Raw genomic sequence first — 57,671 nt, forward strand, 5'->3', positions numbered from 1 at the left:
TACTGCTACACCAAGTGGGAGAGTAGGCCGCCGCCTTTTTTTAAGAGTCCCTTCATGAAAATGAAGGGACTTTTTTTTTGCCCTTCCGCAAAGTAGATCCGCAAAGTAGTTCCGCAAAGTCTCCCGACTTTGAGGGCCATTTCTACCTCAATGTTTCAATAGTAATAAAACCACCATACCGCCAAATCCTGCTTCTAAGACATTTCTTTTTATGTTCCTATAACATACCTTAGGCCAGTTCCGTTTTATTAAATACAGCTTCTTATGCTACTCGGTACAAGCGTGACACTCGCACTAGCGGTCAATTCCTTTGTAATTCAACAAATTGTTACACTATTACATTACGCAGCAATTAAATCAACTCATTTTCAAATTCCCGAATTCCACAATTATTTCATTTTACATTGTTACATTAATTAATTGGTACATTTTTTACAGTGTTTACTGCTAATTGGTTATTGTTAATTGTTTCCCGCGTTAGGGATCGCAGCGGCATCCCCGCAGCGGCGCAAGGGATACAGCGGAGAGCCCGCCCGACCTAGGAGGGAACGCCCAAATTAATATGCTAGAGATAGGTATTCTGAATTTGAAACATTTAAATCACCTTTTATCCGCTTATTTATTGCCAAGATTAAAGTTGTTATTGGAATGTTCCTGGACTTCATATAACAAGCAAACTACTTTTCTTAAAGAGCTGTTACTTCTAAAATATTTAATTAATTTTAAGGTATGTTAGCCCGAGAAGAAAAATTAAACACACTATCCCATGGCCTAGGTATATTGCTAGGGCTCATTGGTTTTGTGGTGTTGTTTCTAAATAAGGGCCAGCATTCTTCCTACGCCACTTTTTCAGTGGTGGTATACAGTGTTACTATTTTGTTGCTATTTACGGCGTCAACGGTTTACCATGGCGTTAAGGAAGGAGATCTGAAAAATAAATTAAGAATTCTAGACCACATTTGTATTTATTATTTAATTGCGGGAACCTACACTCCGGTAACTTTAATGATGCTCGAAAAGGGCAATGGTTGGGCAATGTTTTATGCCGTATGGGGTATTGCTGCCTTAGGGACTGTGATGAAATTGTTCTATACCGGGAAGTATGAATTTATTTCCACCTTACTTTACCTAGTAATGGGGTGGCTGATTGTTTTGGACCTTGATAATCTAATGGCTCAATCGTCAACTTTAGGGATAAGAGCCATGTTCTTAGGTGGTGGGTTGTATACTGTGGGCATTTTGTTCTATGCCATAAAAAAAATCCCTTATAACCATTTTATTTGGCATCTATTTGTCTTAGGAGGTGCCATTAGCCATTGGTTATTTATCTTCTTAGATGTTGTTTAATCTTGAAGCATATCCTTGTATTCTTCAAAAAAGGCTTCTAAAAGGGACATGTTGTCTTTAAGAAATACCATGGTTTCTTGCCAGGTTTTCTTATTGTGAATAGATACATTTTCTTTACGAACAAAGATCCTAGAAATTTCCTTTCCGTTTTCCAACACAAGAATTTCTTCGAAAATAACCTCTGGAAGGTATTCTGTCTTTAAGATATTTTGAAGGGCACTAAATTTTTCCCATAATTCTATTCTTTTTTCTAGATCTTGAGTTTCAATATCGATCGATACCATGGCGGTATGGACATCAAAGTGAAACTTAAATGAACAATCCTTGATTTTTGTTTGGTATAGGATCCATTTTCTAGGGAATGATTTTCCAAACGAAATCCAAAACTCCTGTCGTAATCTCTTTGATTCTTCTTTGCTAAACATTTATAAGGCGTATGCGATTATAATTCCTAAAATAATAACCAGTAACTTACGAAGGTTAAACTTGTGGGCTTCAGAGCTTTCGAAAAGGATGACGGTGGAAATATGTAAAAATACCCCAATAACCAATGCGTTTAAATAAACAGCATAGGTTTCTATGACCTTAAAGGTACTTGCAATGAAGGTGCCTATTGGGGTCATTACGGCAAAGAGGCTAATAAATAAAATGGCCGATGTCAGTTTTATTTTAGATCCTAAAAGAAATATACTTAGGATTATAGCAATCGGAATTTTATGGACAAGAATGCCATATAGCATGGTATGGTGATTTTCTATAGGCAAGCCTTCTAACAATGAATGTATGCAAAGGCTAGCAAAGAGCGTCCATGGGAAGGCAGCATTCTCGGGGTCTAAATGAACATGTCCATGTTCTGCTCCTTTCGAGAAAAATTCTAAGAATATTTGAAGCAAAATCCCCAACATAATAAAAACACCCACAATTTTAGGGCTTTCATGGGTATATACTTCTGGGAAAAGTTCAAAAACCGTCAAGGCTAATAAAAAAGCACCACTAAAGGCCAGAAGCAGTTTAAAAATCTCTTTGTTTTGTGGTTTGGTAAAATAAACAAATATAAAGCTTAACAATACCCCAAGGATGGGTAATAAATAGACCATGTAAGATTAATTACGTTATGTACAAATTTGGCAAATTGCCTAATGGGGGCTAAAATTAATGTATTTTTGCGGTAATCTTAAAGGTAGATATGAACAATAATTTTAAAATGGTAGCCAAGACCATGTTTGGTTTTGAAGAAATTTTGGCAAAGGAGTTGCGTAATCTTGGCGCATCCAATGTAACTGAGGGTGTTAGGAGTGTTTTCTTTGAAGGGGATACCGGTTTTATGTATAAGGCCAACCTATGTTTGCGAACTGCAATAAAAATAGTAAAACCCATTCACTCTTTCCAAGTAAGGAACGAAAATGATTTGTACAAGAAGATCTATGCCATGGATTGGTTCGATTTTCTTTCTACATCAACGACATTTGCTATAGATGCAACAGTGAATTCCGAGAACTTTACGCATTCACTTTATGTATCCCAAAAGGCGAAAGATGCCATAGTGGATAAATTTAGGGATGTCGATGGGACTAGGCCCGATGTGGATATAAAGTTTCCCGATGTACGGATAAATATTCATATTCAAAAAGATCAATGTAATATTGCTTTGGATTCTTCTGGACGCTCTTTGCACCAAAGAGGTTATAGGACAGCCACGAATATAGCGCCCATAAATGAGGTGTTGGCTTCGGGACTATTGCTTTTAAGTGGGTGGGACGGTCAATCGGACTTTTTAGATCCTATGTGTGGTAGTGGTACCTTTTTAACCGAAGCGGCCATGATTGCTTGTAATATTCCTGCCAATATTAATAGAAAGGAATTTGCTTTTGAAAAATGGCACGATTTTGATGCAGACCTTTTTAATAAAATAGTAGAGAGTTGTTTAAATAAAACAAGAGAGTTCCATCACAAGATTATCGGGTATGATAAAGCTCCTTCTGCAGTAAGAAAGGCTCAAGACAATATAGATAATGCCAATTTATCGGAATATATCACTGTAGAAAGAAAAAACTTCTTCGATACGGAAAAGATGTCCGAAGGTCATTTACATATGGTTTTTAATCCGCCTTATGGGGAACGGTTGAATATAGAAATGGAAGATTTTTATGCTGAAATAGGAGATACCCTAAAAAGAAATTACCCGGGTACGGATGCATGGTTTATCACTTCCAATTTAGATGCCTTGAAATTTGTTGGTTTACGTCCTTCTAGAAAAATAAAAGTATTCAATAGTCACCTAGAATCTCGTTTGGTGAAGTATGTGATGTACGAGGGCAGTAAAAAGGCAAAGTTTAATAAAGAAGAATAATTAAAAAATTAAAACCCAATAGAGATTTATGTTTATGGCATAATTCCTATTGGGTTTTTTAGTTTATAAAATCAATACAAAGTTACTTGTGAAAATAAAACACAAAGCATTACTATTTAATTTTTTAGGCTTCGCCTTATTGTTTGTAATAGCCCGATTGCTGTTAGGATATTTTTTTCCGCTTCATCGTATTCTCTTGGCTATTATAGCCGCTGTCATAGCCAATGTATTGGCGCCTAAATTTGCTGTGGTGAAAGTAGACCGCATTGAAAAGGTGATGATGAAATGGATTTTCATGAAGGGAGTCCGTGAAGTATAGTTTAATTCTCCGGAACTTCTTTTTCTTTCTCTATCGCTTTAAACTTTTTAGCCTTTTTGTAAAGGGGTAAAAAATAAGAGATAGAATAGTTAAAGCCTACCCCAAAATTACTGCCATCGGTAACCTTGTTAAAGCCAGGTATCCATAAATTGGAAAAATTATCAGCTTCTTTGTTGCTGACTAAAAAACCAATTCTAACACTAGCTCCTAAATAGATATTGGCAAAAAGTTCTGCCTTTATACCAACGACTGCTTCTAGCCAACTAGCATTTAGATTGCTGAATTTTTGCGGAGTAGTGCTTCCGGGAGCAAAACCATTGGCTGGAATTTCAGTCGGATTGTTTTGATATTCGGGTGTTGTCCAATAACGGTCGGTATCAAAAATCTGATAATTGTTTAAGGTCTGGCTAAAACTGCTGAAGGCATAACGTCCACCAACATAAATAGCGTTGTGCATACCGTACCAATTATCATAGGTATTGTAATCTACCCCTAGTTTAATATAGGACCCGGAGGTGGTAAAATTGTATAAATCTTCTTGCTTCGTATTGTCTTCATTTCCCAATTCTGTTGCAAGGAACAGCTTTGAGCTGATCCTATAATCGCCGACAATTTCGAAACCCTGGTATTCATCCTTTAAAAAAGACTGCAAAGGTCTGCTTAAATCTATTCCTACCCTAATTCCATAGGGATCTGTACGGGCAATGGTGTCTTTAGGATTTAAATCAATGGACTTGCTTTGGGAAAAGGCAAATAAGAAGCAAAAACTAAAAAGTGTACTAATGGTATATTTTAACATGAGCCGAGATTGAGTTTTCTACCAACGGTGTTACTATTTCTACATTCTTGATCCAATTATCGCTTTCTGGCTTTAATTCTTGGCTAAGATTATCGTAATTGGTGATAAATCCACATGCCCTAGAAATAAATTTATCATTTCTGTCGTAATTAAAATAAAGGGTATCCAAATCGCCGCCTTCTACCTGGATGGTATTACCATTGGCATCCTCGGCATCTACGGTCACAGAGTTTTTAATAAAATAAAATCCCGTTGAATTTGCGGTTACTTTGAATGGAATGGCGATTGAATCTAAATCGGTCCTATCGGCAACCCCTGGCACCGTAGTGTTTTGGCCAACGCCCACAATTCTAAATTTGGATACCTTCTTTAGTTCTGTGGGGTTGTCCACATCATAAAACCTTACTACGACCAAAGGCGTATTCCCTTCTATACAGATGTCGTCCTTTTCGCAAGCCATAAAACCGAATACGGTTATAGAGGCTATCAGTAGTAAGATTGAATTTTTTGTTTTAGTCATTTCCCTTTGGCCTATTTAGAGCGTTTTCTCAAAAGTACAACATTTTCTACATGATGGGTTTGAGGGAACATATCTACTGGCTGCACCTTAACGATCTCATAATCTTCCTTCATAAGTTCTAAGTCTCTAGCCTGAGTAGCGCTATTACAGCTGACATAAACTACCTTTTCTGGAGAAATGTTTAATATTTGCTGTACTACATCCTTGTGCATACCGTCTCTTGGTGGATCTGTAATAATAAGGTCTGGCGTACCATGGGTTTTAATAAATTCGGCGTTGAATACATTTTTCATATCTCCAACATAAAAGTCTACATTGGAAATATTATTCCTTTCAGCATTCGCCTTAGCATCGGCAATGGCTTCTGGAACGGCCTCTATACCTACTACTTTTTTGGCTTTTTTAGCAACGAACTGGGCAATGGTACCTGTTCCGGTATATAGATCGTATACCAGCTCCTCTCCGGTAAGTCCAGCAAAATCTCTAGTTATTTTATACAATTCATATGCTTGATCAGAATTGGTTTGATAGAATGATTTAGCAGTGATTTTAAACTGTAGCCCTTCCATCTCCTCAAAAATATGATCTCGTCCTGCAAAACATACAATCTCTTGGTCGTAAATAGTATCGTTTTGTTTTTGGTTGATGACATATAGAAGCGCGGTGATCTCTGGGAAACTCGTCGCTAAATGGTTCATCAACAAATTTCGTTTTTCAAGATCGTCTTCAAAGAACTGTACCATCACCATGATTTCTCCTGTAGAGGAGGTACGAATCATAACGGTGCGTAACATACCCCATTGATTTCTTGGGTTAAAGAAGGTCAATCCGTTTGCAAGAGCAAACTCTTTTATCTCCAAACGTATCGCATTGGAGGGGTCTTCTTGCAAATGACATTTTTTAATGTCTAGGATTTTATCCCACATTCCGGGAATATGAAAACCCAAGGCATTTTTATCGGTAATGTCCTTTTTAGAATTGATTTCTTCCATGGTCAGCCAACGGCTATCCGAGAAAGAAAATTCCATTTTATTTCTGTAAAAATATTGTTTTTCGGAGCCTAAAATAGGAGTGGTTTCGGGTAGTTCTAAGTGTCCGATCCTACGCAGGTTGTTTTCAACTTCTTTTTGTTTGTAAAAAAGTTGGTGCTCATAGCCCATATCTTGCCATTTACAACCACCGCAGACCCCAAAATGCTCACATACCGGGGTGGTCCTTTTATCAGAAAAGGTATGAAAATGGATTGCTTCACCTTCAAAATAAGCTTTTCTCTTTTTTGTGGTTTGTACATCAACAACATCGCCAGGGACGGTGTTTGTTAAAAAAATAACCCTTCCATCCGGGGCTTTGCCAATGGTTTTACCTTTGGCCCCAGCATCTACGACTTCGACGTTTTCGAAAATCGCTCTTTTATTCTTTCTTGCCATGGGGCAAAAATAGGCGAATTTTTTAGGATTTATAAAGCTTTTTAAAAGAGTCTTAAAGGGATTTGTTAGAATAGTTTTGGTTAAGCCATGAAAAAGCCGAAGTCATGGGGCTGTAAAGGTTAATTAATTGTGAAAAAGCAGCTCATAAAGAAGAAAGGGGTAAATTGTTTTGATGATCTAGAATTTGTTGAATTGCCTTTAAAACACGGATGTAGCTATACGTAAATGCTGATTTGTTAAAATTATATAGGTTAAATTAAATTATTACTATAAAAACCGTATTGTGAAAATTTAATTTTTAGTAATTTAGCGCCACTACGAAGGATGATTTCTCTCCCAAAGAAGGAATTGCTAAAGTTTTATTTAAAGATTAAAAAATCATGTCTATTTTAGAAAAATTAAGTTCTAAGGAAGCTATTGCCTTGGAGGAAAAATACGGAGCTCATAATTATCATCCGTTACCTGTGGTTTTAAGCAAAGGAGAAGGGGTGTTTGTTTGGGATGTAGAAGGGAAAAAATACTTCGATTTTCTTTCGGCTTATTCAGCTGTAAACCAAGGTCATTGTCATCCTAAAATTGTAGGTGCCATGATGAAACAGGCACAAACATTAACCTTGACCTCAAGGGCATTCCATAACGATATGCTAGGGAGGTTCGAAAAATATGCCTCTGAAACCTTCGGATATGATAAGCTTTTGCCTATGAACACAGGTGCAGAAGCCGTTGAAACGGCTTTGAAGATATCTAGAAAATGGGCCTATGAGAAAAAAGGGGTGCCAGAAAATGAAGCGCAAATTATAGTTTGTGAAAATAATTTTCATGGACGTACCACCACTATTATATCTTTCTCCAATGATGAGGTAGCCCGTAAGAATTTTGGTCCTTATACCCAGGGGTTTATAAAAATAGAATACGATAACCTAAAGGCTTTGGAGGAAACCTTGGAAAACAATTCGAAGAATATTGCCGGATTTTTGGTAGAACCCATACAAGGAGAAGCTGGAGTGTATGTTCCTTCTGAGGGGTATTTGGCAAAAGCGAAAGCGCTTTGTGAAAAATACAACGTACTTTTTATGGCCGACGAGGTGCAGACTGGTATAGCCCGTACAGGAAAATTGTTGGCAACTTGTGGTAATTGTAGTTGTGTGGACAGGCATTGTAGTGGAACCCCAGAAATAAAGCCCGATATACTAATTTTAGGGAAGGCCCTTTCGGGTGGTGCTTACCCTATTTCGGGCGTATTGGCTAATGATGCCGTCATGGATGTTATAGGTCCAGGAAACCATGGAAGTACATTTGGTGGTAATCCTATTGCTGCTGCCGTAGGGATCGCTGCTCTAGAGGTTGTAAAAGAAGAAGGTTTGGCAGAAAACGCCTATCAGCTAGGAGAGCTTTTTAGAGCTGAACTCAATAAATTTATCCCTAATTGTTCCGTAGTGAACAGCGTCAGAGGAAAAGGGTTGTTAAATGCCATTTTAATTAATGATACCGAGGACAGTTCTACCGCATGGGATATTTGCCTTGCCTTAAGGGACAACGGTTTGTTGGCCAAACCTACCCATGGGAATATTATTAGATTTGCCCCGCCATTGGTTATGACCAAGGAACAATTGTTAGATTGTGTGGCTATAATTATTAAGACCTTACAGCAATTCGAAAAATAAACGCATATTTAATTTGTTTCTAGGCCTACTACTTTGTTAGTGGGCTTTTTTATTTTCTAGCCGCCATATGGTAAAAAGGACTGTAATTTAAAAAATGCATAGAAGTGATTTAAAGGGGCGTAATCTATGCTGTAATGGTATAATAATAGTGATTCGTTGAGCTAAAAATATGATTGCGCCTAATTGTTCTGTACTTAGTTAAATGTTATAAGAGGTGAAGGGCATATACACTGCCATAGCTGCTAGCGTAATAAAAGGCATGCCTAGGAAAGTAGTATTTTGAAAATTGGGATGTATTCCCTAATGAGAAAAAAACAGGAGCACCAAAATTGAGTGCTCCTGTATGTATTTATATTGGAGGTGTTTAATAAAGAAAAGGCTGTCTTTTTCTTTATTGCATGTTTTGAAAGTATTCTTCCATACGCTCTCTCATTAATTCTTCATTTTGTAGGGCGTCCCAACCAATGATTGAAATAATCCAAATGAAGAAAATAGCGACCAAAACATTTAAAACAATACCAATTATGGATAAAGTTTTACCTAGTTTTATATTGTTTATTCCTGTATATAGCTCTGGGTCTTGGGCATATATTTTGGTGGCCTTATTTGCTAAAATTAGGCCTATGACACCAAAAACAAGGCCAATAATACCGTAGCAGCAACAGCTTACAATTGATATAATTCCGAAGACTAATATAAGTGTTGCATTGGGTAATTTTTGTTGTTCCATACTTTTATTGTATAAATTTTCCATAGGTTAATGTATTATGTGAGTCATTTTTATGATATAGCTGATAAAGATAATCGCAGCATTGAGATAAAGGAGAAAAATCTTTATTTTAAGGCTGTTTTTGATAGAGATAAATAGATTGATACCCACAAAACCCAAAAGAATCAAAATAGTGTAAATTGCCGGATACATATGGAAAGCGGCAATGAAATCGCCTTCCAACAATAAGGAAACGGCGCGTTGTATGCCACAGCCAGGACACTCTATGCCTAAATATTTCTTGTTTATACAAGGAAGCATATAGCTGTCCAGGTTCATGAAAAGGTTAATTTTAATCATTTATGACGCTAATATAAATCTTTACCGAAAATTACTATTAATTTTGAAGCATGAAAATAAAACGAGTCGTAATTTTTGGAATAATTGTTTTGGGGGCTTTGATAATGGGGTTCGGAGATAATTTTATGCAAGACGAATACGCCCAGTCTATTGGTATTGTCCTTATGATGTTCGGGCTATATAAAACAACACAGGTTTGGAGCAATGAAAATTACGGACCAGAGGAAAAAGATAAAGAGGAGGAGTAATGAGTTTTAAAATCGGAGATAGGGTAGAAGCTTTAGATGATGTTATTTGTGGAAAGGTTGTAGCTGTAAACAATCAAGAGATCACCGTGGAGAGTACTGAAGGGTTTTTGTTAAAATACAAAGCTTCCGAACTACTTAAAAGAGCCAAGGTAGACGAAATTGAGGTCTCTAACTTTGAGGTAGCCCAAATAAAGGCAACGAAAGAAATCCCAAAGAATAAGAACAGAAAATTGGTGAAACCCAAGGAGCGTAATGCCCCCCAAATGGAAGTAGATCTTCACATTCAAAAGTTAACCCCTTCTTATAAAGGGATGAGTAATTTTGATATGCTGAACCTTCAGTTGGATACCGCTAAGCGCCGGCTCGATTTTGCCCTACGCAAGCGTATACAGAAAGTGGTTTTTATCCATGGCGTGGGTGAAGGAGTCCTTAAAGAAGAGCTTTATTATTTGTTTCGACGATACGAAGGGTTAAAGTACTACGATGCCGATTATCAAAAGTATGGTATGGGAGCTACCGAGGTGTATTTTTTTCAAAACGTCTAGGACCTGGAATATTCATATCCAGATCCTCTTGCTTTCGTTTCCTACTTAGTGGTTACTGTGCCGAAATTGTTGATTCTTAAATCGGTAATACGTTGGTCATTGGAATTATTTAAAAGGGTAATGTCGCCCAACCTGATTAGATGTTCATAAGAGACGGCTTCCCCTTCCGTTTTTTGAGTGGTTGTAATATAAACAGTTCCTTTTTGCGCTACTATTTCTTCAACGACAGTTGGTGCGATCGGAGGAATGGCATCACAGAAGTAATTTTTAGTAACCTTGTCTGAGAAAATACGATATGTGACCTTGGTGTCTCCGGAAATGGGATAGGCTATTTCGCCTTGAGAGGCTTCGTTTTTTAACATCCCTTCCTTTAAGGATAATAGCAAGGCTTCCTCTCCATTTATTTTGAAAAGTAAGCTTGTACTCGTGGTAGCTTGGCTTCCGCAAAACTGAATAGTGCTGTCGTCAAAATTTATGGTTTCAATCTGTAAATCTCCATCATCACAAGAATAGAGCATCGCCGATATAAACAAGATTAATATTTTTTTCATGCTTCAAATTTAAATGAAATATAGGGTATAATCCTAGAGCTTTAAACTGAATTTACGGGAAATTAACTTTATTTAAATTATTTTTGCACAACTTATCTAAAGGGACGATAATTTAATAGTTAGCAAAGATTTAATGAGAAAGATTTATTTGGATAGTGCGGCAACGACGCAAGTAAGAGAAGAGGTAATCGTTAAAATGCAAGAAGCCTTAGGAAGTTGTTACGGTAACCCTTCGTCCGTACATAGTTTTGGAAGAACGGCGAAAACAACTATTGAAAAAGCCCGAAAAACTATTGCTAAATATTTAAACGCCCATCCTGCCGAGATTATATTTACATCGGGGGGGACTGAAGCAGACAATATGGTCCTTCGGTGTTCTGTTCGGGATTTAGGAATAAAGACTATCATAACGTCTAAGATAGAGCATCATGCCGTATTACATACTGCCGAAGAATTGGCCAAAGAGTATGGGATCGCATTACGGTTTGTAAGGCTTGATAATTATGGGACTCCAGATCTTAAACATTTGGAAGAATTGTTGCAAGAAGATTCCAGTAAAAAGCTGGTAAGCCTCATGCATGTTAACAATGAAATAGGAAACTTGGTAGATGTGAACGCTATTGGAAAGCTATGTTTGCAGTACAAGGCTTTGTTTCATTCCGATACAGTACAGTCTATAGGGCACTTTTCATGGGATGTCCAAGAAACACCAATTGATTTTTTGACCGCTGCAGCTCATAAGTTTCACGGCCCAAAGGGAATTGGATTCGCTTATATAAAAAGAAATATCGGGCTTAAATCATTAATTCATGGTGGCGCACAAGAGCGTGGTTTTAGAGCGGGAACTGAGCCAATACATAATATAGTGGGATTAGAAGAAGCTTTTAAGGCGGCCTATGATAATCTAGACGAAGAAAAGGCCTATGTCACCGAATTGAAAAGGTATTTCATCGAGAAAATCAGCGCGGCCATTCCTGGTATTTCCTTTAATGGTCAATCGGGAGATCTTGAAAAAAGTACCTATACACTAGTGAGTGCGTGTTTACCATTTGATCCGGAAAAGACTACGATGCTGTTGTTTCACCTAGATATGAAAGGGATTGCCTGTTCTAGAGGTAGTGCCTGTCAGTCTGGAAGTGATGTCGGGTCTCATGTGCTTTCTGAAATTCTGTCCGGAGAAGCCCTAAAACAACCGTCGCTAAGGTTTTCTTTTTCTAAATATAACACCAAAGAAGAGTTGGATTATGTAGTGGCGGTGCTAGAGGAATATTCTAAAGGATAATACCAAGAAAAAAAAGTCAACCTAGAAATAAGGAAGTCTTTCTTTACAGTATTTGGGGAATCATAAAATTAAGAAGTACTTCTAAAGTTTATGATTCCTTAATTTAACTGCAAGTCACGGCTCGTTAATTAATCCTTGTTTTTAGCCCTTGGCCGTTCTTTGTCATAAGGAAATTTTCTAGAGGCCTGTTTCATCATTAAATCAATTAAATCTATAGTATTGGTCCCAGATTTTCTATTGATTTGTTTTTCGTATTTCCAAAGTAATTTACCGCTATTCCCATCACTGACTTTTATTCCTATTCTACCGTAATTGGAGTCGCCAATAATGTAGTCTAACAGACTAAAATCGTTAGGTACGCCATCGGAAAGAAGAATGTTAAGATCCATGGAGCCACTTATTATGCCATCTACCCCCAAAAGAAGAGAAAGTTCTTTAACTGTATATACATCTATATTTTCATAGGAAATATTATTTTGTGCCAAAATAGCATTGGTGTTTTTGATATTTTGAAATTCTACGGAAAATTTTCTTTTTTTCTTTATTCTTGAAAAATAAGTTTCCAGGGCATTTTGTACCGCATAACCTTCTTTCATTTCCAAGGCTAGTTTTTCGGAATCGGAAAGATTTTCCTTTAATTCTAAGTGAGTTAAAAAAGGGATGATGGCCAGGGTTTTATGGTCTTTGGTCAGAAGGTCAAATTTGTCGCTCTCATAAATATTCTTTTGAGCGGAAAGGCTTAGACAGATAAAGCTTAATAATATTGTTAATGTTGTTTTCAAGAGTTTGTTTTTAGTATTTGTCGATAGTCCAAGATGAATTCCCTGGCTTATTTAAAATATCGATGGCCTTGTTAATTGTTCTTACATTTTTTAAGATCGAATTCATTATAGTTGAGGTGTTTTATCGAAAATAACTTGGCCTCTTTGCCAAACCATATACCTAAAAAGGGATATATTCTGACTGTTTTAAATTCATTCTTTTGTATCTGCAAAAATATAGGAATTAACCAAATCTTCAACCTTATTAGGTGTTTATTCCAATTAAAGAAGTAGGCCTCTAAATTTGTTTGTCATAAGTACATATTGATTGTTGTTTAACGGTCATATTTTATTGGCATATCTTCCTTCATGGTTGCGACTAGATATCGGTCGTGCACATTTCAAAGGATCCTTTTTGTAAGGTGTATATTGTTATTTTCTAAAAAAGGTAGCCTTAAAAGTACTTGTATTTCCAACATTATCGATTACTTCGATATTCAATTCACATTCTTTTTTGTCTAAAATAATATCGTCAAAATTGTAGGTGATGGTATTGGTTTTTGGTTCGTATTCCATTAAAATCCATTCCCCGTTCAAAGTAGCAGAATAGCTATCGATACCACTTAAGTCGTCGGCGATATTTAAGCTTAAATAATTATAATTGGAAAGCCATTGTTTATTTTTAAAGTTTTTAGGTCTAATAGTAGGGGGTATACTATCCTTCACCAAAGTATAGGTTCCCAAGTTTCTGGTTCGAGTGGTAAATGTTGTGCCACGTTTGTATGTTGACGCATATGATGGGGTCAAATTCTCGTCCAATCGACCAATGAACAATTGTTTTCTAGCTTCTTGTGGGTATTCGGATACATCAAAAGTAATGGTGAAGTTTTGGTGGGCAGCAACCTTGTTGTTATGTATGGTGACAGAATCTTTCCCTTTTTTTAAATCGATATAAAAATCCTCGTAAAAGGTGTTGGCAGGGAAATATACTTTTGCTCCTCCCAAATCAAAATTATTCGGTTTTTTTGCGATGACATAATCCGCTGTTTGGTCTTTTGGTTTGAAGTTTAGGATAGCTTCATTTTTTCCTTCCACAGGGATAATCAATTTTGTAAGGTTCCCTGCTAAATCATTAATGTGGATTTCCACATTATAAGACAGGCCTTCCCTTACGTCTACTTTTCCATCGTTATAAATGGTTTTGTAAATACTTAATTGGTTCGCGGGCTCCCTAAAACACTTTTGTATTCGTTCCCTGTACGTGCTAAAGTGGGCATAGTCTATGAGGGTGTTGATATAGCGGCTTTCTGAAAAAGAAAAGGTCTCAAAATTATAATCGGTATATAATTTTCCATTTACGATTTGTTTTATTGAATATACCCCATTTTGATTTATGGCCTTATCTTGACGGTCAAAGGTGTTTACACCAAAACCTATTTCTCCTAAGGCGGTAAGTTTATCGGCTAAGAAAGAACCGTCGGGTTGTTCTGTAAATCTTATGGCAATCTTTTCATTGCTCTGGTTTACCTGAGCCTGTTTAGATAAGGGATATGCATAAGCCTTTAGTAGTGTAGGTTTTCTGGCATCGGCTACGGTAAAACCATATAACATTGGGTTTATTGGCATTTCTGTAGCGGTACTCCTAATTTCGAAATGAAGATGAGGTCCGGAAGAACCGCCAGTATTTCCACTATAAGCAATGAGCTCGCCTCTTTGTAACATAAGTTCGGAAGGATCTGGGAAAACTTCTACTTCATAAGATTTTTTTTGGTATTGAATCTTTTTGATATAAGCCTCAATTGCCGGAGAAAATTTTTGAAGATGTGCATAAACGCTGGTGTAGCCATTCGGGTGGGTTATGTATAACGCCTTGCCATATCCCCAATGTGATATTTTTATCCTGCTCACCGAACCATCGGCAATTGAGTAGACTGCTAATCCTTGCCGTTGTTGAGTTTTTATATCAATCCCCGCATGAAAATGATTGGACCTTAATTCTCCAAAAGTACCCGCCAAAATTATAGGGATATCTAAGGGAGATCCAAACCGATCTTCGGGTAAACTTCCTTGGCCGTTATGGGTGATCGTGAAAAAAAATAGGATTATAATAAGCGTTTCTTTCATAATTTTTCGTAAGTTCATACGAAAGTAATTAATACCTCTTAATAGAAAAAAAACTCTGTGCCTTAAATTGTTAAAAGAAAATAAAACAAGTTAAAAAATAGCGTTTGATCTTTTACTTAAAGAATAATTGAAAAAAGTATTGCTAAGTATTGGGAGGTATGTTAACTTTGTTTAAAATGCATTGATATTTGCAGATGAGTGAATTGGTTGATATTGTTGATTCTTTAGAAAACAAAATTAGCAAGTTGCTGCATAAACTAGAGGTTTTGCAACACTTGAATATAAAATTGGAAGAAGAATTACTTTCGGTAAAGAGTGACCACGAAGCAACAAAGGAAACTGTGATTGAGTGGCAGGAGAGATATGATTCGCTTAAATTTGCAAGTACGATGTTGGGCAGTGAAGTGAATAAGACTGAAGCAAAGCTTAAAATAAACACATTAATACGGGAGTTGGACCAATGTATAGTACAGCTATCCGAGTGATGTAAAACAATTATATGGCAGAAAAGCTCAAAATTAAGCTTTCTATAGCAGACAGGGTGTATCCATTGACAATAGACCCGTCGCAAGAGGAAGGATTGCGAAAAGCAGCTAAGAATATAGAGCAGCTAGCAAAGAAATTTGAGCAAAACTATGCTGTTAGGGACAAACAAGACGTACTGGCTATGTGCGCACTTCAGTTTGCTTCTAAAATTGAGCAAAAAGGAATAGATCAGAACGAAGGGGTTAGCGAAGCTGTAGAGCGATTACAAACCTTGGATGAATTGGTAAGTTCCAAGCTTGGGATGAAATAACGTTCTTTAAAATAAATATAGTTACTGCCCACATTGGTAATTAATTTTTGACAAACTCAACACTAATTTGTTTGAAAAGGGTGAGTTTAGATTGTAAAAGCATGCCTTGCTAGTTTCTAGTTTAAGGATCCTTGATCAGTCTGGTAGCCCTAAACCTGTTTATCGGGGTTTGTACAAATCTTCCATCAATGTGGGCTTTTTTTTTAATAATTTTCAATATATATATGGAAAGTACATCAATTATAATAGGTTTGGTTGGATTGGCAATTGGTTTTGCCATTGCTAAGTTTTTGGAAAAAGGCAAAGCCTCTAAAATTATCGCCAATGCTAAGAATGAAGCGGCAATTATTGTTAAAGAAGCTACCGTTGAAGGAGAGAATACCAAAAAGGATAAAATTTTTCAAGCTAAGGAAAAGTTTTTAGAGCTAAAGGCAGAGCATGAAAAGGTAATCGTAAATAAAGACAAAAAGATAGCAGAAGCGGAAAAACGTACTAGAGATAAAGAGTCGCAAGTAAGTAGTGAACTTGCAAAAGGAAGAAAACTAAGTGAGGAATTAGATGCAAAGCTGAGTGATGTTAATTTTAGGAGCGACCTTCTCGATAAAAAACAAGCCGAAGTAGAACGCTTGCATAAGAGTCAAGTACAACAATTAGAAGTGATATCTGGGCTATCGGCAGATGAGGCAAAATCACAACTGTTAGAGTCGCTAAGGGATAATGCGAAGTCTGACGCGATGGCTTTTATCCAGTCGACCATAGAAGAAGCAAAATTGACCGCACAGCAAGAGGCTAAAAAAATAGTGATCAATACAATTCAACGTATCGGTACCGAAGAAGCGGTAGAAAACTGCGTGTCTGTCTTTAACCTAGAGTCGGATGATGTAAAAGGTAGGATCATCGGAAGAGAAGGTAGGAATATTAGAGCTCTAGAAGCTGCTACAGGAGTAGAAATTATAGTTGACGATACCCCAGAGGCTATTATTCTTTCTTGTTTTGATTCGGTTAGAAGAGAGGTGGCTCGTTTATCATTGCATAAATTGGTGACTGATGGAAGAATTCACCCTGCCCGTATCGAAGAAATTGTAAAAAAGACCGAGAAACAAATAGAGGAAGAGATCGTAGAGATAGGTAAACGTACCGTTATAGATCTTGGTATTCATGGCTTACATCCAGAACTTATCAAGGCGGTAGGTAGAATGAAATACCGTTCTTCTTATGGACAAAACCTGTTACAGCACTCTAGGGAAGTAGCTAAGCTTTGTGGGGTTATGGCGGCCGAATTAGGAGTTAATGCTAAATTGGCAAAACGTGCCGGACTTTTACATGATATAGGTAAAGTGCCAAATACGGAGGCTGAAGTAGAAACACCGCATGCTATCTTAGGGATGCAATGGGCTGAGAAATTTGGTGAAAAACCAGATGTGTGCAATGCCATTGGAGCTCACCATGATGAAATAGAAATGAAAACTCTTATTGCTCCAATTGTTCAGGTATGTGATGCCATTAGTGGCGCAAGACCAGGGGCAAGGAGACAGGTGTTAGATTCGTATATCCAAAGATTAAAAGATTTAGAAGAGATAGCTTTTGGTTTCGGAGGAGTACAAAAGGCGTATGCCATCCAAGCCGGTAGAGAGTTAAGAGTAATTGTAGAAAGTGAGAAAGTTAGCGATGATAAGGCTGCTGAATTATCTTTTGAAATTTCTCAAAAAATACAGACTGATATGACTTATCCAGGGCAAGTAAAGGTTACTGTAATAAGAGAAACTAGAGCTGTAAACGTAGCTAAATAATCCAAGAGTATTTTTATATAAGGGAGAAAAGCCAGCTGATTCAGCTGGCTTTTTTTATTTGGTGCTACTATATAATTAGGTTAATACAATTTTATAATCAGGTATTTATTGGCTTTAGCGATTCTATGTAATACGCATTGCGATCAGTTTTTGGTAGGTTCAATTCAAATTATTTCCGGTGATTTCAGAAAATCCCGGTAATAATAGTCTGTTTCTTTGGCTTTCATTGCTTGTCTATAAGCTTGGTTGGCAAGTAGTAGCTTGATCTGATTTAGCTTGGCACTATCGCTGTAAGAATCGTTCTAAGCTTGCCTGTGTTGGTGGCAGGGTCTTTTGTAAGAGTGTTGTTCTGTGGGGTTATTTACCGCTGTAATAGAGGTTTAGAGATAGGAGAACTAGTTGTGTCTATAAAATAAAACAGCCTGTTAATAAAAACAGGCTGTTTGGTTATAGGTTTAAAAACAATGTCGGATTACTCTTCCTTCGTGGTTTCTGCTTCGTCATTCTCGGCATCTTCCGCTTCTTTAATTAAATTGTTTTCTAAAATATTTAATTTTTTAAGCTTTTCCTTCCAGGTAGCTAAAGCGGCTTTGTGATTTTCAATATTCTTAATCACCTCTCTAACTAATGGATTGTCTTCCGAAGCGTTGGAGAAGAATTGAAGGTTGTTCTCCAATTGTCTGACCTCATTTTTGCTTTCGTCTATTTTTCTTCTAATAAAAGTGCGTTCGTTAGAGATAGCATATTCATTGTCATTATTAGCCAATTGCTGAATCTTATTGCCGTATTTGAGCAATTCTGCTTCTTGTTTGTTGATGTTTAGTTTTTTGAAAATTGCATCAAGAATTTTGTTGAACTTAACATTAATGTTCTTTTTGTTAAAAGGAACCCTGCCTATAGATTTCCATTCTGATATGAATTCTTTTATGCTGCTTAAATCTTTGGATTTATCCCCACTTAGTTCAAAAGCTTTTAGTTTTTCTAAACATGCATTTTTTAGATCAAAATTCTCAGCTTCTTCCTTGTGTGCTTCATTTTTTAAGGCGTGTAAACGGTCAAAGAAATGGTTGCAAGCGGCTTTGAATTCTTTCCATATTTTATCCGAATACTTTCTTGGGACATGTCCGATTTTTTTCCATTCGTTCTGAATCCTTTTTAATTCTTGGGTAGTCGTATCCCAATCTTCACTATCCTTTAAGGAAACGGCAAGTTTTAATAAATCTCTTTTTTTATCAAGATTTATCTGCTGTTCTTTCTTTAGGTTTTTATAGTAGTTGTTTTTGTTTCTATTAAATTCCCTAACAGCTTCCTTGAAGCTTGCCCAAGTTTTTTCATTTACCTTTTGTGGAACCTTCCCTGCCTTGAAGAACGACTCTCGAAGCGCTTCGACCTCTTTTATCTGTTGTTGAAGCTCTTTGTGTTTCTGAGAAACGTTGGAAGCTATAGCGCTAATAGCTTGGGTAATTTCTGTTTTCTTGGCTAAGTTTTGCTCGTATACTTTTTCAATGTCTTTAAAGTATTCTTGCCTACGGCCATGAAGAGCTTTGGTGGCATTGCTGAAGCGTTCCCAGATAGCTTCTCTATGGTCCTTGCCTACAGGGCCTATATCTTCTTTCCAGATTTTGTGCAGGGTTTGTAGTTCTTGGAAGGCTTTAGATAAATCTTCTTCCGCAACTAGGGCTTCGGCACGTTCTACTATCTTAATTTTTTCTTCTAGATTATGTTTAAAATCTAAATCGCGCAACTCTCTATTGAGGTGTAAAAAGTCGTAAAAAATTTCAATATGATGGTGGTAAGTACGCCAAACATCATTGTAGTTTGTTCTTGGAATAGGGCCTGCATTTTTCCAAGCTTCCTGTAAGTCCTTGAAGTTTTTATAGGTGGTGTTGATGTCTTCTTCGACATTTACAAGGCCCTTTAACTCATTGATTATTTCTAGTCTCTTGGCTAAATTGGCTTTAAGTCCCTGTTCTAAATTTTTATAATAGAGGTTTCTTTTTTCGCGATATTCGGAATAAACTTCATTATACTGACGCTTGGTAACCGAATTGTATCGAAAATCTATTTCATTACCGCCATTATTTATAAAGTCTTCCTTCTTTTCCTCTATAAAATCTTGAAATTTTAAGTCGAATTCAGCTTTTATGCCTTCTACATGCTTCTTTATCGCTTGTACCTTTTCGTTACGGATCAAGCGTTGTAATTCTCCAACCAGATTTTCCATGGACATGGCATGGTAGTCGGGCATAGGGATCTGGTGTCTTTGTTGATTGTCTTCGTCCTCGGCATCTTCGGCATTAGATTCATCAATTTCTTCCAATACATCTTCTTTCTCTTCGCCGCCATCTTTTTTAGTGGATGTTTCTGCCATAGCTGATGTTGTATCTATATCGGCAACAGATTCTTGATCTCCTGTATTTGTGGTTGTTGTTTCAGATGTTATTTCTGAATTTTTGGAGGATTCAGAGGTCTCTGAAACTTCTTCTGTCTCTACATTATTTTGTAGTTTATCTTCTTTGTCTTCTAACATTTTATGAATGTTTATAGCTTTCTTATTCTAATATACGGAAATATACTAACAACCGTTTTAATAGCAAAGCTAATGAATCTTCTTTTTAAGATTTAGCAGTGAAAAATGCAAAATGTATCTTAAAATTTCTTCCTTACTTATAATTCCTCATTAGAATTCCATATGGACCAAGCTTTTTCTGCCTGTAGCTCCAACATGTTTGCTCCGTTACAGATCTGGGCTCCTTGTGCTTCTCCTGCCAAAAGGAAGGCTGTTTTTTCTGGATTATAAATTAAATCGTAGAGGAGGTGTTTTTCTGTAATAAGTGAATATGGAATGGTTGGTTTATCTTCTATATTGGGAAAGGTTCCTAAAGGAGTGCAATTGACTATCACTGAGTAATTGTCCATGATGTCCCTATTAAGGTCCCTATACTGCAGTTGTCCTTCTGCGGGGTTTCGCGAAACAAATTTATAACGAATCCCCAATTCAGCGAAAACATGGGCCACTGCTTTAGAAGCGCCACCAGTACCTAAGATAAGAGCTTTGCTGTGGTGAGCTTTTAAGTGGGGTGCAATAGATTGTTGAAACCCATGGGCGTCTGTATTGTAACCATACGTATTGTTTCCAATGACTTTTATGGTGTTTACTGCTCCTATTTTTTGTGCTTCTGGTTGAATCTTAGTTAATAGAGGCATTATTTGTTCCTTGTAGGGAATGGTCACATTAAAACCTACGATATTATTGTTGTCTTTTAGAAGATTAGTAAATTCTGTTATTTCTTCCAAGTCAAAATTTTCATAAGAATGGGTGTCTAGTCCCATTTTTGAAAACTTATTAGTAAAATACCCTTTTGAAAATGAATAGGAAATGTTTTTTCCTATCAAACCAAATCTAAACTTTTTTTTCTCTGTTATTTCCATACCAATCCAAACCTATTAAAATGAATATTCCAAATAAGATAAAAAATAAAGCCCACCATGTTTCTGTAGACTCTAATTGTGGTAAATATCTTTCGTAATTTTTTATGATAGGATTTTGGTTTGAATCCATTATTAGGTTGCCATCGTCAGCTGTAAGGAAAAGAGTTCTTTTCCAAGGCCAGACCACTCCTAAGGAGCCGGTTATAAAACCAATAATTACCGCAGTGGTAATATGTTTGTACCGTTTTAATACATAGCTTAACAAATGTGATAAAGTAACCAGGCCTACCGCTGATCCTGCTGTAAAGACAGCTAATATTTTTAAGGTGTTCAGGCGCTTTGAGTTTTCTAGAAAACTAAAGTTGCCTATCAGGATTTCGGATAAAGTGTCGTAAAGGGCATTTACAGAATCGACCAACAATAAAACGTAGTTTCCTAGTAAGATTAGGATAAAGGATCCGGATAATCCAGGTAAAGTCATTCCAGAAACACTTATTATACCGCAGAAAAAAATAAAAACCAGGTTGCCGTTTTCCCGGGCCGGACTAAGAAAGCTTATGGAGATGCCTACTAAAAGACCTAACATGCCGGCTGTAATAGTTTTCTTGTTCCAATGGTTAAAGTCCTTAGCGATAAAGTAAATAGAGCCAAGGATCATCCCGAAAAAGCTAGCCCAAACAAAAAGCTCCCTAGTTTCTAAAAAATAATCCAAGATTTTAGAAATACTAAAATAGCTTACCAGCATTCCAAGAATTAGAAGCGATAAAAATTCTCCATTGGTATAGCTATAAAAACTCTTAAACCTTCCGCTTGCCAAAAGTTTTAAGGCTTTTAAGTTGACTTTTTGAAGGGAATATATGAATTCCTCGTAAAAACCACCGACGTAGGCAACAATGCCTCCAGAGACACCAGGTACTTTATTTGCAGCCCCCATACACAGTCCTTTGATAATCAAAAAGAATTTATCCGACAATGTTCTGGAGTCTTTCATTTGGGAGGTAATGTTTATTTTTTAGTAGCTAACTTTTCTAGCATAAAAATAAGGGAAAAACCTAGGATACCTAATAGAACGGCCCATAATATTTGAGGATCGCCATCAAAGGAAAGAGGTGAAATGTTTTGTTCCTTAATAGTAATTATTTTTTCGCCAAAGGTTTTTGTTTCCAACACTTCTTTCCATGGCCATATTTTGTTAAGCGAACCTAGAATAAAGCCTGTTAGAATGGCGAGGGTAAGGTTCTTATGGTGCGCAAACATCCATTTTAAGAGCTTAGAAAAACTCAATAACCCAAAAATAGCCCCAAAACCTACAGTTACAATTATTTTAAGATCGCGTTCATGAACGGCTTCAAGGATGGTTTTATACGATCCTAATAAAACAAGAATAAAGGCTCCTGATATACCAGGTAAAATCATAGCGCAAATAGCCAAAGCTCCCGAGAAAAACAAGTAAAGGAGGGAGTCGGTATTCGTAGAAGGGGGTAGGGTGGTAATAAAATAGGCCACTACCGCGCCAAGAACTAACATCAATATGGTGGCGGTATTCCAGCGTTGTATTTCCTTGCCTACGAAAAAGACGCTGGCAATAACAAGGCCAAAAAAGAAGGACCAAAGCGGAATAGCCTGATTTTCTAATAGCCAACTGATTAATTTGGCCAAGGAAACTACGCTAATTGCTATGCCTGAGACTAAGGCAAGTAAAAAATTACCGTTTAATTGTTTCCAAAAAGAAGTAAAACCTTCTTTTTTAAAGGTTTTTAAGAGCGATAAGTTCACGTTGTTAATACTACTGATAAGTTCTTCGTAAATACCAGAGATAAAGGCGATGGTGCCTCCTGAAACCCCGGGTACTACATCAGCAGCACCCATGGCCATTCCTTTTAGGGATATAAAAATATAATTTAAAAGATTGCGTTTTTCCATAGTTGATAAAAAAACAAAAATAGTTTATTTATCTGGAAGCTTTTTTGATATCTTGGATTAAGTTTTTCGCCCAGTCCGTATGGTAAAATTGCGGAAACTCCTTCTTGAATAAATGTAACTGTCCTATATCTATTTTTAAAGCATTGATTAGTTGGTGCTGAGCTTTTTCGAAATCGCTGATCAATAAGTAAAAGCCTGCTAATTTATATTGCATTTCTGAGCGATCTGGATAAAAAACGATCCCTTGCAATAATATTTCAATGGCCGAGGGTACATCAAAGTTTTGGATCGCAACATTGGCCCAATGAAACCATATATCAAATTCAAAATATCCTAAGTCTACCGCCTGTTGGTAGGCATAATAGGCCTCGTCATTGTTTTTTAAGGTGGCGTGTATGCGTCCGCATTTTTTCCAGTATTTGGCATTCTCGCCATCTAGATTAATGGCCTTATTAATATAAAAAAGGGCTTTTGTGAAATCTTTTTGTCGAATATAATAGTCCGTAATGGCTAGCCATCCCTTGTCTAATAAAGGGTCTTCGTGTACAGTTCTGTAGTAAAATGACTTTGCTAACTCCTCATTTTGTAACTTTTCATGGCACCTCCCGATTCTCAAATAGGCATGAGAAGTGGGGTCTTCCATTTCAATAGTGATCTCGTAGTTTTCTATAGCTTCATTGTATCGGCCCAGTTTTTCCAAAACCTTTCCTTTTTCAAAGTAGGCTCCAATAAAGGTATCATCCGAAATAACCGCAAAATCAAATGCAGCCAAGGCCTCTTTGTACAGTTTTTTCTCAAAATACATTTTTCCCAGCTGATGCCAAGCAACTTCGCTATACGGGTTTCGCTCTAAGTAATCGTTCAGATATAAGATGGCACCATCATGTTCTTCCAAGAACTCAAAACAATAGATGACATTGTAGAGCGATTGGTAATCATGTTCGTCATGCGAAACACATTTCATGAAGTTGAGTTTTGCATCTTCAAAATTATCCATAAATAGATACTCCATACCTAGTAGGGAATGAATGTCAAAACTATCATCGGTAAGGTTAAGAGCCTCATGTAAGAGCATTACTGCGGCCTCATGATTGTCTTTTTTAGAAAATATGTTGGCACGCTGAATGTAAATTTCTTCGTTGCTACTATCAATAGACTGTAATTCGTCAAGTAGTTGTTCGGCCAGATCCAAGTTGTCTTCAAAGACAAGGACTTCAACAAATAACAGCTTCAATTCGACACTGTCGGGATGCTGTTCTAAACTAATTTTTATAGCCTTTTTGGCCAAGGCAATTTTGCCGTTGTTTAAGTAATGGTGTATGATGTCCTCGAAATCCTCTGCGTCAAAGAAGTATATGTCATCTGTCTTGAGCATGGATTCAAACTTTGTAATGGGTGGTCCAGGTCTTTCATTCGGTTCTAACGCCATAGGAACTCTTTGATTAATCTTATGAAACTAAAATAGTCTTTTGAGAATTGTATTTACGGGGGGTCGGGACTATATTATTAACAAATTAGTTAACAATTTATAATTGCGATGTATCTAAAACTTCTAGGATAATAGCACACCCAGCCATAATTTCCTCTTCAGAGAGGGTTAATGGGGGTGAAATCCGCACCGCTGTAGGTTCAAATAGCAACCAAAACAGAATAAGACCCCTTTGGGCGCATTTAAGAACCAATTCATTGGCTAATTCCGGGCTGTTTACCATAATGGCAAGCATTAAGCCTTTCCCGCGTATTTCGGTAATTTTCGGATGTTTTAAAAGTTTTCTGAAAAGCTTTTCCTTTTTTAAGGTGTCGGCAATCAGTTGGGATTCCGTCAACTCCTCCAAGGTTGCCAAACAGGCAGCTGCTATAACAGGGTTTCCGCCAAAGGTAGTAATATGTCCGAGTTTCGGACTATCTTGCAATGACTGCATTATTTTATTGGAAGATACAAATGCACCTACAGGCATCCCGCTAGCCATCCCTTTGCCTATTACCAAAATGTCCGGAACACAATTGAAGTGCTCAAAAGAAAATAACTTTCCAGTCCTTCCAAATCCCGGCTGTATTTCATCTAAAATAAGTAGGGCGCCAACTTCTGAACATCGTTGTCTAACCTTCTGTAAATAATCATTTTTTGGCAATATAAAGCCCGCTCCTCCTTGTATGGTTTCCAAAACGACCGCGGCTGTTTTTTCCGTGATACGTACCAGATCTTCTTCCGCATTAAACTGAATAAAGCCAACATCGGGAATAAGTGGCCTAAAAACGCTTTTTCGCTCTTCATATCCCATTAAGCTTAGGCTTCCCATGGTATTTCCATGATAGGCCTTCTTTGCTGCTAAAATTTGTGTTCTTCCTGTATATCGTCTGGCTAATTTTATGGCACCTTCCATCGCTTCTGTTCCCGAGTTTACCAGATAAGTGGACTCTAAAGGATCGGGCAGGTGTTTTGCTAAAAGCTTGGCATAGGCTACGGCAGGCTCCTGAATATACTCTCCATATACCATAACATGCATATATTTCTCTGCTTGTTCTTGGATGGCCTTTACCACTCTTGGGTGACAATGCCCAAGGCCACAGGCAGAAACGCCGGCTACAAAATCTAAATGAGCCTTGCCATGGGAATCATAAATATAAGACCCCTTGGCATGGGAAACTTCCATGGCTAAAGGGTGTGGGCTAGTCTGAGCCTGATATTTAAAAAAATCGTGAAGCATTTTAAGGTTCTTGTTTGGCTTTTGTTAAGGCAGTTTTTGTTTTAGAAGGTGCTGTGCTTGGTCTATTTTTTTCTGGTTGGTTAATGGGGTCTCCTTGGTTTTTAGAACGCTCTTCTTCCTCAGCATCTATGTCTATAGGGTTTTCTATGCCTCTAATGGTAGGGAGTACTAGATTGTTGTCGTCCTCGTCGAAGATATCTTCCATAGTAAGTATCCGTTCTTCTCCTCTCCAAATAAAACCTTTTAATTTTCGGCTATTATCGGGTAAATCTTTTTCCGGAAAAATATCCCCATCGGCATTGATATTGAGGTAGATGTCTTCAATATCGTTTTTGTCCATCGTTAATCGGATAGCACTACAGATACTTTTGTTAATGCCTATAGGTTCTTTCTTGTCGTTGTACATATAGTAAATGACCTCGGTATTCTTTACCAAATCAATGATTTTTAGCTCATTGTCTATAAACTGTCCAAACAAATCTTTTCCCTTTGCTTGGTTATAGCCAGTGTTGCTAACCGTGTCCAAGGCTATGATAAAGGCATTATTGATTACCTTGAGCGAATCGAGTTTTTCGGTTTTTAAATTCGTGAGCAAATGAATGCTGTCCCCGGTCATCTGGTTTTTTCCGTTCCAAATAATAGGGGCTTTAATGAGTTGTGTTATTCCTGTCTTTTGGTCGAAATGAATAGAATCGCATTTGCCGCTAAGATCTTTTTTGTAAAATTTGGCATTTCTAAAGGTTCTTAAGATACGTTCATCGGGTTTTCCGGTGATCATTAAAGTATCTCCGTGCATATAAAGGGAGTCTTTTTCTACCAAGGTAATTGATACGGCACGTTTGGTAGCAAAGACAGAATCCTTGGCCTTGTGTATTTCGGCATAATGAGCCCTTATGATTCCCTTGTTAATGGTGTCGGTGATGGTGATGTTATTGGTGGCAGAAGCAAATTCCGATTTCTTGTCAAAGAAAAGACTGTCGCCTTGAATAATTCTGTTGTTGTAGTCTATTCGGGTATTTTTGATGCCGTAACCACTTTCTATTTTTGTGTCGTAGAATCCACGTTCGCAATACAGTTTATAGGCTTCCCCTGTAATGGTTGAAGGTCCGTACATATAGACATTCTTTGAAGTCGTATAATAATCTAATTGTTTAGAATCTATAGTATATTCGGGATTGTTGATTTTTACGCTGTCTAAAAACTGTAATTTTTTTAGAGGCATAAAATAACGGCCTATTTTACTTGTCAGGGTATTGGAAGAATCTACTACGGTACCATGGTCTTGGTAAAAAGCTTCTTGCTTTTCTCGGTCAAGCCTTAGGGTATCGGTAGTAAGGGTCATACTAGAGTTTGTCAGTACAACATTGTCCCATGCTTTTGCCAGTTTTACGTTACCATTGTAGTCTATTTTGCCACTGGTCATCTTTAGGGAATCTCCTTGTTGTAAACGGATATTGCCAATGGCTTTTAGCTTATTCTCTTTCTGGTAAAAGATGGCAATATCGCACCATAAGTCGGCGCCTTGATGTTCAAATTGTACCTGTTGCTCATCTTTCCTGAAAATAGCTGCACCGGGATACAGTTTCTCGTCTTTGGTAAAGGTACCACCGTAAACAATGTTTATTTGTTTTTTTTGGGGTTGTTTATCTTGCGCCGGGCTATGATAAGCTAAGAGAGCTGCAAATAAAAAGAATACTAACTTGTGCAAGGTGTTTAATTTTTGCTCAAAAATAGCATATTTTGAGTGAGGATAATATAGTTTAGGATAGAATTAGTATAAGAGTAGAAATAAAAAAGCCACTTTACAGTGGCTTTTTAACTCTTATCTATGAATGGTTTGTGTTCTGTCTGGGCCTACCGAAACAATTTTAATAGGCACTTCAAGTTCTTTTTCCAAAAATTCGATATAATCGTTTAAAGCCTGTGGTAATTGAGAAGCTTCTGTCATACCAGTTAAATCTTCGTTCCATCCTTTTAATTCAGTATAAACAGGAGTAACGTTCTCTGGCTCAATATTATAAGGGAAATGGTTTATGATCTCTCCTTTATATTTGTAGGCAGTACAAACATTAATGGTTTTAAAGCCAGAAAGTACATCGCCTTTCATCATCATTAATTGAGTAACACCGTTCACTTGAACTGCGTATTTCAAAGCTATAAGGTCTAACCATCCACAGCGTCTTGGTCTTCCTGTTACAGCACCAAATTCGTTACCGATCTTAGCCATTTTTAAGCCTACTTCGTCAAATAATTCAGTAGGGAATGGGCCAGAACCAACACGGGTTGTATAGGCTTTAAAAATACCGTATACTTCCTTAACCTTATTAGGGGCGATTCCCAAACCTGTACAAGCACCAGCTGCTGTAGTGTTAGAAGAAGTAACAAACGGATAAGTACCAAAATCAATATCTAATAAAGATCCCTGTGCGCCTTCAGCTAAAATAGTTTGACCTTCTTTGATGGCACTGTTAAGGTATTCTTCGCTATCGATAAACTGTAATTCCTTTAATTTTTCGACTGCGGCAAAAAATTCTTTTTCCAGTTCTTCTAGATCGTATTCTATGGCTACATCGTAGAAGCTGATCATAGATTCGTGCTTATTAGCTAGCGCGCGATATTTTTCTTTCCAATTTTCTAATTCAAGGTCGCCTATACGAATTCCGTTTCTGCCGGTTTTATCCATATAAGTGGGGCCAATACCTTTTAAGGTAGAGCCTATTTTAGCTTTTCCTTTACTGGTTTCGCTAGCGGCATCCAATAAACGGTGCGTTGGAATAATGATATGGGCTTTTCGGGATACGATCAATGTTTTTTTATAATCGATCTTAAATTTATCCAAGCCTTCTAGTTCTTTTACAAAAACTACAGGGTCTATAACCACACCATTCCCGATAACATTCACGGATTCCTTATGAAAAATACCTGAGGGGATAGTACGTAGAACATGTTTAATTCCGTCGAACTCCAAGGTGTGTCCCGCATTTGGGCCTCCCTGAAAACGGGCAATTATGTCATAGTCTTTGGTTAGTACATCAACGATTTTTCCTTTTCCTTCGTCTCCCCACTGTAGTCCTAGTAGTAAATCTACTGCCATTATATTATGTAATTGGATTAATTATTTGTCTTCTTTGTTTCTTGTCCCGTAAAAATAGAGGGAATGAGTGTTTATTTTAATGTCAAAAATTTCCTCTATAGTTTTTTTGATGGATTGGATACGGGGATCGCAAAACTCCATAACCTCTCCGGTATCCGTTAGGATAACATGATCGTGCTGTCTGTCGAAATAAGATTTTTCATATTGGGCCTGGTTTTTACCAAATTGATGCTTTCGTACCAATTTACAATCCAATAATAATTCAATGGTATTGTAAAGCGTGGCCCTACTAACCCTATAGTTCTTATTTTTCATTTTGATATAGAGTGATTCTATGTCAAAATGCTCGTCATTATCATATATTTCTTGTAAAATAGCATAACGTTCTGGTGTCTTTCTATGACCATTTTCCTCTAGAAAAGTGGTGAAAACATTTTTGACTATTTCCTGATTTGTATTATCTCCCATAGCAGTTTGCCCAGCATTAAGCTGCAAATGTACAGTTAAAATTTAAATTCTGGTTACTTTATCGATACCGTTAATGCCCTTTAGACTTTCTATAACTTTTTTAAGGATAGAATTGTTTTTTACAACAAGGGTAATTCTTCCGGTAAAAGTACCGCCATCGGTACTAAAATTAAGGTTTCTCATGTTTACATGCAGGTTGCCCGATATGATTTTAGTGATGTCACTGATCAATCCTAAATTATCTAGGCCGGTAAGGATTATTTCCGATGTAAACTCTTCTTGTGAAGAATCTATCCATTTCGCACTAATTATCCTATATGCATAATTGGATTGCAGTGAAATGGCATTTGGACAATTCTTTTTATGCACTTTTATTCCCTCGTTAACGCTGATGAAACCAAAAACTTCATCGCCGGGAATAGGATTGCAACATTGCGATAATGTAAACTCTAGTTTGTCTTCTTCTTTCCCGAACACAAGGGTGTCAAATTTCGTGGTTATTTCATCCTTGTCTACATCTTCGGGAACATGTTGTTTTCGTATTTTATTTTTAAAGAAACTGATAAAGGCATTGCTGTAAGAGGCAGCAAATTCCTTGATTTTTTGGTTGTCAATAACCCCTATTCCTACCCTGTAAAATAAATCTAGACTTGTTTTTAGTTTAAAAAAGATTACCATTTTGTGAATGGTATCGTCGTTAAAACTGATTTTTTGGGATTTAAGTTTCCTTCTAAGGATTTCCTTGCCTTCCTCGGCAGTCGATTTCTTCTCTTCTCGAAGGGAGGATTTAATTTTTGCTCTTGCTCTTGCCGTAGTAGCATAATCTAACCAGTGTTGGCTAGGTTTGGCTGTGACGGAGGTGATAATATCTACCTGGTCTCCACTGTTTAAGGTGGTGTTTAACGGTACCAGTTTTCCGTTTACCTTGGCGCCACGGGTATGCATCCCTACTTCCGTATGGATATTAAAGGCAAAATCTAGAGGGGTAGCTCCTTTGGGGAGTGATTTTAATTCTCCTTTAGGCGTAAAAACAAATATTTCCTTGGAATATAGGTTTAATTTAAATTCCTCTACAAAATCTACTGCGTTTGAATTGGCGTTTTCTAAGGCTTCCTGTAGTTTGTTCAACCATTCCTCAATACCTTGTTCCTTTTGGTCGCCATGTTTGTATTTAAAGTGGGCAGCGTAGCCTTTCTCTGCGATTTCATGCATCCTTTCGCTCCGAATCTGTACTTCTACCCATCGCCCTTTAGGCCCCATAACAGTAATGTGAAGGGCCTCATATCCGGTAGATTTAGGAGAAGATATCCAGTCCCGGAGTCGTACCGGGTTTGGTGTAAAGTGGTCGGTGACGATGGAGTAAATTTTCCAAGCCAGAAATTTCTCGTTTTGTTTGTCCGAATCATAAATGATACGAATGGCAAACTTGTCGTAAATCTCATCAAAGGAAACGTTCTGAATCTTCATTTTCCGTCGTATGGAAAATATAGATTTCATCCTTCCTTTAATTTTGTATTGAAGGTTCTCCTTGTCCAAGGAATTACTGATTACTCCCGAAAAAGCATCTATATAGGCTCGTTGGTCTTCCTTGGATTCTTCTATTTTACTCAGAATATCGGAATATACCTCTGGTTCGGTATATTTAAGACTTAAATCCTCAAGTTCCGTTTTTATATTGTAAAGGCCTATTCTATGGGCCAAAGGGGCATAAATATAGAGGGTTTCAGAGGCGATCTTTACTTGCTTATGCTCTGGCATAGAATCCATGGTAAGCATATTGTGGTAACGATCGGCAATTTTTATGATAATAACCCTTACGTCATCGTTTAGGGTTAGGAGCATTTTTCTAAAATTTTCTGCCTGTTGCGAGATATTCATATCCTTTTTCAGGTGGGCAATTTTAGTAAGGCCGTCGACAATGCGAGCAACGGTTTCCCCAAACATGCGTTCTATATCGGCAAGGGTGTATTCCGTATCCTCGACCACATCATGTAACAAGGCCGATGCTATAGAAACTGCATCCAGCCCTATTTCCGAGGCTACAATCTTTGCGACTGCTATTGGATGAAAAATATAAGCTTCCCCAGATTTTCTTCTTTGATTTTTATGAGCATCAACAGCGGTATCAAAAGCGCTACGAATTAACTTCTTGTCCTCATCAGTCAGCGTTTGATAACTGATACGAAGCAATTCTTTATATTGCTTGGCAATCTCCTTGTTTTCTTTCTCTATGGCATCTTCTGTCATCATAAAATACATCTATCGTCTTGAAATAAAAATAACATAATCTTAGCGAGTAGGCAACAAAAATCAACTCTTTAAATTTTTAATGCGATCGGCTAGTGTAGGATGGGAGTAATGCATAAACACATAGGCTGGATGAGGGGTAAGGTTGCTTAAACTATTTTTAGAAAGTTTTTTTAAGGAAGATATTAGTGGTTGGGACCCAAAAGTAATTTTGGCATAATTATCGGCCTGATATTCAAATTTCCGCGACATATTGTTCATGACCAAAGAGGTGATTTCAGAAATGGGACTGTATAGAATTCCAAAACCGATTAAAGCAGCGTGAAAACTAGGCTGGGAAACACCTATGGCCAAGGATAGCTCCGGATTATTGATGAAAATAGACAAAACAAAAAGAGTGATCCCTGTGAGTAAAAGAGATGCCGAAAGATTAAATAAGATATGTTTTCTTTTGTAATGTCCAACTTCATGGGCCAAAACTGCTACGATCTCCTCTTCGTTGAGGTCCTTAATAAGGGTGTCGTACAGGGTTACCCGTTTTTCTTTCCCAAAACCGGAAAAATAGGCATTTGCTTTGGTAGACCTTTTAGATCCGTCGATCACAAAAATATTTTTTAGTTCAAAACCTACCTGTTGAGCGTACGCTTCAATTTTATCCTTTAAACTTCCAGGGGAGAGTGGCGTCTGTTTGTTGAATAAAGGAACTATCAGTTTGCTGTAAAATAAATTCAGGAATATAGAAAAAACAGCTACCAGGCCCCAAGCATATATCCAAAAATTAGCACCCGCCCATTGAAAAAACCAGATTACCAAGGCTAACATACCCCCACCAAGGAGGATGGTCATTACCCAGCCTTTAATTTTGTCGAGAAAGAACAGCGTCCTTGTGCTCTTGTTAAAACCAAATTTTTCTTCTATTACAAAAGTTCGATAGTACGAAAAAGGAGTGGTCACTATATCGCTTCCTATCATTATTATACCAAAGAAAACAAGGGCTACGACTATGGGGTTTTCGCTGAAGCTGCGGGCTATGCCGTCTACCCAACCAAATCCTCCAAAGACTAGGAAGCCTAAGGTTAAAACTATAGAAAAGGTAGAAGAGAACAAGCCAAACCTATAATTTGTTCTTTTATAAGCCTGTGATTTTTTGTATTCATTCTCATCAAATACATCCTTTAAATCCTGCGGTATGGGATCGGAATAATGCTTCGAGTTTAGGTATTCTAAAAACGTTTCAATGAAGAACTGAAGGACCAATATGGCTATAATAATATAAAAGAGAGAATCACTATTCATAAATAGGTAGGAAGTTTAAAGGTTTCAATTATCAATGCCTAACCTTCTTTGTAGGGGTTATTTTAAATTTAGTTAGAAATGACCAAGAGTCGTTAAGGGGTTTTAGTATTAAAAACCTCGCTGTCTTTTTGCTTCAAAGATAATTATTGCAGCCGAAACGGACACGTTCATAGAGTCTATTTCGCCCTGCATGGGAATTATAATATTCTGGGCTGAATTTTGAAGCCATTCCTCAGAAAGTCCTGTCGCTTCGGTGCCTACAACTATTGCAGTTGCCGGAGTAAAGTCTACCTTGATATATTCTTTTGAGGCAGTTAAGGCAGCACAATTAATGGCAATATTATGCTTTTTTAGAAAGGCAATGATCTCCGTGGTAGATCCGGTTGCAATGTTATTGGTAAAAACACAGCCTACACTAGAGCGTATGACATTGGGATTGTAAAGGTCACTTTTGGGATTGGCAATAATAACGGCGTCTAAATTGGCGGCGTCCGCGGTACGTAAGAGCGCACCAATATTGCCTGGTTTTTCCGGGGCTTCCGCTACCAAAATCAAAGGGGTTTTGTTTTTAAACTGTAGCGATTCCAAAAGGTGTGTTTTTGTTTCCGCTACGGCAAGGATACCTTCGGTGGTATCGCGGTGGGCCAATTTTTGATATACCTCTTTCGAAATAGCAATGATTTCCGGACGGACAGCTACGCCTGATAACATAGTGGTAAGCTGCTCTTGGGATATAAGTTCCGGATAATAAAATAAGGTTCGCAAACTATAATTGCCCTTCATGGCAAGCTGTAATTCCTTAATACCTTCTATGACAAAAAGGTTTTGCTTTTTACGGTCTCTCGATTTTTCTTTTAGCAACAGTGTATTCCTAACCATAGGATTCTGAACGCTGGTAATTTCTTTTATATAGCTCATCGGCGCAAAAATACTACATTATTGTAAACTAGTTTCAAGTTAGACGACAAAGGCTTTAACTTAAATAGAAATTATGAAATATATCATGTTGATCCTATTACTGGTAGGTATAATGGGCTGTAATGGGGAAGGTAAGGATGTGACGAGGAACAAAATTAAAGAAACCAAAGAGCAACAGCAGTCGGTAATGTCCCAATACCCCCCAATGCTAGCCAAAGTATTTGAGGCCCATGGCGGAATGGCGACCTGGAAACGCAAAAAAAGTATGGTGTTTCAATTAGGGGAAGAAGTACATACGCTAAATCTATCTTCCAGAATGGATAGGGTAGATGGTCCTGGATATTCTATGGGGTTCAACGGAAGCAAAGTGTGGTTGTTAAATGAAGGGAACACCTATAAAGGAGATCCGGTTTTCTATCATAACCTAATGACTTATTTTTATAGTATGCCTTTTATTTTAGGCGATAATGGAATTGTATATGAAAAGACCGAAGACTTGGTTTTTAAAGGTGTAAGTTATCCTGGTTTCCGGATTGGGTTCCATGCTGGTGTGGGAATTACTCCAAAAGATGAGTATTATATACATTATGACCCCAAAACTTTTAAGATGGCCTGGTTGGGATATACGGTGAGTTATCGCAGTGGCGAGCGATCCGATAATGTCAAGTGGATAGGGTATCACAATTGGATGGATGTCGATGGGGTCCTCATGCCGAGGGAACTTACTTGGTACGAGTATGAAGGTCGGACCATTAAGGAACCTAAAACTCCCTTGGTTTTTAAAAATGTTGTGCTTAGTGAAGAAGCTAAACCTGTCTTGTTTTTTGAGAAACCAGAGAGGGCTGTGTACGTCTCTGGAAAAAAACGACAATAAAGAATGCCTTAAAGAGTTATCTCCTGTTGATGGACGTCAGGCGACAAGCCTTAATTTTGGGGCGTTACTTCTTTCTTTTACAAATAAAAAAAAGGCTTGGAAACACTTAGTGTTTCCAAGCCTTTTTAAGCTGTATTATGATCAAATGTAATTATTTACTATTGTATTTTTCCATATAGCGCTTCCATAGTTCTGTCTGGTGCGTTTCTAGGGAAATATCCCTGCCGTCTATAAATGCCCGCGTCAATTGATTGGTACGCATGTCTAAGGCGTCGCCTTCCGAAATGAACAGTGTAGCACTTTTACCAACTTCCAAACTTCCGTAATCGGCATCTATACCCAAAATCTTTGCAGGATTACTGGTAATCATCTGTAAAGCCTTTTCCTTGGATAATCCTTGCTGAACTAATTGCCCTGCGTAAAATGGAAGGTTTCTGTTTTGGAAATTAGATTGGTGCATATTTTGTATCCCCACTACTAAACCGGCATCGGATAATAACTTAGGTAGTTTAAAAGGAAGATCATAATCGTCGTCATCAAACTCAGGTAAGTTATGAGGGGCCCTTACTAAAACGGCTACCTTGTTTTCTTTTAAAAAGTCTGTGATCTTATAGGCATGATACCCACCTACAAGAACAATATGCTGTATACCCAATTTTTTGGCGAAGGTAACGGCATCTATGATTTCTTTTTCCCCATCGGCAGCAATATATAGCTTCTGAGTTCCGCTAAACAAACCTTGTGAAGCTGCAAAGGCAGGGTTTACCGAGGCCGGGGTAGTCTTTCCGTATGCTATGGCATTTTTAAAGAAGGTTTCTATATCGCCTACCTCCTTGGCATAGTCTTTATTGGGTTTAAAAGCGGCATCTTCACCTAGCCACCAACGACCTTGTTTAAAACTATTGGGCCAATTCAAATGAATACCGTCATCTGTTTTTACCGCCGCATCTTCCCAGTTCCAAGCATCGAATTGCACTACCGAGGAAGTTCCGGAAATGGTACCCCCTTTAGGTGAAATTTGCCCCATAAGCACCCCATTGGGACGCATGCTTTCTACTACTTTAGATTCTGCATTATAGGCAATTAAGCTGCGGATATGAGGAATCATTTCCCCTATTTCGTCCTTGTCGTTTGTTGCTCTTACGGCGTCTATTTCTACAAGTCCCAAGGAAGTACAAGTAATTATAAATCCAGGATACACATGTTTTCCTGTAGCATTAATAAGGGTTCCCTGTCGTGCTATTTTTGTCTTGGCATCACCTACAAAAGTAATTTTTCCGTCTTGGAACATAATTAAGGAATTCTCAATGACTTCCCCATTTCCAAGGTGGGCAACGGCTCCTTCAACAGAAAAAGCTTCCGATTGTTTTGGTGCTGGTGTTTGCTGGGCAAAACTAGGTAGACTACAAATTAGTAGCACTACTGATATGATATTTCTAATTATTTTCATCTCTATTATATTTTAAAGGCTATCACAATGAAATAGTTCGTCGGTATTTTTTTGGGGCTCTTGTGTTGCTGCGCCCTTACCTTTTTCTTTTAACATTAAATTGATCAATTGACTCCTTTCTGCTTTAATGGCCTCTCTTTGTTGTTTGTCTTTTTCTAGGTCAAAATAAACCGTCCCGTCTATAAGGGTTTTCTCTGCCTTGGCATAAACCGATAGCGGGTGATCGTTCCAAAGGACTAGATCGGCATCTTTTCCTTCTTTAATACTCCCTACACGCTCGTCTATATGTAACAATTTAGCCGGATTAATAGTGATCATTTTCCAGGCTTCCAACTCTGTCATTCCACCGTATTTTACGGTTTTAGCAGCCTCTTGGTTAAGTCTTCTCGACATTTCGGCATCATCGCTATTAAGTGCTACGGTAACACCTTGACTTTGCATAATGGCGGCATTGTACGGAATAGCATCGTTTACCTCATATTTATAGGCCCACCAGTCACTAAAAGTAGAGGCGCCAACACCGTGTTCTTTCATTTTGTCGGCAACCTTATAGCCTTCCAAAATATGGGTAAAGGTATTTACCTTAAAATTGAATTTTTCGGCCACCTTCATCAACATATTTATCTCACTTTGCACATAGGAATGGCAACTGATGAAACGTTCTCCGTTAAGGATTTCTACTAGGACTTCCATTTCCTCATCGTATCTAAAAGCCTGTCCACTTTTCTTTTTAGCCTCGTATTCCTTAGCTCTTTGGAAGTAATTGATCAGCATTTGTTCTACTCCCATTCTAGTTTGTGGGAAACGGCTATAGCTGTTCCAGTTAGACTGTTTTACATTTTCTCCCAAGGCAAATTTTATGAATTTGGGCGAATTGCTGTAGATCATTTCATCGGCACTTACTCCCCATTTTAATTTAAGGATCGCAGAACGGCCACCGATAGGGTTTGCCGATCCATGTAATAATTGGGCCGTAGTGACACCACCGGCCAAATTCCTGTAAATGGCAATATGTTCTGGGTTTACAACGTCTTCCATGGTAACTTCGGCAGAAGAGTTCTGACCACTCTCATTAACCGCCAAGGCTGCAATATGGGTATGTTCATCGATGATACCAGCAGTAAGGTGTTTTCCTGTAGCGTCTACCACAGTAGCACCACTGGCCTTTAAGTTTTTGCCTATTTTCGCTATTTTTCCGTTTTTAACCAAGACATCGGTTGCTTCTAATATTCCTGCATCTTCACTAGTCCAAACGGTAGCATTTTTAAACAATATAGTTTCTTGTTGCGCTTTGCTTTTGTATCCATAACCAAGGTTAGGGTAGGTAAGGGCCAATACCTCTGAGGAGTCGTCATTACTGGCGTCAGCTTTCTTTTCCTTTTCATCGAAGGGCGCTGTTTTGGTCGCTTTAAAAGTCGATTCTGACCCGTTAGGAAGCCATAATCTTCCTGTCAAGAGGTCCGTGGAAGGATCTACTGGTGCGGTCATACGGTACACCTTATCGCCTTCTTTGTTATTAAAAGAAAGTTCAACCCATTGGTTGTCAAAATTTATTTTAGCAGTGAGTTTGTCTTCTCCTTCTTTTACCTCTACCTTTGGCTTGTTGATTTCCCCAGAAATAGAAAGTTTATATGTATTCTCGCCGGCTACTAAATCGTATTCGCCCCGGATATCTTTCTGATTTTTATCGAGTATAATATTTTGTTGGCCTTGTACCCAGTTTTCATAAAGAAGGGTTTCTTTTTCAAAGATATCGCCAGAGGTGATCAGGAAATTGGCAAGGGATCCTTTTTCCAAGCTTCCTATCTGATTGGTTTTTCCCAATATTTGTGCAGGAACCGTTGTAAGGGCTGCCAAGGCCTTTTCTTTCGGCAATCCGTAGGCGATGGCTTTTAATAAGTTTGATTTAAAACTAGCAGTTTCTTTTAAGTCGTGTAGCGTAAAGCTAAAAGTTACACCATGCTCTGCCAATACCTTAGGATTGGTGGGCGCCTGGTTCCAAAAACGCATATCTTCCAAGCTAACGTATTCTGCCTGATATGGATTAGAAACATCATAGGCGACAGGAAAATTTAAAGGCACTATCAAAGAAGCATTGGTAGCTTTTACTTCATTAATGCTTTCAAATTCGTTGCCCCCGGCTAAAATAGTATATTGGATGTTAAAAGCATCGCCGATTTTGTCGGCCCTTAAAATATGTCCCTTGTCTTTAGCTTCAAATATTTGAACTAAATTTTTATGTGCTATCAAGGCTTCCAAAGAGCGGTCTTTAGTGGTGCTGTTTCCCTTGGCATACCAATCCATATCGTGGTACATCTGTCGCAATAAAGCCATAGATCCCATGAGCGATGTAGGGTAAGATTGTTGGCTAGTAACACTTTTTTTAAATGATAAATACTGTGCAGATTTGTCGTCGAGCACTCTATCATTGTCCGTGCCATTACTGTTTAACGTAATTAAAGCCCCTGTTCCACGTACAATTCCGTCTTGGATATGGGTATTGACCACCCCAAAACCGGCTTCCCGTAATTCCTTGGCTTTTTTGTCGTCGAAACTAAAGCTGGAAAGGGCATTTTTTTCGGACATGATATGGTCATTCCAATAAAAACCTTCCCTCGATGGACCGTATTGTGCCGTTCTGCCGCCATTGCTAGCCTTTTTTGGTTTTTCTACCCCAAAATCTGAATAAATATCTATAAAAGAGGGGTATATGTATTTGCCTTCTAAATTTATAATCACCGTGTTTTTTGGGATACTAACAGATTTCGCGGCCTGAACGACCTTGCCGTTTTGTATCAATAAGGTCCCGTTATCCAGTATTTTAGTCGGACTGATGTAAATTTTAGCATTGGTGAAGGCAGTAAAGTTATTGTTGTCTGCCTTTACGCCTTCATTGTTAGGGAAGTAATCCTGTGCAAACAAGGAAACGCTACACCATAAGGTGGCGAGCGCTAGAAATCGCATTTTCATATAGATTAGTGTTTGTTTATTAGGTGTCTAAAGATAAAATTCGGGAACTAATTAGACGTGACGTTTGGTTTTTTTTAACATTTAGGAAGCGATCGATAAGCAAAGCCTAAAAGAAAGTGATCGATTAATATGGTAGCATGAAAAAAAATGTGGATCCTTTGTCAATTTTTCTAGACATCGGGCATTTCGATTTGGGCGTTCCCTCCTTTGTCGGGCGGGCCATTGGCTATATCCCTTGCTGCGCTGCGGGGATGCCGCCGCTGTCCCTAACGCAAAGCCATTAAACCAAGGCAACAGTATCGCTAAGTTTAATAGTAGCGAAAGCATAATTCGTGGGAATACCATATAAACCCGGAATTACAACGGTTTATCTAAATAGTAGGTAACCAAAAGGGATACCACCAAATTATAGCTTTTTATTCCTTGTTTCTGATTATTGGCTTTTAAAAAAGTATTAAAAACAGACTTAAATACAGGTTCCATGGGGTTTTCATGTTCTGCCCAAAAATCTGAAACTTCTTTGAAATTCTTTTTCACACCACCGTGAAGACGGTTGTAGCTACTCTTAAAAAGGATGCTGTCTCTTCGGTGGAGTTCTCCCAAACAATAACTGAGCGCATAGGCATAAGCCGAATATTTAAAATATATATCCTCGTTGTTAACGGTTGCCAAATAGCCTATAAAATTGGTTTCGTTTTCTGCAGAGTAGCCCAACTGGTGTCCTACTTCATGGGCGCTAACCACGGGGAATCTAAAATTGGGCAGTAGGCTATTGGTTTGGGCCTCATTGGTAAAGGGGTTTAAATATCCCCCATAGCCCATATAAGTTAATGGCCAGCTCCAAAGTGATTTTTTGAGACTGGGATGACGATATTCAAATAAAGGATGGTTTTTTTTCAATTGCTCATATCCCTTGAGTGTTAGTTTAAAAATTTCCTTTTTAGAATAAGGGATGGCTACCATAGCACTAGTGTCCAATGTAATTTGGAAATGTGTTTCATTGGTCTTGGTTATCAAACGGTCTATAAAATTTACCAAATCTTCCTGACTGTGCTTTGGTGGTAACTCTAAGGTCTTGGCAAGGGGTTGTCTATAGTAATTAAATCCCCATAGTAAATGAAAAGTAAAATAGGCAATAGAGAAAACCATGGCAATATTCCTTAGGAAATACAATGGTTTTTTCTTGATTGTTAGTCTGTTAACAACAAGGTAGCGAATTCCTATTACAGCTAATGCGGTATAGATAAGGTCACCTATAGAAAATGGCAGCCATCCTAGCATGATACGCCAAAAGTTAGAAACCATTGGGTATATACCTTGGCTGTAATAGGTTTCTATAATTTCCGGGTAATTTCCCAGCCATTTAACCAATAAGATTTGAGGGATGATTAAGACGGCTATTATATTTTTGATTCTATTGTTCATCGACCCAAAAATAGTTAATAATCTCGCATAGTTGTTTTTCAATGTGTATTTTTGAACTTGGAAAATAGCATTATGAGTAAAGAAATAAGAGTTTTAGAGCCTAAAGCAGTATGGAATAAGTTCGCCGATTTAAACGAAGTTCCTAGACCTTCAAAAAAGGAGGAAAAGGTAATTCAGTTTATGGTCGATTTTGGCAAAAGTCTGGGTTTAGAGACCATGGTAGATACTGTAGGTAACGTTATTATTAAAAAACCTGCTACTACGGGGATGGAAAATAGGAAGGTAGTGATCCTTCAATCGCATTTGGATATGGTGCATCAGAAGAATGCCGATACCGTTTTCGATTTTGATACCCAGGGCATACAAATGTTTGTAGAAGGTGATTGGGTAAAGGCAAAAGGAACTACTTTGGGTGCCGATAACGGCATGGGAGTGGCCACGATTATGGCTTTGTTAGAAAGCACAAGCATTCCTCATCCAGCTTTAGAAGCCTTGTTTACTATCGATGAAGAAACTGGTATGACGGGGGCTATGGGATTAAAAGGCGGACTGTTGCAAGGAGAAATATTATTGAACCTGGATACGGAAGAAGATGATGAAATAGATATAGGATGTGCAGGAGGAATAGATGTTACCGCAAAAGGTAGCTATAGTGAAATAACATCTTCGTCAGATGCTTTGGCTTTCGAAATTAAAATTAAAGGCTTGTCGGGCGGACATAGCGGAATGGATATTCATAAAGGCTTGGGAAATGCCAATAAGCTTATGAATAGTTTGCTATGCGATGCTCAGCAGGAATTACCCCTTAATATTTCAGAAATAGACGGCGGTGGATTGCGAAATGCAATTCCTAGGGAAAGTAAAGGGACAGTGGTCGTAAAAGCAACGGATGCCGATACGTTTAAGGAGGTTTTTGAAACTTTGTCCCAAAAACTGATCAAAGAATACGCTGCTACCGAACCTAACCTGCAGATAGTTTACACCGCTATTGATGTTCCAGTAAAAATGATGGATGCCGATGCTCAAGGAAAGCTTCTGGCAGCTTTGAAAAAAGCACACAACGGGGTATATGCTATGAGTGAGGCTATGGACGATTTGGTAGAAACATCTAACAATATCGCAAGGGTAACGGTAAAAGAAGGTACCGTTAAAATTAGCTGCTTAACAAGATCATCGGTAGAACAGGGTAAAATGGAATTGGCGAACCAGCTAAAGGATGCTTTTGAGGCCGCTGGGTATGAAGTGACTTTTAGCGGGAGTTATCCTGGATGGAATCCTAATCCAGATTCAGGGATTTTAAAAGTGTTGGAAGCAAAGTACGAGGAGCTTTTTAAGGCTAAAGCCAATGTAGTTGCTTGCCATGCCGGATTGGAATGTGGAATTTTAGGTCAAAACTACCCAGATGTAGATATGATAAGTTATGGACCCACTATTAGAGGGGCCCATTCCCCTGACGAAAGAGTAAGTATTTCATCGGTACAGAAATTTTGGAACTATACCTTAGAAATCCTTAAAAATATTCCCGAGGCTTAAGACATTCCTATTAGATAAAGGCAGTATTAAACTTGATAATGGAAACCCTCACCTGGAGAAATAAAAGGTGAGGGTTTTTATTTTAGGTTAGATACCAAAATTTTATTAACTTTAAGAAGATACTAAAAAAGATAATGTTATGGGAATCAAAAGTTTTCAAGGGCCAATGGTGCCACAGCCAAATGAGAAAATATCATTGCGGGTTTGCGATTATATGACCAGGAAACTAATAACATTTAAACCCGAAGAGTCCGTAGAAACGGTTATTATGGCTCTTTTAAAACACAAAATTTCTGGTGCCCCTGTTGTAAATAACAACAATGAACTGGTTGGAATTATTTCTGAGGGGGATTGTATTAAATATATTAGTGAAAAAAGATATCACAACCTTCCATCTAATAATAGTATTGGCGATCATATGGTAAAAAATGTGGAAACCATTGATGGGAATATGAATATTTTTGATGCTGCCAATAAATTCTTAGCGGAGAAACGACGACGTTTTCCCATTGTAGAGAATGGAAAATTAGCAGGACAAATTTCTCAAAAGGATATTTTAAAAGCAACCTTAAAATTCAAAGCCAATGATTGGAAATAATCGGAAGGTATAATCTCTGTAAATGCTTATTGACTTTGTGATATAGCGCTAAAAGGGAAGAAGTTATTTCCGAGGTTCTTTCGTCAAAAGTTACTTGTATAAAAAAGCACCCTCAGGTGTTTTTTTTGTTTGAAGGCCTTTTAGGTTGCTTCTAAGCTATTTTGCGTTAGGGATCGCAGCGGCATCCCCGCCGCAGCGCAAGGGATATAGCGAAGAGCCCGCCCGACGAAGGAGGGAACGCCCAAATAATTATTCTATAAACTATAGCAGTTCGGAACCAAATCTTTTTAAAGAATCCATTTCTCAATTTGATCCAAAAAAAAAACTTGTCGTTCGCATAAGGTCCCAAAGGGGGTATGCAAACCGACAAGCTTTTATAGGGTACTTTGTCTTACTTTGTTATTTCAGTAATTTCAAGATCGAAAACTAAATTTGCGTTCGGTGGAATTACATTTCCTGCGCCACTGGCACCATATCCTAGGTGTGATGGAATAAATAAACGAACCTTGTCGCCTTCCTTCATCTGCAAAAGTCCTTCTCTGAACCCTGGAATCAAACGAGCCTCAGGACTGTAATCCATAGGTATTGCCTGATAGCCGCCACCTTGTTTTCTGTTGGCATCGAACTTTCCGAATTTTGTCGCAACTTCTTCATAATTGCTGTCAAATAGGGTACCGTCTGATAAATATCCGGCATAGTATACATTTACTTTCTGGCCAACTCTTGGCTTATCGCCAGTGCCTTCCTTCAAGGTAAATACTTTAAGACCAGAAGGTAGTTCTTGAGCAGATTTTTCCTGTTCATTGATCTCTGCTACAAAATCGTTTTTTAATTTTTCCATGGCCTTTACCCTCGCTTCTTCTTCTGCGAAGTAATCTGTCATGATTTGTACGGCATCAAACTTTTTGGCCGCCTTGCCATTTCGTATAATCTCGATGGTTTCCATGACCACATCATCAACCGGTTTATCTCTCTCGGCAGTGGCAACATTGGCAATAGAATCTACTACATCCAGTCCTACAACAACTTCCCCAAATACGGTATGTCTGCCGTCTAAAAATGGCGTTTCCTTATGCGTGATAAAAAACTGACTTCCGTTGGTTGCCGGTCCCGAGTTGGCCATAGATAAAATACCTGCCTTATTGTGTTTCAAAGAGTCATTTATTTCGTCCTTGAATTTATAGCCTGGATTTCCAGTACCGGTACCCGTTGGGTCGCCTCCCTGTATCATAAAGTCCTTAATGACTCTGTGGAAAATAATACTGTCGTAGTATTTTTTTCCTTTGTACTCTTCATTGACAAAAGGATTTTTTCCTTCGGCCAATGAAACAAAATTTGCTACCGTGACCGGCGTCTTTTCGCTTTCTAATTTTATGATAATATCGCCTTTATTGGTTTTGATGTCTGCAAAAAGACCATCGCCCAAATCTGCATGCTTGCTAGACTTACAGCTCGAAACAGCAATGGAGATCATTGCCAATAATAAATAGGTTTTTTTCATTTGATGAAATTTTAATTTTGAATATTAGTGGATTGTTTATCTATTTTTAAAATTGAAACAGTGGCTTTTAAAGGAATGTTGATGCCGATTTGATCATTGTCCCCGTGGTAGCCATAACCAAGGGAAGAAGGGATTAAAAAGGTAGCTGTTTCATTTTCTTTCAAAAGTTTTACAGCGGTGCGCAAGCCGGGGAACAGCTCTTGTTTGTCTACCTTATATGTAATAATACCAATATCTTGCTGCGTGTAAATAGTGTCGTTTTCAAAACTTACCAGATTGTATTGCAAGCTTACCAAATCATCTGTTTGCGGAAAATAGTCTGCCTGATCGTTCTTATTTACGTAATAATACCAAGATCCTCCACCGCTAGAAAAATACGTGTTTAGGGAATCTTGGGCTATGATTTTTTGCATCATAGCTTCTTCTATAGCCAATAAGTTTTTGTTTCGCTCTACAGACTGCTGTAAGATATTGCCTGTTTTGACCTTAACAGGTCGGCGCGCCTCTGTTTCGGAACAACCGATAATGACTATCAAAAATGTAAAAAATAAGAGGTGTTTCAAGCTTCTAGATTTCAGTTATTGTAATTGAGTTAAACGATTTTTCTGTAAGAAAGGTATTAAAATTTTTCTTTACAAGCTGCAACAAATGGGTTTTGTATGAAGGCAGACCTTCTTATGGCAATGATAATACTTTAGGCTTTCAAGGCATCTTTGTATTGTGGAAGCAAGGACTTAAAAAAGTTCGTTGTTTCTTCCATAGACACATCACTACGTCCTCCTGATGCATTGGTATGGCCGCCACCGTTGAAATGATTTCTTGCAAATTCATTGACAGAAAAAGTCCCCTCTGACCTAAAGGATATTTTTATGATGCCTTCTTCTTTGTTCTCTATGAAAATAACGGCAAATTTTATCCCTTCTAAGGTTAACCCGTAATTTACAAAACCTTCGGTATCTCCTTTTTTATATTCCCATTGGTCTAACTCATCCTGCGACAAGGTGATATAAGTAGTATGGTATTCCTCTAAAATGACCATATTTTTTAAGGCACATCCCAGAAGATGCAATCTGCTTGGGGTATTGGTGTCGTACACCTTGTTATGGGCTTCGGTGTTTTTAGCCCCTTTGTCTATTAATTGGGCAACTACCTTATGGGTTCTGCTGGTAGTAGATGAAAATTTAAAGGAACCAGTATCGGTCATTATTCCGGTATATAGGCAAATTCCTATTTCCGGGTCAATGAGATCGGTATCGTTTAAGGCTTCTATAAAGTTATACACCATTTCACAAGTAGAACTCATACTTACGTCAGAGTACATGATTTGGGCGTAATCCGCAGGCTCTTGGTGGTGGTCAATCATTACAAAAGTAGCCGTTGCCTCTTCTAACAATGGTTGTAACTGACCAATTCTACCAAGGTGGTTGAAATCTAAAGTAAAAATTACCGAGGCATTGGAAATGAGTTCCTTGGCCGTAGATGCTTCCTTTTCATAATTGACGATTTTCTCACTTTCTGGCATCCATTTTAAAAACTTCGGGAAATCGTTAGGGGAAATAATGGTGGCCTCGTGTCCTTTTTTGCTCAGATAGTGCCATAGTCCTAAAGTGCTTCCAATAGCATCTCCATCAGGGTTCTTATGCGGAATAATAACAATTTTTTGTGGCGTGCCCAATAACGCCTTAATGGCTTGTGTAATCTCTAAATTCATGCGGGCTAAGATACAATTATTAGTATATACTTTTGTCCTAATAAAACTCTTTTTAAACCCTTGGATATAGCCTGCTGATATTAATTCTTGGTTGTTTTATTAAGTGGGGTGGGGTACTTGTGTCTAAGGTCGATATAGTAAAGCTTGTCATAAATTTAATTTTAAAGAGGTGCTGTGTCTGCCTGAACTCCTAAACATATCAAAGAATTTGGATGTCTAGGATATATTAATGACAGGGAACGATTAAAACAAATCTTTATAGTAGGTGTTCTTGGCTTTAATGAAGGGAAGAGAATAGATATACTTATTTTTTGTTGTTCTAATCTTTGGTTTAAAGGGTAATTAAAAGGGGTAAAGTGTTGGAAGTCTAGAGAGAAAACGATATTGTATTGTGAGTTGAAGAATAAAACGTATTTTTGCCGAAAATTAAAAAAAATGATCACAAACAGAACATTTACCATGATTAAGCCTGATGCTGTTGAAAACGGACATATCGGTGGAATCTTGGAAAAAATATCCTCAGCTGGATTTAAAATCGTAGCTATGAAGTATACGCAATTGAGCACAAGAGATGCTGAAGCGTTTTATGCTGTTCATAGCGAGCGTCCATTTTTTGGAGAATTGGTTGAATTTATGACCAGAGGTCCTATTGTAGCTGCTATTTTAGAAAAGGACAATGCCGTTGAAGATTTTCGTGCTTTAATTGGAGCCACGAATCCTGCAGAGGCAGCAGAAGGAACTATCCGTAAATTATTTGCAACCTCCATAGGGGAAAATGCAGTTCACGGTTCGGATAGTGATGAGAATGCCGCTATTGAAGGCGCATTTCATTTTTCTGGAAGAGAAATTTTCTAGTCAAAGAAATACATAAAAAAAAGCCAGCTGAACCAGCTGGCTTTTTTAGTTTAAAGACTATCCATATGTTATCGCAAAACGATTTTTGTGATGAGGTCTTTGCCAAGCTCTTCGTTGAGCATGCTTATGATTTTTGATTTTCCGTGACTTAATTCTTCTCTTAAGACAGATGATGACAAGGAAACAAATAAAGTGTCATTTCTTAGTTCTATTGCGGTGGTATAGTTGTTTACCCCGTTTCCCATTAGGTTTTTCCATGCTTCTTGGGCATTTACCTTGTCAATTCCTTTTTGGAGGCCTTTTTCGGAAATGAATTGTTGTAACGCTTCCCCTAATTTTAAGTTGTCATTTTTTCTTTTAGCCATTATTCAGTGATGTTAATGGGTTGGAATCGTTTGTATTGATAGTGTATGTTTTCGCTATTACTGACGGTAAAACTATTTTCGGAAATGCTTATTAACTGCTCCCGCCAATCGCTTAGATCGGTTTTATAGTGTAGGGTAAAAACACCGTCTTTTTCATAGATGGTAAAATTCTCGGCATCATTGGAGGTTTCGTAAGTTCCGTCAAATTTTGGGTACATTTTTTTGCGAAATCCTTCTGAATCTTTTAATTCAATATAATCTATACTGGTATTCACTGTATAGGTTTTGGTGCTGCCATCAGGAAAAGTAACCTTTTGAATTTCCCAATATCCGTTTATCAGATTTAAGTCGGCCTTGGTAACCTTGGAGCTACAAGAGCTCAATATTATAAGCGCAAATATAACAACTAAATTTCTCATGCTATAGGTTGAAAATTTTATAAGATTGATGTATGTTTTTGATAATATTCTCCGTTCTTTCTGCATGGGTATCGCTTAGAAAAATCTGACCAAAGTTTTCTTCGTCCACTAGTCGAATAATATGCGCCACCCTATTTTCGTCCAATTTGTCAAAAATATCATCTAAAAGCAATAAAGGAGTAGTATTGGCCTGTTTTTTTATAAAATAAAATTGGGCTAATTTTAAAGCTATCAAGAACGATTTTTGCTGACCCTGACTACCAAATTTCTTAATTGGGTGACCATCGATTTCAAAACTTAGGTCGTCCTTATGGATTCCGACGCCAGTATATTGAAGAGCTCTGTCTTTGTCCAGATTTTTCTCTAATAAGGTTAATAGGTCTTCTTGTATTAGTTTGCTGTCATATAATAGGTTGACTGGTTCTTTGTTTCCCGAAATGACAGCGTACTGTTCCTTAAAAATAGGGATAAATACTTTAAGAAAGGCTACTCTTTTTGCAAATATTTCGGAGCCGTATTGATGCAGTTGTTCATTGTATACGGCTAAATTGGTCTTGTTAAAAGTTTGGTTTAGAAAGAAGTACTTTAAGAGGGAATTCCTTTGCGAAAGTATTCTGTTGTAATTGATTAAACTCTCTAAGTATTGTTTGTCGGATTGCGAAATCACTCCGTCTATAAACTTTCTTCTGGTTTCACTCCCTTCGATGATCAAATCCCGATCGGCAGGAGAAATTATGACTAAGGGTAAAAAGCCAATGTGATCCGAAAATTTTTCATACGCCTTTCCGTTGCGTTTTATGATCTTTTTCGCGCCTTTTTTTAGACTACAAAGTATTCGTTCTTCCCTATCGTTTTTCTGGAACTCCCCGTCGATCACAAAAAAATCTTCGCCATGTCTTATGTTTTGGCTGGCAATAGGGTTAAAATAACTCTTGCCAAAGGAGAGATGGTAAATAGCATCTAATACATTTGTTTTCCCAATACCATTATCTCCGACAAAACAGTTGATCTTATTGTCGAACTCAAAACTTTTAGAAGAAAAGTTTTTATAATTTATAAGTGATAATTTTTTTAAAAACATTCTGCGAAGTAAAGATTTTATTTTTCACTAGCTTAGCAAACGGCAAAATAATAAAGATTCAAAAAAATATCGATTGAATTGGTGTTCGATATTGGATAAAAACTATATTTTTGCCCGATTCATAAACTAAAAAATATGGCAACTTACAAGAAAAAAGGGTTCAAACCGAAAAACAAGGAGGAAGAAATTCAATTGAATGAGCAAGAAAGTACTACTGCGGAAGTCTTTAGCTCCTTGGATGAAGGCGCTTCTAGGTCCGAAGAATGGGTTTCTAGAAATCAAAAATACATTCTTGGTGTAATTGGTGTAGTTGCTGTGGCTGTTTTGGGGTATTTGGCATATTTTCAATTTGTTCAAAAGCCAAAAGAGGCAAGTGCAGCGAACGAGATGTTATATCCACAACAATATTTTGACATGGCCCTAGAAGGTTCTGTCGAAAAAGATTCCTTGTTTACTTTAGCTTTGGATGGAGCAGAAGGAAAATACGGTTTCTTAGATATTATCGAAGAATACAATGGGACCAAGGCTGCCAATTTAGCCAAATATTCTGCAGGTATGGCGTATTTAAACATGCAGAAGTATGACGATGCTATTAAGTATTTAGAAGACTTTTCTTCTCCAGATATGATTTTAGGCGCTTTGGCAAAAGGTGGATTAGGAGATGCATTTTTGCAATTGAACCAGCCTGCCGATGCTTTAGGGTATTATGAAAGTGCTATAGCACATAGTACGAACGATTTTACAACGCCAAAGTTTTTGTACAAAGCAGGTGTGACTGCCATGGAGTTAGGGAAAAATAATAAGGCTCTAGGGTATTTTAATAGGATAAAAGAAGAGTTTGGCACTTCTAATGAGGCCAGAAATATAGACGCCTTTATAGGTAAGGCTAAAACCAACTAAGAATGGCTACGGCTAATAAGAACTTATCGGTTTACGATAAAAACACTATCCCGAACGCAAGTAAGTTTCGATTTGGGATAGTTGTTGCTGAATGGAACCCTGCGATTACCGAAGGGCTTTACAATGGAGCTATCGAAGCTTTATTGGATTGTGGTGCTCAGGCGGAAAATATTATTCGCTGGAATGTTCCCGGGAGTTTTGAACTTACCTATGGATGTAAGAAAATGGCAAAAACCCAAGAAGTTGATGCTGTTATTGCCATTGGAAGTGTAATTCAAGGTGAGACCAAACATTTTGATTTTGTTTGTAGTGCTACGGCGCAAGGCATCAAGGATTTAAACGTGCAGTTAGATGTTCCGGTAATATTTTGTGTATTGACGGATAATAATATGCAACAGTCATTGGAGCGAAGTGGAGGTATTCACGGAAATAAGGGTACAGAAGCAGCAATTGCTGCCATAAAAATGGTCACTTTAGGGGCTTAAATCCTCAAAGGACAGGGAGGACGTTCACTTACGGATCCCGGGTATTCGTACCGCTTTAGGCAAAGAGCCATATTCTTTCCTGAAGTATACTATTACTTATAAAAAAATCTATGTATAACAGCCAAAATGTGTATATCTTTTAACATTTTTTGGCTGTATATCTACTACATATTTTTTCATTTTGAGTAACTTTGGAACAATAAGTATTATGGGAAAGTTTTCAAAATTACGCAAGAATAAAAAGTTCGATTATACGCCTCGTTACTACAAGGATCAAGGCGAGGGAAGTCCTTTTAAAATTGAGCATAAATTCGATAAATTTAGGCCTACCCTAGATGGGCGAACTGGTTTAAAGGGAAAGTTCAGCAGGGCCATGGACGATTTTAAACAAAAGGGTAATCGAAGTCAAAATATTCGGTTACTAGTGATCATCGCTATTCTTGTATTTATTTTTCTATTTATAATCGATTTCGATTTATCTATATTCAAACCTTAACAATGGCAGATATTATAAAACTCTTGCCAGATCATGTTGCCAACCAAATTGCGGCGGGAGAAGTGGTGCAAAGACCAGCTTCTGTGGTAAAGGAACTTTTGGAAAACGCTATTGATGCTGGAGCTACTACCATAAAATTAGTGATCAAAGAAGGTGGGAAAACCTTGATCCAAGTAATTGACGATGGGGTGGGAATGAGCGCTACAGACGCCCGATTAAGCTTTGAACGGCATGCTACTTCTAAAATTCAAAAAGCAGAGGATCTATTCAACTTACATACAAAGGGGTTTAGAGGAGAGGCCCTGGCCTCTATTGCTGCTATTGCCCACGTAGAAATGCACACCAAAACAGAGGAAGATGAAGTAGGTGCCCATTTAAAAATAGAAGGTAGTACCATTGTTTCACAAGAAGTTGCTGTGACTCCAAAGGGGACTTCTATGATGGTGAAAAATCTGTTTTTCAATATTCCTGCACGACGTAATTTTTTAAAATCAAGTCAGGTCGAACTTCGTCATATTATTGAAGAGTTTCAAAGGGTAAGTCTAGCACACGCCGGTATTTCCTTTCATTTCTATAATAATGGGAACGAGTTGTTTAATTTGCCTAGTTCCAACCACAGGCAACGTATTGTCAATCTTTTTGGAGGGAAAATAAAAGAAAAATTAGTGCCTGTAGATGAAGAAACTCAGGTAGTGACTATTAGTGGGTTCATAAATAAACCAGAATATGCCAAGAAGAGTAGGGGAGAACAGTTTTTCTTTGTCAACGATAGGTTTATAAGAAGCCCATATCTTCATCATGCAGTGGTGTCGGCCTTCGATGGCCTTATAAAAAAAGAAAATCATCCTGGATATTTTTTATATCTCACAGTTGACCCAGCGTCTATCGATATCAATATTCATCCGACAAAGACTGAAATTAAGTTTGACGATGAACATACCTTATACGCTATTCTTAGATCTACGATAAAACATAGTTTAGGGCAGTTTAATGTAATGCCTTCCTTGGACTTTGATAAGAATCAGAACTTGGAAACGCCTTATGAATACAAGGATAAATTGGTTCAGCAGCCTAAAATAAATGTAGATTCTAACTTCAATCCTTTTAAGGAAGAGATGCTTAGGACCAATTATAGGCCTAATTTTCAAAAACAACCTACCAAGGGTTGGGAAAGCATGTATGTTGGGATCGATGCCGAGGACGATGAAAAAGAAGCGGATACTAGTATAACCTATGAGTCAGATACTATTACCGGTTCAATTTTCGAAGGGAAAAAATCGAATTTCGAAACTGCCTCCACCACCTTTCAACTTAGAAGGAAATATATAGTAACGACCATAAAATCGGGTATGGTGGTTATAGATCAAAGCAGGGCTCATCAAAGGGTGCTCTATGAGCGTTTTTTGAAAAACATTACCATTAAAGGTGGGGTCAGTCAACAATTGTTATTTCCATTAAGATTGGCTTTTACAAAATCAGATTGTGCTATCATCCAAGAGATTAAAGAAAATCTTATCACGGTAGGATTTGTTTTTGGGGCCATAGAGGAAGAGGAAGTAGAGATTACCGGAGTGCCCTTGTCGGTACCGGAAAGTGAAGTGGGAATGATTTTAGATCAATTGATATCAGATTACCAACAAGATTTTGTGGTGGACGGTTTTTCTCAAACGGATGTTTTGTCAAAAACACTGTCAAAATCTTTAGCAGTAAAAACCGGTGAAATATTGGATAGTGATTCCCAATTGGCTTTGGTAAACGATTTGTTTGCTTGTAAGGAATCGGGAGTTAGTCCTTTTAATAAACCAATATACGTGACCATAACGGAGAGCGATATTGATAAAAAATTTTTATAAATGGGTAGAGTGACGGACGCTGTAAAGCATTTGATTATAATTAACGTGTTGTTCTTTATGGCAACACAATTATACGGAGATCAAATGTATCAGTGGTTTTCCCTTTGGTTTCCTAAAAACGGAAATTTTGGATTATGGCAGGTGATTTCTCATATGTTTATGCATGGTGGGTTTATGCATATTGTATTTAATATGTACGCCTTATGGGCTTTTGGGTCTCCTTTAGAACAAATGTGGGGCAGAAATAAATTTTTCTTTTTTTATTTTTCTGCCGGAATTGGGGCGGCGCTTATCCATACTGGAGTAAATTATTACTATTTTAATGAAGGAATGGATGCCATATTGAGTTCTGGGATCTCTAAAGAACAAGTATTGGAGGTAGTATCTAGTGGAAAATATAGTCCCAGTTGGTACGAATTGGCCTCTAAGAGTACAATTGATAACTTTTTAAGTTCTTTTAGTACTCCCGCGGTAGGGGCTTCTGGCGCAATTTATGGTATATTAGTGGCATTTGGAATGTCTTATCCCAATAGTGAGCTGTTTTTAATGTTTGTGCCTGTACCGGTGAAAGCAAAGTATTTTATACCGGTGCTTATAGGGATCGATCTATTTTCGGGAGTGACAGGATATTCTATTTTTGGAAATGGCATAGCGCATTTTGCCCATGTAGGCGGGGCTTTGTTTGGATTTTTAATGATGTGGTATTGGAAAAAAAATCAGTTTAATAGTAAGCGTTGGGATAGATAATGGATACAAATAATATTACATATCAGTATAATAGGTTAAATATAGCCGAAAAGCTTATTGTAATTAATGTATTAATATTTATCACCGCTGGTCTGCTAAAAATTCTCTTTGGGTGGTCTGGAGACACCATTACACAATGGTTTGAACTGCCGAAGGATTTTTTCCAGTTTTTGACACAACCTTGGTCTATCGTGACCTATTCTTTTTTTCACTCTGGTTTTGGCCACGTTTTTTGGAATATGATCATGTTGTATTTTTCTGGAAAAATATTTCTAAACCTTTTTGATAATAAAAGATTTATTAATGTTTACTTCCTAGGGGTTATTTTAGGGGGACTAATATTTCTATTGTCCTATAATATATTTCCAGCTTTATTGGGGATTAATACCTCTCTTATAGGAGCTTCTGCAGGGGTAACAGCCGTGTTGATCTTTGTGTGTGCTTATTTGCCAAACCAAGAGGTGCGTGTCGTTTTCTTTAATGTTAAACTATGGCATATTGGGGTATTTGTAGTAGCTCTAGATCTGATACAGATTTCTTATGGAGGTAACGTCGGAGGGCGCTTGGCTCATTTAGGAGGGGCTGCTTTAGGGTATTATTATGCACGTCAACTTTTTAAAGGTCATGATATAGGTAGTGGTTTCTCTAAATTCTTGGGGTATATGGAGGATATTTTTAAAAGAAAGGAAAAAAAGGCTTCTTTAAAAACAGTTTATCGTAGGGAAAGCTCGGGAGCAAAAAGCAAGGAGTTTTATGATAAGGAGAGCCACCAGCGTAAAATAGATGCTATTTTGGACAAAATCAGTAAATCTGGTTATGAAAGCCTTTCTAAGGCCGAAAAGGATTTTTTGTTCAAAGCAGGTAAAGAATAAGTAAGGTCTTGAAAAATTTAAATTTTTTCGATAAAACAGTCTTTCTGTTTAATGTGGTCTTAGCGTTTTTATTGCTAATTTCTTTTGTTGTTCCCTATATCTCCGTAGTTCATTTTCCTTATCTGTCCGTCCTTAGTTTAGGGGTGCCCATAATGGTATTGATAAATATGCTCTTTTTGTTTTATTGGACCCTTAGGCGTAAAAGGCAATTGCTGCTTTCTTTGTTGGTGATAAGTATGGGGTACATTTGCTTGGATGGCTTTTTTATGTTTAAGCTAAAGGAAGAGCCCGTGGTGGTGGACCAGTTAAATATAATGAGTTACAATGTCCGTGGATTTAATAAATACAACTGGATTAAGGATACGACCGTTGGTAACCAAATCATAGATTTTATTAAAGTCGAAAATCCTGATATTCTGTGTATTCAAGAATTTTCCCGTATCAGGCATAGGGATTTAAAAAATAGTTTCAAGTATCACTATATTAGCGATATACGCGGAGAAAAGAAATCTTTGCAAGCTATTTATTCTAATTATCCCATTCTTTCAAAGGGTTCTTTAAACTTTCCTCAGAGTCAGAACAATGCTATTTATGCCGATATCCGATACCAAAAGGACACGATAAGGGTTTACAATCTGCATTTAGAATCCCTAAGGTTAATACCCAATGCAGAAGTTCTAACGCAAGAGGCTTCCTCAAAACTATATAAAAGACTGGGGAACTCCTTTGGAAAGCAACAAGAACAGGCCGATATTTTTCGGAAGCATAAAAATGCGGCGCCGTATAAAACGATTGTATGTGGCGATTTTAATAATACGCAATTCTCTAATGTGTATAAGGTAATCCGAGGAGACATGAAAGACTCCTTTATAGAGCAAGGCACTGGCTACGGACGTACGTTTAATTTTGAGTATTATCCAATGCGAATAGATTTTATTTTAGTGGATAAGGCATTTAAGGTTAGGGCCCACAAGAATTTCAACTTAAAATTATCAGATCATTTCCCGGTAATGGCTTCTTTTGATATGGATTATGATCAATAGGTAAGAAGTTCAATGAGGAGGATTATCGTACTTCTCACAATGAATTGGCTTGCGCTATTAATAGTTAAACCTCTAAGGGACATTCCAGACTAAGAAAACAAGGGTGTAATAAAGGGACCCAATTGGGCCCCTTGTATCTAATTATCCTAGTAAGTAAGATGGTTATAATTCATCTACTATTTGTTCAGCAGAGGTAACTCCCGGAGGTAATTCTATTACCTTTAAGTTTCTAAAATGGATTTCGGCTCCTTCAGATTCTAGGCAGAGGTATCCTTTTTTAATGGAGGACTTGCTGATTCCGTTTACAAATTTCCCGTTTACCGATAATTTTACGGTGCCGTCCACACAAATTACTTTGTAGCTGTTCCACTCTCCCTTCCCTAGAGCTCTATTTTCCACTGACTTACTTCTGTTTCCTCTAGGGTTGTCCGGGATGGTAGTAACCCCGCCCACGCCAAACAATTCTCCGTGTACATAGGCAATGGGTGGCTTTACGCCGTCGCGTATATTCTGGTTTACCCAATCTAGCTCTAACATCTGTACTTCTACACCCCCTGGAAGTCTGTTTTGCTCCCCGGGTATGGCGTCGCTCCATACAAACATACCAGAATTTCCTCCTGCTTCCATATGCCGCCATTCTACGGTTAGAATGAAGTTTTCGTACATCTTTTCGGAGCGCATAACGCCTATGGGTAGCCCCTTGCATACCAGGAGATCGCCTTCTTTATGCCAGGTATCTGGCTCCGTATTTACATTGATCCATTTAATTTCCTGGACATTTCCCTTGTCGGCAGATACCAAGTGATCAAGACTGGTTTCGCTACCAAAGAATAGGGGTTTTTCTTGTGCTTTTATTTTTAAGCTGCTGCCCCATAGTGCCAAGAGGCATAACAATAAGGAGGGTTTCATATTAAATTGGTGGGTTATAGAGCTGTTTACTCCTTTGGGGACGTATTCGCCAAAAAAGTAAACAGCGGTTGTTTTAAATGTTATTTAGGATTAGATGAATTTAGTTTTACCGGGAATGGCCACTGGTGGAGTAGGCCATTTTAAATTCCAATTGTAGTCCTCTATTTTGGGGCCGAGGTTTTCTTTGGAATTAAAGGCTTGATCCCAGGTGAGGGTTTGGCCGGTGTAAGCAACCATACGTGCCCAAATGGCCAACATGGTACTCTTAGACATCCATTCCCCATCGTTCATAGGCTGCCCGTTTCGGATGGAGGCAAATAGCTCATCGTGCTCTGTCTGGAACATATTATTCCTTTCCCCGTCATAGGTATAGTTGTTCTTACCGGTGATTTCATATCTGCGTCCAATATGGGTTATAGAAGAGCCTTCGGTACCTAGGACCTCTACGCTGTTCCTATGGGAGGTGTTGTTTTGTTGCCTGGTAAAGTGGTAGGCCTTGGCCCCGTTTTCATATTCGAACTCTACCGCAAAATGATCGTATATATTTCCATACTTACTATCTACCCGTACTTGTCGGCCTCCAGTTCCAGTGGCACTTACGGGCATTTTATCTCCCATAACCCAAGACATCATATCTAGGCTATGTACTGCTTGTTCCACTACTATATCGCCCGATAGCCAATTGTAGTAATACCAGTTGCGCATTTCGTAGGTCATATCCGTCCAATCTGGCTGACGGTCCTTATACCATGCCTCGCCTCCATGACGAAAGGTAGTAACGGTTCTGATGTCCCCAATCTGACCATCTAGGACACGTCCAAAGATTTCCCTGTTGGGATAGTCATATCGAAAACAAAAACCTGACACCAGGGAAAGGCCCTTTTCCTTAGCTTTTTTGGCGGCGGCCAATACTTTATGTATTCCGGGTGCATCTACGGCAACGGGTTTTTCGCAAAATACATGTTTCCCTGCTTCTACCGCAGCATTTAGATGGTCTGGTCTAAAGGCCGGTGGAGTGGTAAGTAATACCACATCCACGCCCGAATCTATTACTTTTTGGTAGGCGTCAAATCCTATGAATTTATTTTCTGGAGCAACCTTTACCTTGTTTCCCATGGCTTTCTGCAATTCCCTATGTGCCAAATTCAATTGGTCTTCAAACACATCGCCCATGGCGTAGAGAATTACGTTTGGATCTGCTTGTAAGGCTTGGGCGGCAGCACCGGTACCACGACCACCACAGCCAATTAAACCCACTTTTAGGGTGGAGTCTTTATATAGGCTATTGGCGCCAAAGGTGAGTGCTGGCGTTACTAAGGATCCCCCGAGCAGGGCAATGCCAGATTTTTTGATGAAGTCTCTTCTTCCCGATGGAAAAGGGGGGTAGATTTTATGATTTCCCATAGTATTTTATGAGTTTGCTATGATAGGGTTAAATGAAACATATAAAATAGTAATTATTTTCTATTCTTTAAAAGAGGAAGGACAAAAAACTTTAAGAATTGGCATTGCTGCCTGCTTCTAAAAAAGCTGCTACTTAAAAAAGGAGTGTGTTTATCCGGGGTCTAACCCATATCCAAGATATATAACTACATTAAAAGGCAATCCGTAGTGTCTGCTACGATATGGATTACCAAGGCCAATCCGAATATCCTGGTTTTTTTGGGGATTAACATCACTACATACAAAGCAATTGCCCAGTAGGTGTGTAGGGGGTGAAAATTAATGCTGCATCGATTCGGATCAAATAGGGGGTCGGCCAATACATGGTCAATATCTATGATTATACCTGCCAATAAAATGGCGATCACAGTGAAACGATGTTTTTTATAGAAAAGAAGTCCTATAATGATAGGAACAATAAAGTGTATCCCATAATGGACGCAAAACCTAAGCATTTAAATAG

General features: G+C 37.9%; 56 protein-coding genes and 1 other RNA gene (1 of these 57 running past the window's edge). 22 read left to right on the forward strand and 35 right to left on the reverse strand.

The window, feature by feature from the left end:
• The first annotated feature begins 729 nt into the window (after positions 1 to 729).
• A complete protein-coding gene (trhA, locus tag HCG49_RS13915; protein WP_168470148.1) occupies positions 730 to 1,347 on the forward strand; it encodes a PAQR family membrane homeostasis protein TrhA in 618 nt (205 codons plus the stop codon).
• Here trhA and HCG49_RS13920 read toward each other — a convergent pair.
• On the reverse strand, positions 1,344 to 1,772 hold the full coding sequence (locus HCG49_RS13920) for a DUF4268 domain-containing protein (RefSeq protein WP_168470149.1): 429 nt from the start codon (positions 1,770 to 1,772) through the stop codon (positions 1,344 to 1,346). The two genes, trhA and HCG49_RS13920, sit on opposite strands and share 4 nt — an antisense overlap.
• A complete protein-coding gene (locus HCG49_RS13925) occupies positions 1,773 to 2,444 on the reverse strand; it encodes a ZIP family metal transporter (RefSeq protein ID WP_168470150.1) in 672 nt (223 codons plus the stop codon).
• Between the two features lie 89 nt (positions 2,445 to 2,533).
• Here HCG49_RS13925 and HCG49_RS13930 point away from each other — a divergent pair, with 89 nt between their 5' ends.
• Positions 2,534 to 3,697 carry a class I SAM-dependent RNA methyltransferase gene (locus tag HCG49_RS13930; RefSeq protein ID WP_168470151.1) on the forward strand — a complete coding sequence of 388 codons (1,164 nt, stop codon included), beginning with the start codon at positions 2,534 to 2,536 and terminating at the stop codon, positions 3,695 to 3,697.
• A gap of 88 nt (positions 3,698 to 3,785) precedes the next feature.
• Positions 3,786 to 4,016 (forward strand): hypothetical protein, encoded by a 231-nt coding sequence (locus HCG49_RS13935; protein WP_168470152.1) that lies wholly within the window; start codon positions 3,786 to 3,788, stop codon positions 4,014 to 4,016.
• A 1-nt stretch (position 4,017) separates the two neighbouring features.
• Here HCG49_RS13935 and HCG49_RS13940 read toward each other — a convergent pair whose 3' ends face one another.
• From HCG49_RS13940 to rlmD, 3 genes are read right to left on the reverse strand one after another with little or no spacing between them, the layout of a single operon-like run.
• Complete coding sequence (locus tag HCG49_RS13940; protein ID WP_168470153.1) at positions 4,018 to 4,815, reverse strand: DUF6048 family protein; 798 nt, start codon at positions 4,813 to 4,815, stop codon at positions 4,018 to 4,020.
• A complete protein-coding gene (locus HCG49_RS13945; RefSeq protein WP_168470154.1) occupies positions 4,796 to 5,335 on the reverse strand; it encodes a DUF6452 family protein in 540 nt (179 codons plus the stop codon). The genes HCG49_RS13940 and HCG49_RS13945 overlap by 20 nt, the downstream gene beginning before the upstream one ends.
• Before the next feature lie 11 nt (positions 5,336 to 5,346).
• A complete protein-coding gene (gene rlmD, locus HCG49_RS13950; protein WP_168470155.1) occupies positions 5,347 to 6,762 on the reverse strand; it encodes a 23S rRNA (uracil(1939)-C(5))-methyltransferase RlmD in 1,416 nt (471 codons plus the stop codon).
• 380 nt (positions 6,763 to 7,142) lie between these two features.
• On the opposite strand from rlmD, the gene rocD reads away from it, so the two are divergent.
• Positions 7,143 to 8,426, forward strand: a complete 1,284-nt coding sequence (gene rocD / locus HCG49_RS13955) for an ornithine--oxo-acid transaminase (RefSeq protein ID WP_168470156.1) — start codon at positions 7,143 to 7,145, stop codon at positions 8,424 to 8,426.
• 391 nt (positions 8,427 to 8,817) lie between these two features.
• Here the strand turns inward: rocD and HCG49_RS13960 are convergent, their stop codons facing one another.
• On the reverse strand, positions 8,818 to 9,180 hold the full coding sequence (locus HCG49_RS13960; protein WP_240938705.1) for a CCC motif membrane protein: 363 nt from the start codon (positions 9,178 to 9,180) through the stop codon (positions 8,818 to 8,820).
• Between the two features lie 3 nt (positions 9,181 to 9,183).
• Positions 9,184 to 9,495, reverse strand: a complete 312-nt coding sequence (locus HCG49_RS13965; RefSeq protein ID WP_240938706.1) for a DUF2752 domain-containing protein — start codon at positions 9,493 to 9,495, stop codon at positions 9,184 to 9,186.
• Between the two features lie 50 nt (positions 9,496 to 9,545).
• Here HCG49_RS13965 and HCG49_RS13970 point away from each other — a divergent pair, with 50 nt between their 5' ends.
• Positions 9,546 to 9,743 carry a hypothetical protein gene (locus HCG49_RS13970; RefSeq protein WP_168470157.1) on the forward strand — a complete coding sequence of 66 codons (198 nt, stop codon included), beginning with the start codon at positions 9,546 to 9,548 and terminating at the stop codon, positions 9,741 to 9,743.
• Entirely contained in the window at positions 9,743 to 10,288 is a 546-nt protein-coding gene (locus HCG49_RS13975) for a Smr/MutS family protein (protein ID WP_168470158.1), read from the forward strand. The genes HCG49_RS13970 and HCG49_RS13975 overlap by 1 nt, the downstream gene beginning before the upstream one ends.
• Before the next feature lie 41 nt (positions 10,289 to 10,329).
• On the opposite strand, the gene HCG49_RS13980 is transcribed toward HCG49_RS13975, so the two are convergent.
• Positions 10,330 to 10,839 (reverse strand): hypothetical protein, encoded by a 510-nt coding sequence (locus HCG49_RS13980; protein ID WP_168470159.1) that lies wholly within the window; start codon positions 10,837 to 10,839, stop codon positions 10,330 to 10,332.
• Positions 10,840 to 10,972: 133 nt separating this feature from the next.
• On the opposite strand from HCG49_RS13980, the gene HCG49_RS13985 reads away from it, so the two are divergent.
• Positions 10,973 to 12,121, forward strand: coding sequence for a cysteine desulfurase family protein (locus HCG49_RS13985; RefSeq protein WP_168470160.1), 1,149 nt, complete (start codon positions 10,973 to 10,975; stop codon positions 12,119 to 12,121).
• 128 nt (positions 12,122 to 12,249) lie between these two features.
• On the opposite strand, the gene HCG49_RS13990 is transcribed toward HCG49_RS13985, so the two are convergent.
• Together HCG49_RS13990 and HCG49_RS13995 are read right to left on the reverse strand one after the other, a co-directional pair.
• Positions 12,250 to 12,903 carry a hypothetical protein gene (locus HCG49_RS13990; RefSeq protein ID WP_168470161.1) on the reverse strand — a complete coding sequence of 218 codons (654 nt, stop codon included), beginning with the start codon at positions 12,901 to 12,903 and terminating at the stop codon, positions 12,250 to 12,252.
• 411 nt (positions 12,904 to 13,314) lie between these two features.
• Complete coding sequence (locus tag HCG49_RS13995; RefSeq protein WP_240938707.1) at positions 13,315 to 15,024, reverse strand: M23 family metallopeptidase; 1,710 nt, start codon at positions 15,022 to 15,024, stop codon at positions 13,315 to 13,317.
• A gap of 176 nt (positions 15,025 to 15,200) precedes the next feature.
• Here HCG49_RS13995 and HCG49_RS14000 point away from each other — a divergent pair, with 176 nt between their 5' ends.
• From HCG49_RS14000 to rny, 4 genes are all read left to right on the forward strand, one after another.
• A complete protein-coding gene (locus HCG49_RS14000; RefSeq protein ID WP_168470162.1) occupies positions 15,201 to 15,491 on the forward strand; it encodes a hypothetical protein in 291 nt (96 codons plus the stop codon).
• A 14-nt stretch (positions 15,492 to 15,505) separates the two neighbouring features.
• On the forward strand, positions 15,506 to 15,802 hold the full coding sequence (locus tag HCG49_RS14005) for a cell division protein ZapA (RefSeq protein ID WP_168470163.1): 297 nt from the start codon (positions 15,506 to 15,508) through the stop codon (positions 15,800 to 15,802).
• A 54-nt stretch (positions 15,803 to 15,856) separates the two neighbouring features.
• Positions 15,857 to 15,973, forward strand: a non-coding RNA gene (gene ssrS, locus HCG49_RS14010) — 6S RNA.
• A 53-nt stretch (positions 15,974 to 16,026) separates the two neighbouring features.
• On the forward strand, positions 16,027 to 17,592 hold the full coding sequence (gene rny / locus HCG49_RS14015; protein WP_072765960.1) for a ribonuclease Y: 1,566 nt from the start codon (positions 16,027 to 16,029) through the stop codon (positions 17,590 to 17,592).
• Between the two features lie 472 nt (positions 17,593 to 18,064).
• On the opposite strand, the gene HCG49_RS14020 is transcribed toward rny, so the two are convergent.
• The 12 genes from HCG49_RS14020 to HCG49_RS14075 all read right to left on the reverse strand — a co-directional run bounded on the left by HCG49_RS14020 (position 18,065) and on the right by HCG49_RS14075 (position 33,678).
• Positions 18,065 to 20,122, reverse strand: a complete 2,058-nt coding sequence (locus HCG49_RS14020; protein WP_168470164.1) for a DUF349 domain-containing protein — start codon at positions 20,120 to 20,122, stop codon at positions 18,065 to 18,067.
• Between the two features lie 137 nt (positions 20,123 to 20,259).
• Positions 20,260 to 21,024, reverse strand: coding sequence for a shikimate dehydrogenase family protein (locus tag HCG49_RS14025; RefSeq protein ID WP_168470165.1), 765 nt, complete (start codon positions 21,022 to 21,024; stop codon positions 20,260 to 20,262).
• Entirely contained in the window at positions 20,996 to 22,015 is a 1,020-nt protein-coding gene (locus HCG49_RS14030; protein WP_168470166.1) for a DUF368 domain-containing protein, read from the reverse strand. The genes HCG49_RS14025 and HCG49_RS14030 overlap by 29 nt, the downstream gene beginning before the upstream one ends.
• A 14-nt stretch (positions 22,016 to 22,029) precedes the next feature.
• Positions 22,030 to 22,947: a DUF368 domain-containing protein gene (locus HCG49_RS14035; protein WP_168470167.1), complete on the reverse strand. Its 918-nt coding sequence runs from the start codon at positions 22,945 to 22,947 to the stop codon at positions 22,030 to 22,032.
• Positions 22,948 to 22,975: 28 nt separating this feature from the next.
• Positions 22,976 to 24,376: a tetratricopeptide repeat protein gene (locus HCG49_RS14040; RefSeq protein ID WP_168470168.1), complete on the reverse strand. Its 1,401-nt coding sequence runs from the start codon at positions 24,374 to 24,376 to the stop codon at positions 22,976 to 22,978.
• A gap of 97 nt (positions 24,377 to 24,473) precedes the next feature.
• Positions 24,474 to 25,655 carry an aspartate aminotransferase family protein gene (locus HCG49_RS14045; protein WP_168470169.1) on the reverse strand — a complete coding sequence of 394 codons (1,182 nt, stop codon included), beginning with the start codon at positions 25,653 to 25,655 and terminating at the stop codon, positions 24,474 to 24,476.
• Between the two features lies 1 nt (position 25,656).
• Entirely contained in the window at positions 25,657 to 27,363 is a 1,707-nt protein-coding gene (locus tag HCG49_RS14050; protein WP_205764410.1) for an OstA-like protein, read from the reverse strand.
• 114 nt (positions 27,364 to 27,477) lie between these two features.
• A complete protein-coding gene (locus HCG49_RS14055) occupies positions 27,478 to 28,749 on the reverse strand; it encodes an adenylosuccinate synthase (protein WP_072765009.1) in 1,272 nt (423 codons plus the stop codon).
• A gap of 21 nt (positions 28,750 to 28,770) precedes the next feature.
• A complete protein-coding gene (locus tag HCG49_RS14060; RefSeq protein WP_072765010.1) occupies positions 28,771 to 29,217 on the reverse strand; it encodes a Fur family transcriptional regulator in 447 nt (148 codons plus the stop codon).
• Between the two features lie 42 nt (positions 29,218 to 29,259).
• A complete protein-coding gene (locus HCG49_RS14065) occupies positions 29,260 to 31,464 on the reverse strand; it encodes a RelA/SpoT family protein (RefSeq protein ID WP_168470228.1) in 2,205 nt (734 codons plus the stop codon).
• A 63-nt stretch (positions 31,465 to 31,527) separates the two neighbouring features.
• Positions 31,528 to 32,760, reverse strand: a complete 1,233-nt coding sequence (locus HCG49_RS14070; protein ID WP_168470170.1) for a M48 family metallopeptidase — start codon at positions 32,758 to 32,760, stop codon at positions 31,528 to 31,530.
• A 108-nt stretch (positions 32,761 to 32,868) separates the two neighbouring features.
• Entirely contained in the window at positions 32,869 to 33,678 is an 810-nt protein-coding gene (locus tag HCG49_RS14075) for a TrmH family RNA methyltransferase (RefSeq protein ID WP_168470171.1), read from the reverse strand.
• Between the two features lie 73 nt (positions 33,679 to 33,751).
• On the opposite strand from HCG49_RS14075, the gene HCG49_RS14080 reads away from it, so the two are divergent.
• Complete coding sequence (locus tag HCG49_RS14080; RefSeq protein ID WP_168470172.1) at positions 33,752 to 34,552, forward strand: DUF6503 family protein; 801 nt, start codon at positions 33,752 to 33,754, stop codon at positions 34,550 to 34,552.
• Between the two features lie 151 nt (positions 34,553 to 34,703).
• Here HCG49_RS14080 and HCG49_RS14085 read toward each other — a convergent pair whose 3' ends face one another.
• From HCG49_RS14085 to HCG49_RS14095, 3 genes are all read right to left on the reverse strand, one after another.
• Positions 34,704 to 36,002: an amidohydrolase family protein gene (locus tag HCG49_RS14085; protein WP_168470173.1), complete on the reverse strand. Its 1,299-nt coding sequence runs from the start codon at positions 36,000 to 36,002 to the stop codon at positions 34,704 to 34,706.
• 12 nt (positions 36,003 to 36,014) lie between these two features.
• Positions 36,015 to 38,972, reverse strand: a complete 2,958-nt coding sequence (locus HCG49_RS14090; RefSeq protein ID WP_168470174.1) for an amidohydrolase family protein — start codon at positions 38,970 to 38,972, stop codon at positions 36,015 to 36,017.
• A gap of 357 nt (positions 38,973 to 39,329) precedes the next feature.
• Complete coding sequence (locus HCG49_RS14095) at positions 39,330 to 40,397, reverse strand: DUF3810 domain-containing protein (protein ID WP_168470175.1); 1,068 nt, start codon at positions 40,395 to 40,397, stop codon at positions 39,330 to 39,332.
• Positions 40,398 to 40,469: 72 nt separating this feature from the next.
• Between HCG49_RS14095 and HCG49_RS14100 the strand changes: the two genes are divergently transcribed.
• Positions 40,470 to 41,930 carry an aminoacyl-histidine dipeptidase gene (locus HCG49_RS14100; RefSeq protein WP_168470176.1) on the forward strand — a complete coding sequence of 487 codons (1,461 nt, stop codon included), beginning with the start codon at positions 40,470 to 40,472 and terminating at the stop codon, positions 41,928 to 41,930.
• Positions 41,931 to 42,069: 139 nt separating this feature from the next.
• On the forward strand, positions 42,070 to 42,528 hold the full coding sequence (locus HCG49_RS14105) for a CBS domain-containing protein (RefSeq protein ID WP_168470177.1): 459 nt from the start codon (positions 42,070 to 42,072) through the stop codon (positions 42,526 to 42,528).
• A gap of 391 nt (positions 42,529 to 42,919) precedes the next feature.
• Here HCG49_RS14105 and HCG49_RS14110 read toward each other — a convergent pair whose 3' ends face one another.
• The 3 genes from HCG49_RS14110 to HCG49_RS14120 all read right to left on the reverse strand — a co-directional run bounded on the left by HCG49_RS14110 (position 42,920) and on the right by HCG49_RS14120 (position 45,740).
• Positions 42,920 to 44,029 (reverse strand): peptidylprolyl isomerase, encoded by a 1,110-nt coding sequence (locus HCG49_RS14110; RefSeq protein WP_168470178.1) that lies wholly within the window; start codon positions 44,027 to 44,029, stop codon positions 42,920 to 42,922.
• 11 nt (positions 44,030 to 44,040) lie between these two features.
• Positions 44,041 to 44,592: a gliding motility-associated peptidyl-prolyl isomerase GldI gene (gene gldI / locus HCG49_RS14115; RefSeq protein WP_168470179.1), complete on the reverse strand. Its 552-nt coding sequence runs from the start codon at positions 44,590 to 44,592 to the stop codon at positions 44,041 to 44,043.
• Positions 44,593 to 44,723: 131 nt separating this feature from the next.
• Entirely contained in the window at positions 44,724 to 45,740 is a 1,017-nt protein-coding gene (locus HCG49_RS14120; RefSeq protein WP_168470180.1) for a DHH family phosphoesterase, read from the reverse strand.
• Positions 45,741 to 46,175: 435 nt separating this feature from the next.
• Here HCG49_RS14120 and HCG49_RS14125 point away from each other — a divergent pair, with 435 nt between their 5' ends.
• A complete protein-coding gene (locus HCG49_RS14125; protein WP_168470181.1) occupies positions 46,176 to 46,595 on the forward strand; it encodes a nucleoside-diphosphate kinase in 420 nt (139 codons plus the stop codon).
• Between the two features lie 68 nt (positions 46,596 to 46,663).
• Here HCG49_RS14125 and HCG49_RS14130 read toward each other — a convergent pair whose 3' ends face one another.
• The 3 genes from HCG49_RS14130 to recF are packed head-to-tail and all read right to left on the reverse strand — an operon-like array spanning position 46,664 to position 48,460.
• Complete coding sequence (locus HCG49_RS14130; RefSeq protein ID WP_072765022.1) at positions 46,664 to 46,960, reverse strand: DUF721 domain-containing protein; 297 nt, start codon at positions 46,958 to 46,960, stop codon at positions 46,664 to 46,666.
• On the reverse strand, positions 46,960 to 47,379 hold the full coding sequence (locus tag HCG49_RS14135) for a lipocalin family protein (protein WP_168470182.1): 420 nt from the start codon (positions 47,377 to 47,379) through the stop codon (positions 46,960 to 46,962). Before HCG49_RS14135 ends, HCG49_RS14130 begins: the two co-directional genes overlap by 1 nt.
• Position 47,380: 1 nt before the next feature.
• A complete protein-coding gene (gene recF, locus HCG49_RS14140) occupies positions 47,381 to 48,460 on the reverse strand; it encodes a DNA replication/repair protein RecF (protein ID WP_168470183.1) in 1,080 nt (359 codons plus the stop codon).
• 135 nt (positions 48,461 to 48,595) lie between these two features.
• On the opposite strand from recF, the gene HCG49_RS14145 reads away from it, so the two are divergent.
• The 7 genes from HCG49_RS14145 (at position 48,596) to HCG49_RS14175 (ending at position 54,856) form a co-directional block, all read left to right on the forward strand.
• The gene (locus tag HCG49_RS14145) at positions 48,596 to 49,360 is read left to right on the forward strand and encodes a tetratricopeptide repeat protein (protein WP_168470184.1); all 765 of its coding nucleotides are present in this window, start codon (positions 48,596 to 48,598) and stop codon (positions 49,358 to 49,360) included.
• A 2-nt stretch (positions 49,361 to 49,362) separates the two neighbouring features.
• Positions 49,363 to 49,845, forward strand: coding sequence for a 6,7-dimethyl-8-ribityllumazine synthase (gene ribH / locus HCG49_RS14150; protein ID WP_168470185.1), 483 nt, complete (start codon positions 49,363 to 49,365; stop codon positions 49,843 to 49,845).
• A gap of 208 nt (positions 49,846 to 50,053) precedes the next feature.
• Complete coding sequence (locus tag HCG49_RS14155; protein WP_072765027.1) at positions 50,054 to 50,341, forward strand: riboflavin synthase subunit beta; 288 nt, start codon at positions 50,054 to 50,056, stop codon at positions 50,339 to 50,341.
• A 2-nt stretch (positions 50,342 to 50,343) separates the two neighbouring features.
• Complete coding sequence (gene mutL / locus HCG49_RS14160; RefSeq protein WP_168470186.1) at positions 50,344 to 52,194, forward strand: DNA mismatch repair endonuclease MutL; 1,851 nt, start codon at positions 50,344 to 50,346, stop codon at positions 52,192 to 52,194.
• Positions 52,195 to 52,941 carry a rhomboid family intramembrane serine protease gene (locus tag HCG49_RS14165; RefSeq protein WP_168470187.1) on the forward strand — a complete coding sequence of 249 codons (747 nt, stop codon included), beginning with the start codon at positions 52,195 to 52,197 and terminating at the stop codon, positions 52,939 to 52,941.
• The gene (locus HCG49_RS14170; protein WP_168470188.1) at positions 52,941 to 53,813 is read left to right on the forward strand and encodes a rhomboid family intramembrane serine protease; all 873 of its coding nucleotides are present in this window, start codon (positions 52,941 to 52,943) and stop codon (positions 53,811 to 53,813) included. The genes HCG49_RS14165 and HCG49_RS14170 overlap by 1 nt, the downstream gene beginning before the upstream one ends.
• Before the next feature lie 8 nt (positions 53,814 to 53,821).
• The gene (locus tag HCG49_RS14175) at positions 53,822 to 54,856 is read left to right on the forward strand and encodes an endonuclease/exonuclease/phosphatase family protein (RefSeq protein ID WP_168470189.1); all 1,035 of its coding nucleotides are present in this window, start codon (positions 53,822 to 53,824) and stop codon (positions 54,854 to 54,856) included.
• Between the two features lie 162 nt (positions 54,857 to 55,018).
• On the opposite strand, the gene HCG49_RS14180 is transcribed toward HCG49_RS14175, so the two are convergent.
• The 4 genes from HCG49_RS14180 to HCG49_RS14195 form a co-directional block, all read right to left on the reverse strand.
• Positions 55,019 to 55,765 (reverse strand): DUF1080 domain-containing protein, encoded by a 747-nt coding sequence (locus HCG49_RS14180; RefSeq protein ID WP_168470190.1) that lies wholly within the window; start codon positions 55,763 to 55,765, stop codon positions 55,019 to 55,021.
• Between the two features lie 90 nt (positions 55,766 to 55,855).
• The gene (locus tag HCG49_RS14185) at positions 55,856 to 57,169 is read right to left on the reverse strand and encodes a Gfo/Idh/MocA family protein (RefSeq protein WP_168470191.1); all 1,314 of its coding nucleotides are present in this window, start codon (positions 57,167 to 57,169) and stop codon (positions 55,856 to 55,858) included.
• 185 nt (positions 57,170 to 57,354) lie between these two features.
• On the reverse strand, positions 57,355 to 57,663 hold the full coding sequence (locus tag HCG49_RS14190; protein WP_168470192.1) for a DUF6122 family protein: 309 nt from the start codon (positions 57,661 to 57,663) through the stop codon (positions 57,355 to 57,357).
• Positions 57,656 to 57,671, reverse strand: the end of a protein-coding gene (locus HCG49_RS14195; protein ID WP_168470193.1) for a WbqC family protein. 617 nt of this gene lie beyond the right edge of the window; only the last 16 of its 633 coding nucleotides appear in the window; its start codon lies beyond the right edge, outside the window; it ends in the stop codon at positions 57,656 to 57,658. Before HCG49_RS14195 ends, HCG49_RS14190 begins: the two co-directional genes overlap by 8 nt.

This window comes from Arenibacter sp. 6A1 (genome assembly GCF_012272855.1).
Taxonomy (GTDB): domain Bacteria; phylum Bacteroidota; class Bacteroidia; order Flavobacteriales; family Flavobacteriaceae; genus Arenibacter.

Excerpts from the sequence above, each read along its gene's own strand:
- trhA (WP_168470148.1), top strand. The coding sequence starts at position 730 with ATGTTAGCCCGAGAAGAAAAATTAAACACACTATCCCATGGCCTAGGT.
- HCG49_RS13920 (WP_168470149.1), bottom strand. The coding sequence starts at position 1,772 with ATGTTTAGCAAAGAAGAATCAAAGAGATTACGACAGGAGTTTTGGATT.
- HCG49_RS13925 (WP_168470150.1), bottom strand. The coding sequence starts at position 2,444 with ATGGTCTATTTATTACCCATCCTTGGGGTATTGTTAAGCTTTATATTT.
- HCG49_RS13930 (WP_168470151.1), top strand. The coding sequence starts at position 2,534 with ATGAACAATAATTTTAAAATGGTAGCCAAGACCATGTTTGGTTTTGAA.
- HCG49_RS13940 (WP_168470153.1), bottom strand. The coding sequence starts at position 4,815 with ATGTTAAAATATACCATTAGTACACTTTTTAGTTTTTGCTTCTTATTT.
- HCG49_RS13945 (WP_168470154.1), bottom strand. The coding sequence starts at position 5,335 with ATGACTAAAACAAAAAATTCAATCTTACTACTGATAGCCTCTATAACC.
- rlmD (WP_168470155.1), bottom strand. The coding sequence starts at position 6,762 with ATGGCAAGAAAGAATAAAAGAGCGATTTTCGAAAACGTCGAAGTCGTA.
- rocD (WP_168470156.1), top strand. The coding sequence starts at position 7,143 with ATGTCTATTTTAGAAAAATTAAGTTCTAAGGAAGCTATTGCCTTGGAG.
- HCG49_RS13960 (WP_240938705.1), bottom strand. The coding sequence starts at position 9,180 with ATGGAAAATTTATACAATAAAAGTATGGAACAACAAAAATTACCCAAT.
- HCG49_RS13965 (WP_240938706.1), bottom strand. The coding sequence starts at position 9,495 with ATGATTAAAATTAACCTTTTCATGAACCTGGACAGCTATATGCTTCCT.
- HCG49_RS13970 (WP_168470157.1), top strand. The coding sequence starts at position 9,546 with ATGAAAATAAAACGAGTCGTAATTTTTGGAATAATTGTTTTGGGGGCT.
- HCG49_RS13975 (WP_168470158.1), top strand. The coding sequence starts at position 9,743 with ATGAGTTTTAAAATCGGAGATAGGGTAGAAGCTTTAGATGATGTTATT.
- HCG49_RS13980 (WP_168470159.1), bottom strand. The coding sequence starts at position 10,839 with ATGAAAAAAATATTAATCTTGTTTATATCGGCGATGCTCTATTCTTGT.
- HCG49_RS13985 (WP_168470160.1), top strand. The coding sequence starts at position 10,973 with ATGAGAAAGATTTATTTGGATAGTGCGGCAACGACGCAAGTAAGAGAA.
- HCG49_RS13995 (WP_240938707.1), bottom strand. The coding sequence starts at position 15,024 with ATGAACTTACGAAAAATTATGAAAGAAACGCTTATTATAATCCTATTT.
- HCG49_RS14000 (WP_168470162.1), top strand. The coding sequence starts at position 15,201 with ATGAGTGAATTGGTTGATATTGTTGATTCTTTAGAAAACAAAATTAGC.
- HCG49_RS14005 (WP_168470163.1), top strand. The coding sequence starts at position 15,506 with ATGGCAGAAAAGCTCAAAATTAAGCTTTCTATAGCAGACAGGGTGTAT.
- rny (WP_072765960.1), top strand. The coding sequence starts at position 16,027 with ATGGAAAGTACATCAATTATAATAGGTTTGGTTGGATTGGCAATTGGT.
- HCG49_RS14020 (WP_168470164.1), bottom strand. The coding sequence starts at position 20,122 with ATGTTAGAAGACAAAGAAGATAAACTACAAAATAATGTAGAGACAGAA.
- HCG49_RS14025 (WP_168470165.1), bottom strand. The coding sequence starts at position 21,024 with ATGGAAATAACAGAGAAAAAAAAGTTTAGATTTGGTTTGATAGGAAAA.
- HCG49_RS14030 (WP_168470166.1), bottom strand. The coding sequence starts at position 22,015 with ATGAAAGACTCCAGAACATTGTCGGATAAATTCTTTTTGATTATCAAA.
- HCG49_RS14035 (WP_168470167.1), bottom strand. The coding sequence starts at position 22,947 with ATGGAAAAACGCAATCTTTTAAATTATATTTTTATATCCCTAAAAGGA.
- HCG49_RS14040 (WP_168470168.1), bottom strand. The coding sequence starts at position 24,376 with ATGGCGTTAGAACCGAATGAAAGACCTGGACCACCCATTACAAAGTTT.
- HCG49_RS14045 (WP_168470169.1), bottom strand. The coding sequence starts at position 25,655 with ATGCTTCACGATTTTTTTAAATATCAGGCTCAGACTAGCCCACACCCT.
- HCG49_RS14055 (WP_072765009.1), bottom strand. The coding sequence starts at position 28,749 with ATGGCAGTAGATTTACTACTAGGACTACAGTGGGGAGACGAAGGAAAA.
- HCG49_RS14060 (WP_072765010.1), bottom strand. The coding sequence starts at position 29,217 with ATGGGAGATAATACAAATCAGGAAATAGTCAAAAATGTTTTCACCACT.
- HCG49_RS14065 (WP_168470228.1), bottom strand. The coding sequence starts at position 31,464 with ATGACAGAAGATGCCATAGAGAAAGAAAACAAGGAGATTGCCAAGCAA.
- HCG49_RS14070 (WP_168470170.1), bottom strand. The coding sequence starts at position 32,760 with ATGAATAGTGATTCTCTCTTTTATATTATTATAGCCATATTGGTCCTT.
- HCG49_RS14075 (WP_168470171.1), bottom strand. The coding sequence starts at position 33,678 with ATGAGCTATATAAAAGAAATTACCAGCGTTCAGAATCCTATGGTTAGG.
- HCG49_RS14080 (WP_168470172.1), top strand. The coding sequence starts at position 33,752 with ATGAAATATATCATGTTGATCCTATTACTGGTAGGTATAATGGGCTGT.
- HCG49_RS14085 (WP_168470173.1), bottom strand. The coding sequence starts at position 36,002 with ATGAAAATAATTAGAAATATCATATCAGTAGTGCTACTAATTTGTAGT.
- HCG49_RS14090 (WP_168470174.1), bottom strand. The coding sequence starts at position 38,972 with ATGAAAATGCGATTTCTAGCGCTCGCCACCTTATGGTGTAGCGTTTCC.
- HCG49_RS14095 (WP_168470175.1), bottom strand. The coding sequence starts at position 40,397 with ATGAACAATAGAATCAAAAATATAATAGCCGTCTTAATCATCCCTCAA.
- HCG49_RS14100 (WP_168470176.1), top strand. The coding sequence starts at position 40,470 with ATGAGTAAAGAAATAAGAGTTTTAGAGCCTAAAGCAGTATGGAATAAG.
- HCG49_RS14105 (WP_168470177.1), top strand. The coding sequence starts at position 42,070 with ATGGGAATCAAAAGTTTTCAAGGGCCAATGGTGCCACAGCCAAATGAG.
- HCG49_RS14110 (WP_168470178.1), bottom strand. The coding sequence starts at position 44,029 with ATGAAAAAAACCTATTTATTATTGGCAATGATCTCCATTGCTGTTTCG.
- HCG49_RS14120 (WP_168470180.1), bottom strand. The coding sequence starts at position 45,740 with ATGAATTTAGAGATTACACAAGCCATTAAGGCGTTATTGGGCACGCCA.
- HCG49_RS14125 (WP_168470181.1), top strand. The coding sequence starts at position 46,176 with ATGATCACAAACAGAACATTTACCATGATTAAGCCTGATGCTGTTGAA.
- HCG49_RS14130 (WP_072765022.1), bottom strand. The coding sequence starts at position 46,960 with ATGGCTAAAAGAAAAAATGACAACTTAAAATTAGGGGAAGCGTTACAA.
- HCG49_RS14135 (WP_168470182.1), bottom strand. The coding sequence starts at position 47,379 with ATGAGAAATTTAGTTGTTATATTTGCGCTTATAATATTGAGCTCTTGT.
- recF (WP_168470183.1), bottom strand. The coding sequence starts at position 48,460 with ATGTTTTTAAAAAAATTATCACTTATAAATTATAAAAACTTTTCTTCT.
- HCG49_RS14145 (WP_168470184.1), top strand. The coding sequence starts at position 48,596 with ATGGCAACTTACAAGAAAAAAGGGTTCAAACCGAAAAACAAGGAGGAA.
- ribH (WP_168470185.1), top strand. The coding sequence starts at position 49,363 with ATGGCTACGGCTAATAAGAACTTATCGGTTTACGATAAAAACACTATC.
- HCG49_RS14155 (WP_072765027.1), top strand. The coding sequence starts at position 50,054 with ATGGGAAAGTTTTCAAAATTACGCAAGAATAAAAAGTTCGATTATACG.
- mutL (WP_168470186.1), top strand. The coding sequence starts at position 50,344 with ATGGCAGATATTATAAAACTCTTGCCAGATCATGTTGCCAACCAAATT.
- HCG49_RS14165 (WP_168470187.1), top strand. The coding sequence starts at position 52,195 with ATGGGTAGAGTGACGGACGCTGTAAAGCATTTGATTATAATTAACGTG.
- HCG49_RS14170 (WP_168470188.1), top strand. The coding sequence starts at position 52,941 with ATGGATACAAATAATATTACATATCAGTATAATAGGTTAAATATAGCC.
- HCG49_RS14180 (WP_168470190.1), bottom strand. The coding sequence starts at position 55,765 with ATGAAACCCTCCTTATTGTTATGCCTCTTGGCACTATGGGGCAGCAGC.
- HCG49_RS14185 (WP_168470191.1), bottom strand. The coding sequence starts at position 57,169 with ATGGGAAATCATAAAATCTACCCCCCTTTTCCATCGGGAAGAAGAGAC.
- HCG49_RS14190 (WP_168470192.1), bottom strand. The coding sequence starts at position 57,663 with ATGCTTAGGTTTTGCGTCCATTATGGGATACACTTTATTGTTCCTATC.